Source organism: Natronorubrum sulfidifaciens JCM 14089 (genome assembly GCF_000337735.1).
GTDB lineage: Archaea > Halobacteriota > Halobacteria > Halobacteriales > Natrialbaceae > Natronorubrum > Natronorubrum sulfidifaciens.
On sequence record NZ_AOHX01000029.1, the window covers coordinates 56,558 to 114,228 of the forward strand.

General features: G+C 55.4%; 46 protein-coding genes and 2 tRNA genes (1 of these 48 cut by a window edge). 24 read left to right on the forward strand and 24 right to left on the reverse strand.

The window, feature by feature from the left end; genetic code table 11:
- Positions 1-815, reverse strand: the 5' portion of a protein-coding gene (locus C495_RS05915; protein ID WP_008160946.1) for an aminopeptidase. Its footprint begins 136 nt before the window's first position; the window shows 815 of its 951 coding nt (coding positions 1-815); its start codon is at positions 813-815; its stop codon lies off the left edge, out of view.
- 122 nt (positions 816-937) lie between these two features.
- Positions 938-1,411, reverse strand: a complete 474-nt coding sequence (locus tag C495_RS05920) for a CARDB domain-containing protein (protein ID WP_049890172.1) — start codon at positions 1,409-1,411, stop codon at positions 938-940.
- Positions 1,412-1,656: 245 nt separating this feature from the next.
- Between C495_RS05920 and C495_RS05925 the strand changes: the two genes are divergently transcribed.
- Positions 1,657-2,670: a type II glyceraldehyde-3-phosphate dehydrogenase gene (locus C495_RS05925; RefSeq protein WP_008160950.1), complete on the forward strand. Its 1,014-nt coding sequence runs from the start codon at positions 1,657-1,659 to the stop codon at positions 2,668-2,670.
- Positions 2,671-2,766: 96 nt separating this feature from the next.
- Complete coding sequence (locus C495_RS05930; RefSeq protein WP_008160953.1) at positions 2,767-3,168, forward strand: Hsp20/alpha crystallin family protein; 402 nt, start codon at positions 2,767-2,769, stop codon at positions 3,166-3,168.
- A 114-nt stretch (positions 3,169-3,282) separates the two neighbouring features.
- Here the strand turns inward: C495_RS05930 and C495_RS05935 are convergent, their stop codons facing one another.
- The 3 genes from C495_RS05935 to C495_RS05945 form a co-directional block, all read right to left on the reverse strand.
- On the reverse strand, positions 3,283-4,152 hold the full coding sequence (locus C495_RS05935) for an ATP-grasp domain-containing protein (protein WP_008160955.1): 870 nt from the start codon (positions 4,150-4,152) through the stop codon (positions 3,283-3,285).
- 148 nt (positions 4,153-4,300) lie between these two features.
- Positions 4,301-4,831, reverse strand: coding sequence for a 50S ribosomal protein L16 (locus tag C495_RS05940; protein ID WP_008160956.1), 531 nt, complete (start codon positions 4,829-4,831; stop codon positions 4,301-4,303).
- A gap of 233 nt (positions 4,832-5,064) precedes the next feature.
- Positions 5,065-5,295 (reverse strand): hypothetical protein, encoded by a 231-nt coding sequence (locus C495_RS05945; RefSeq protein ID WP_008160958.1) that lies wholly within the window; start codon positions 5,293-5,295, stop codon positions 5,065-5,067.
- 482 nt (positions 5,296-5,777) lie between these two features.
- Between C495_RS05945 and C495_RS05950 the strand changes: the two genes are divergently transcribed.
- The 4 genes from C495_RS05950 to C495_RS05965 all read left to right on the forward strand — a co-directional run bounded on the left by C495_RS05950 (position 5,778) and on the right by C495_RS05965 (position 9,455).
- Positions 5,778-7,010, forward strand: a complete 1,233-nt coding sequence (locus tag C495_RS05950; RefSeq protein WP_008160960.1) for a site-2 protease family protein — start codon at positions 5,778-5,780, stop codon at positions 7,008-7,010.
- Positions 7,011-7,101: 91 nt separating this feature from the next.
- Positions 7,102-8,100: an ABC transporter ATP-binding protein gene (locus tag C495_RS05955; RefSeq protein WP_008160962.1), complete on the forward strand. Its 999-nt coding sequence runs from the start codon at positions 7,102-7,104 to the stop codon at positions 8,098-8,100.
- Positions 8,100-8,897, forward strand: a complete 798-nt coding sequence (locus C495_RS05960) for an ABC transporter permease (protein WP_008160964.1) — start codon at positions 8,100-8,102, stop codon at positions 8,895-8,897. Before C495_RS05955 ends, C495_RS05960 begins: the two co-directional genes overlap by 1 nt.
- A 93-nt stretch (positions 8,898-8,990) precedes the next feature.
- Positions 8,991-9,455, forward strand: a complete 465-nt coding sequence (locus C495_RS05965; RefSeq protein ID WP_008160966.1) for a zinc ribbon domain-containing protein — start codon at positions 8,991-8,993, stop codon at positions 9,453-9,455.
- Positions 9,456-9,481: 26 nt separating this feature from the next.
- Here the strand turns inward: C495_RS05965 and C495_RS05970 are convergent, their stop codons facing one another.
- The gene (locus C495_RS05970; protein ID WP_008160968.1) at positions 9,482-10,498 is read right to left on the reverse strand and encodes an NADP-dependent oxidoreductase; all 1,017 of its coding nucleotides are present in this window, start codon (positions 10,496-10,498) and stop codon (positions 9,482-9,484) included.
- A 128-nt stretch (positions 10,499-10,626) separates the two neighbouring features.
- On the opposite strand from C495_RS05970, the gene C495_RS05975 reads away from it, so the two are divergent.
- From C495_RS05975 to C495_RS06000, 6 genes are all read left to right on the forward strand, one after another.
- Positions 10,627-11,328 (forward strand): carbonic anhydrase, encoded by a 702-nt coding sequence (locus tag C495_RS05975; protein WP_008160970.1) that lies wholly within the window; start codon positions 10,627-10,629, stop codon positions 11,326-11,328.
- Between the two features lie 95 nt (positions 11,329-11,423).
- Entirely contained in the window at positions 11,424-11,642 is a 219-nt protein-coding gene (locus C495_RS05980; RefSeq protein ID WP_008160972.1) for a hypothetical protein, read from the forward strand.
- Positions 11,643-11,752: 110 nt separating this feature from the next.
- Entirely contained in the window at positions 11,753-11,947 is a 195-nt protein-coding gene (locus C495_RS05985) for a cold-shock protein (protein WP_005554588.1), read from the forward strand.
- Positions 11,948-12,064: 117 nt separating this feature from the next.
- Positions 12,065-12,499: a cupin domain-containing protein gene (locus C495_RS05990; RefSeq protein ID WP_049890173.1), complete on the forward strand. Its 435-nt coding sequence runs from the start codon at positions 12,065-12,067 to the stop codon at positions 12,497-12,499.
- Positions 12,500-12,581: 82 nt separating this feature from the next.
- Positions 12,582-13,226, forward strand: a complete 645-nt coding sequence (locus C495_RS05995) for a class I SAM-dependent methyltransferase (protein WP_008160974.1) — start codon at positions 12,582-12,584, stop codon at positions 13,224-13,226.
- A gap of 179 nt (positions 13,227-13,405) precedes the next feature.
- Positions 13,406-15,472 (forward strand): DEAD/DEAH box helicase, encoded by a 2,067-nt coding sequence (locus C495_RS06000; RefSeq protein WP_008160975.1) that lies wholly within the window; start codon positions 13,406-13,408, stop codon positions 15,470-15,472.
- 57 nt (positions 15,473-15,529) lie between these two features.
- Here the strand turns inward: C495_RS06000 and C495_RS06005 are convergent, their stop codons facing one another.
- Complete coding sequence (locus tag C495_RS06005) at positions 15,530-15,784, reverse strand: pro-sigmaK processing inhibitor BofA family protein (protein WP_008160976.1); 255 nt, start codon at positions 15,782-15,784, stop codon at positions 15,530-15,532.
- 90 nt (positions 15,785-15,874) lie between these two features.
- On the opposite strand from C495_RS06005, the gene C495_RS06010 reads away from it, so the two are divergent.
- A tRNA-Pro gene (locus C495_RS06010) sits at positions 15,875-15,947 on the forward strand.
- A gap of 887 nt (positions 15,948-16,834) precedes the next feature.
- Here the strand turns inward: C495_RS06010 and C495_RS06015 are convergent.
- From C495_RS06015 to C495_RS06030, 3 genes are all read right to left on the reverse strand, one after another.
- Positions 16,835-17,587, reverse strand: a complete 753-nt coding sequence (locus C495_RS06015) for a recombinase family protein (RefSeq protein WP_008160977.1) — start codon at positions 17,585-17,587, stop codon at positions 16,835-16,837.
- Positions 17,588-17,798: 211 nt separating this feature from the next.
- A complete protein-coding gene (locus C495_RS06020) occupies positions 17,799-18,257 on the reverse strand; it encodes a BlaI/MecI/CopY family transcriptional regulator (RefSeq protein WP_241430587.1) in 459 nt (152 codons plus the stop codon).
- A gap of 292 nt (positions 18,258-18,549) precedes the next feature.
- Positions 18,550-19,608, reverse strand: coding sequence for a hypothetical protein (locus tag C495_RS06030; protein ID WP_008160980.1), 1,059 nt, complete (start codon positions 19,606-19,608; stop codon positions 18,550-18,552).
- A gap of 679 nt (positions 19,609-20,287) precedes the next feature.
- Here C495_RS06030 and C495_RS17595 point away from each other — a divergent pair.
- Positions 20,288-20,935, forward strand: a complete 648-nt coding sequence (locus tag C495_RS17595) for a hypothetical protein (protein WP_152418873.1) — start codon at positions 20,288-20,290, stop codon at positions 20,933-20,935.
- A gap of 61 nt (positions 20,936-20,996) precedes the next feature.
- Here the strand turns inward: C495_RS17595 and C495_RS06040 are convergent, their stop codons facing one another.
- The 3 genes from C495_RS06040 to C495_RS06050 form a co-directional block, all read right to left on the reverse strand.
- Positions 20,997-21,695 (reverse strand): hypothetical protein, encoded by a 699-nt coding sequence (locus C495_RS06040; protein WP_008160981.1) that lies wholly within the window; start codon positions 21,693-21,695, stop codon positions 20,997-20,999.
- A gap of 101 nt (positions 21,696-21,796) precedes the next feature.
- Positions 21,797-21,982 (reverse strand): hypothetical protein, encoded by a 186-nt coding sequence (locus tag C495_RS06045; RefSeq protein WP_008160982.1) that lies wholly within the window; start codon positions 21,980-21,982, stop codon positions 21,797-21,799.
- A gap of 61 nt (positions 21,983-22,043) precedes the next feature.
- Positions 22,044-22,544, reverse strand: a complete 501-nt coding sequence (locus C495_RS06050; protein WP_008160983.1) for a hypothetical protein — start codon at positions 22,542-22,544, stop codon at positions 22,044-22,046.
- 503 nt (positions 22,545-23,047) lie between these two features.
- Between C495_RS06050 and C495_RS06055 the strand changes: the two genes are divergently transcribed.
- A complete protein-coding gene (locus C495_RS06055; RefSeq protein WP_008160984.1) occupies positions 23,048-24,280 on the forward strand; it encodes an AAA family ATPase in 1,233 nt (410 codons plus the stop codon).
- Complete coding sequence (locus C495_RS06060) at positions 24,280-26,040, forward strand: 5-methylcytosine restriction system specificity protein McrC (RefSeq protein ID WP_008160985.1); 1,761 nt, start codon at positions 24,280-24,282, stop codon at positions 26,038-26,040. The genes C495_RS06055 and C495_RS06060 overlap by 1 nt, the downstream gene beginning before the upstream one ends.
- A 9-nt stretch (positions 26,041-26,049) precedes the next feature.
- On the opposite strand, the gene C495_RS06065 is transcribed toward C495_RS06060, so the two are convergent.
- The 4 genes from C495_RS06065 to C495_RS06075 form a co-directional block, all read right to left on the reverse strand.
- Positions 26,050-26,433, reverse strand: a complete 384-nt coding sequence (locus C495_RS06065) for a hypothetical protein (RefSeq protein WP_008160986.1) — start codon at positions 26,431-26,433, stop codon at positions 26,050-26,052.
- A 272-nt stretch (positions 26,434-26,705) separates the two neighbouring features.
- On the reverse strand, positions 26,706-27,626 hold the full coding sequence (locus tag C495_RS17235) for a helix-hairpin-helix domain-containing protein (protein WP_161605556.1): 921 nt from the start codon (positions 27,624-27,626) through the stop codon (positions 26,706-26,708).
- A 65-nt stretch (positions 27,627-27,691) separates the two neighbouring features.
- Positions 27,692-30,856 carry a DEAD/DEAH box helicase gene (locus tag C495_RS06070; protein WP_083902452.1) on the reverse strand — a complete coding sequence of 1,055 codons (3,165 nt, stop codon included), beginning with the start codon at positions 30,854-30,856 and terminating at the stop codon, positions 27,692-27,694.
- A 40-nt stretch (positions 30,857-30,896) separates the two neighbouring features.
- Positions 30,897-33,569, reverse strand: a complete 2,673-nt coding sequence (locus tag C495_RS06075; protein ID WP_008160991.1) for a DUF1156 domain-containing protein — start codon at positions 33,567-33,569, stop codon at positions 30,897-30,899.
- Positions 33,570-33,738: 169 nt separating this feature from the next.
- Between C495_RS06075 and C495_RS06080 the strand changes: the two genes are divergently transcribed.
- The gene (locus tag C495_RS06080; protein WP_008160992.1) at positions 33,739-35,430 is read left to right on the forward strand and encodes a DUF262 domain-containing protein; all 1,692 of its coding nucleotides are present in this window, start codon (positions 33,739-33,741) and stop codon (positions 35,428-35,430) included.
- A gap of 157 nt (positions 35,431-35,587) precedes the next feature.
- Positions 35,588-36,010 carry a hypothetical protein gene (locus C495_RS17600; protein ID WP_152418874.1) on the forward strand — a complete coding sequence of 141 codons (423 nt, stop codon included), beginning with the start codon at positions 35,588-35,590 and terminating at the stop codon, positions 36,008-36,010.
- 86 nt (positions 36,011-36,096) lie between these two features.
- Here the strand turns inward: C495_RS17600 and C495_RS06085 are convergent, their stop codons facing one another.
- A complete protein-coding gene (locus C495_RS06085; RefSeq protein WP_008160994.1) occupies positions 36,097-39,303 on the reverse strand; it encodes a DUF499 domain-containing protein in 3,207 nt (1,068 codons plus the stop codon).
- Positions 39,304-39,427: 124 nt separating this feature from the next.
- On the opposite strand from C495_RS06085, the gene C495_RS06090 reads away from it, so the two are divergent.
- Entirely contained in the window at positions 39,428-41,179 is a 1,752-nt protein-coding gene (locus tag C495_RS06090) for a DEAD/DEAH box helicase (protein ID WP_008160995.1), read from the forward strand.
- A complete protein-coding gene (locus tag C495_RS06095) occupies positions 41,172-42,329 on the forward strand; it encodes a hypothetical protein (RefSeq protein ID WP_008160998.1) in 1,158 nt (385 codons plus the stop codon). Before C495_RS06090 ends, C495_RS06095 begins: the two co-directional genes overlap by 8 nt.
- Positions 42,330-42,377: 48 nt before the next feature.
- Here C495_RS06095 and C495_RS17605 read toward each other — a convergent pair whose 3' ends face one another.
- Positions 42,378-43,508 (reverse strand): hypothetical protein, encoded by a 1,131-nt coding sequence (locus C495_RS17605; protein WP_152418875.1) that lies wholly within the window; start codon positions 43,506-43,508, stop codon positions 42,378-42,380.
- Positions 43,509-43,998: 490 nt separating this feature from the next.
- On the opposite strand from C495_RS17605, the gene C495_RS06105 reads away from it, so the two are divergent.
- Positions 43,999-44,670 carry a ribonuclease H-like domain-containing protein gene (locus C495_RS06105; RefSeq protein ID WP_008161003.1) on the forward strand — a complete coding sequence of 224 codons (672 nt, stop codon included), beginning with the start codon at positions 43,999-44,001 and terminating at the stop codon, positions 44,668-44,670.
- Between the two features lie 218 nt (positions 44,671-44,888).
- Positions 44,889-46,580: a hypothetical protein gene (locus tag C495_RS06110; protein WP_152418876.1), complete on the forward strand. Its 1,692-nt coding sequence runs from the start codon at positions 44,889-44,891 to the stop codon at positions 46,578-46,580.
- A gap of 614 nt (positions 46,581-47,194) precedes the next feature.
- Here C495_RS06110 and C495_RS06115 read toward each other — a convergent pair.
- Positions 47,195-47,521 carry a transcription initiation factor IIB family protein gene (locus C495_RS06115; protein ID WP_008161007.1) on the reverse strand — a complete coding sequence of 109 codons (327 nt, stop codon included), beginning with the start codon at positions 47,519-47,521 and terminating at the stop codon, positions 47,195-47,197.
- A gap of 314 nt (positions 47,522-47,835) precedes the next feature.
- Between C495_RS06115 and C495_RS06120 the strand changes: the two genes are divergently transcribed.
- Complete coding sequence (locus C495_RS06120) at positions 47,836-48,474, forward strand: ribonuclease H-like domain-containing protein (protein WP_008161009.1); 639 nt, start codon at positions 47,836-47,838, stop codon at positions 48,472-48,474.
- 833 nt (positions 48,475-49,307) lie between these two features.
- Here the strand turns inward: C495_RS06120 and C495_RS06130 are convergent.
- The 4 genes from C495_RS06130 to C495_RS06145 form a co-directional block, all read right to left on the reverse strand.
- Positions 49,308-53,156, reverse strand: coding sequence for a hypothetical protein (locus C495_RS06130; RefSeq protein WP_049890177.1), 3,849 nt, complete (start codon positions 53,154-53,156; stop codon positions 49,308-49,310).
- Positions 53,153-53,860 carry a hypothetical protein gene (locus C495_RS06135; protein WP_152418877.1) on the reverse strand — a complete coding sequence of 236 codons (708 nt, stop codon included), beginning with the start codon at positions 53,858-53,860 and terminating at the stop codon, positions 53,153-53,155. Before C495_RS06135 ends, C495_RS06130 begins: the two co-directional genes overlap by 4 nt.
- Before the next feature lie 1,236 nt (positions 53,861-55,096).
- Positions 55,097-55,813: a hypothetical protein gene (locus C495_RS06140; protein WP_008161019.1), complete on the reverse strand. Its 717-nt coding sequence runs from the start codon at positions 55,811-55,813 to the stop codon at positions 55,097-55,099.
- 398 nt (positions 55,814-56,211) lie between these two features.
- Positions 56,212-57,213, reverse strand: coding sequence for a tyrosine-type recombinase/integrase (locus C495_RS06145; RefSeq protein WP_008161020.1), 1,002 nt, complete (start codon positions 57,211-57,213; stop codon positions 56,212-56,214).
- 20 nt (positions 57,214-57,233) lie between these two features.
- Between C495_RS06145 and C495_RS17610 the strand changes: the two genes are divergently transcribed.
- Positions 57,234-57,377, forward strand: a tRNA-OTHER gene (locus tag C495_RS17610).
- The last annotated feature ends 294 nt before the right edge of the window (positions 57,378-57,671 follow it).

Genomic DNA, 57,671 nt, shown 5'->3' on the forward strand with positions numbered 1-57,671 from the left:
CCGGCGGCTTTCTCGTCTAAAAGGACCGAGCCGACGAGGTCCGTGACGGCGACGTTCGTGCCGATTCCCAACTCCGCAAGATTGTACGCCGCGTCGCCGACGTCTTCGGCCGCGCTCTCGACCGTCTCGCGGATCTCGTCGTCCGAAATGTGCGTGACCAGACCGTCTTCGACTTCGAACGTGAGTCGTTGGTCGTCCTCGAGCAACCCGTGGGGACGCATCGTGCCGTCGACGACGAACGTCCCATCGGCACTGACGGGACTGACAAACACCTCGCCCGCAGGCAGGTTCGACATCTGGCCGGCCTCGTGGACGATCCCGGTGTCGGAGAGCCACGCTCGGTCACCGATGTCGAACGTGATGTCGGTGCCGGCGGGCGTCGTCACGCGGATTTCGTCGGCGTCGGCGACCTGTTCGACGACGGCTTCGCAGTGGGCCGCGATCGACTCGTAGTCGGCGTCGAGACCGGTGGTAAAGACTTCCTCGGTGATCCCCGGCAGCGTCGCAACACGGGCTCCGGCGTCGTTGGCCTCGGTACGAGCGCGCGTGTGACTCAGGCTCTTGGTCGTCGGCGCGAGCACGACGTCGGCACCGGCCATCGCCGCCGCGACGGGGGCTGGCGGCTCGCTTCCATGGGTCTCCCCCGGCGGATAGCGGACGATCACCGCGTCGTCGGTGATCTCGCTGGCAACTGCGTACAGCGACTCACCGATCGGCTCGCGTTTGTCGTCGGTTACGATCGCACAGGACTCGGTGGCCTCGAGGGCCAGACACTGACGAATCGCCGTCTCGGACGCAGTACGAAGATCGGACATACCCGTATGTACTCGAGAGTGCCGAAAGCTGTTATCCTTGGCCGATTCGTTGTTGACTGGCGAACAGGTTCGTCGTGACGTTCGCTGTGACGGTCCCGTTCGCACGGAGACCACGAACGCTGTCAGCAGTATCGTGCAAGCGATGTGACGACGATCAGTGCGACGACTGTGCTGGCGACACCGAAGCCGGGGGTCCCATCGCTCGAGGACTGCGTTTCGAGATCGGTGTCAGTGTCGTCCAACTCGCCGATGACGGTCACCGCGTTCGATTCCGAACCGTCGACAGTTGCGTCGTTTACGGCCTCGACCGTGTACTGCTGGTCGCCGTTGCCGTCGGCGGTGAGTTCGAACACGAGCGTCTCGCGTTCGCCGGGTGCGAGCGTGAGCGACGTCGACTGTTTCGTCTCGTCGCCCAACAGCAGTGAGACGTTGTGTGTCCCCTCGAGTGCGCCCACATTCTCGATAGTCGCCGTGACGTCGGCCGTCTCATCGCCCTCGAGCGGCGACGCTGCCGCTAACGGAGCCAGCAAACAGGATGGCAATCGCGACGAGAGAAACGCCCACAAGAAGGAGTAGACGGGATGAGATGCGAGCACGCTGCCAACTGCTTTCGAGCACGGGCCAGTTGTATCGATCCTCGTGTGGATTCGGGGTAGACATGCCGCGATTTGCTCCCGTCATTCTATATAAACGTCAGCCCCATTCGGTCCGCACGAGGGGGTGGTCCACCCTCGTTTCGGCTGTAGTATTACTCAAAATCCGTGTAAAACACGCTTTCGAGTTACAATTGAGCGTGAAGCCTCGAAACGGTTATCCCCCTCGGTAGTGGATTGCCGGACATATGATCCAGGTCGCGATCAACGGCTACGGCACGATCGGGAAACGCGTCGCAGACGCCGTCCAGCAGCAGCCGGATATGGAAGTCCTCGGCGTCGCCAAGACGCGGCCGAACTTCGAAGCGGAGACGGCTATCGACAAAGGGTTCGCACTCTATGCAGCCATCGAAGAGCGCGCCGACCAGTTCGCCGAGGCCGGCCTCGAAATCGCTGGCCCCGTCGAAGACCTCATCGACGACGCGGATATCGTCGTCGACGCCACCCCGTCGGGAATCGGCGCGGAGAACAAGACTCTCTACGAGGAGTACGAGACGCCGGCGCTCTATCAGGGCGGCGAGGACGCCGATCTCGCCGACACCAGCTTCAACGCCCGCTCGAACTACGAGGACGCCACCGGCGCCGACCACGTCCGCGTCGTCTCCTGTAACACGACCGGCCTCTCTCGAGTCATCGCCCCACTCCGCGAGGCGTACGGCGTCGAGAAGGTGCGTGCAACGCTCGTTCGCCGCGGCGGCGACCCCGGCCAGACCAACCGTGGCCCAATCAACGATATTCTGCCGAATCCGGTCACGATCCCCTCCCACCACGGCCCCGACGTCGAGACCATCTTCGACGACCTCGACATCGACACCCTCGGAATGAAGGTGCCCGCGACGCTGATGCACATGCACAGCCTGAACGTCACGCTCGAGGAGGAAGTCGACGCCGACGAGGTTCGTGAACTGTTCGCTGAGGAGTCGCGGCTGTTCTTGATCCCCGAACGCATGGACATCGACGGCAGCGGCAAACTCAAAGAGTACGCGATGGACGCCGGTCGCCCGCGCGCGGACATCTGGGAGAACTGCATCTGGGAGGAGTCGATCTCGACCGTTGGATCGGACCTCTATCTGTTCCAGGGAATCCACCAGGAAAGCGACGTCGTGCCGGAGAACATCGACGCGATCCGAGCCGTACTCGGTGAAGCTGACGCCGAAGCAAGCATCGAAACGACGAACGAGACGCTCGGTATCGGCCTCTAACCGACGGCTCTCGCCGGTTTTCGTGTCTCGAGTGTCCCTACCCCAACAACTAGTGACGACAGAAAGTTTTTGCCGTGTGGCCCACTAGGGATTCGCATGCGCCGAGACGACCGCGACGAACCCTTCGACGACCTGTTTCGAGAGATCGAGCGGATGATGAACGAAATGATGAGCGGCGCCGACGGAAACGTCGATTTCCACTCCTCGAGCGACGTCGACAACGGCTTCGGAATGGACACCCACGTCGACATCCACGAGACCGATGAGGAGATCCGTGTCATCGCCGACCTCCCGGGGGTCGAGAAGGACAACATCGACCTCGAATGCGATGGGAAGACCTTGACCATCTCCGCCTCGAGTGACCACCGCGAGTACGACGAACGCGTCTCGCTGCCCCAGCGTGTCAACGAGCACACGGCAGCCGCGACGTACAACAACGGCGTCCTCGAGGTCGTCTTCGACCTCGCAGAGCAGTCTTCGGGGATCAGCCTCGAGTAGCGCGGGTGTGTCGCGGTCGAAGACAGCTCCCAGGTTGGGAGACAGAACCCGAACCACTCACCGTCGGATCGACGCGAGCGGCTCTTTTGCGATGGGCAGTTTCTGACAGCACCCTCACCGACACCGGGTACGTATCGCCGCCGCCAGTCGATCGTAAAACTCCGGCTCGTACTTTGTCTCCTCGTCGATCGTTGGCCGGGCGTTCGTCTCGTTTATGACCAGCCGGTCGTCGGTCTCGAGGAGGTCCACGCCGAGAAACGGAATCTCGAGTTCGGCCGCGACCGACTCGGCGAGGTCGCGCCACCGTTCGGGGAGGTCCACACCCGTCGCCTCCGCCCCGCGGTGGACGTTGTGTTTCCACTGTCCGGACGCGACCGCGTCGTCGGGAAGGCGACGCTCGACGGCACCGACGTACTCGCCCTCGAGCACCATCACCCGGTAGTCGGTTGCATCGGGGAGATACTCCTGGACGAGAAACGAGCGGTCACCAGTCGCGCGGTAGTCGTGAACCAGCGAGAGATAGTCACAGATCCCCAGAAACGAATCGAGATCGTGAGCTTTCGCGACGCCGACGCCACGAGTCGTCGAGTTCGGCTTGACGACGACCGGCGGCTCGAATCGCTCGAAGACGGCGGCCAACTCGGTCTCCGAAACGTCGTTCGAGACGTAGACCGAGTCCGGTACGGGCAGGTCGGCCCGTCCGAGTCGGGCGAGCACTTCGGCCTTGTTTCGCGAGGTGACGACAGTATCTCGGCCGTTGAGCCACGGCACCTCGAGGAGGGCATCGGCAACTCCACCCTCCATCAGCCGCCCGGGGTAGACGTAGCCCGCGTCGTACTCGTCGGGAGTCCACGGTGTGTCCCCATCTAGCGTGACGACGCGCTCGCTGACGGGAACGTGGTGAACCTGAATACCGCGTTCGGCCAACGGCTCGCGCATCCGCCGGAACGTCTCCTGATCGTTTGCAACCGCGAGGTCGAGCATACGCGAACGTTGGGAGGACGGGCAAAAAGCTGCTCGAGACGGCCCCTCATCGCCGTCGAGCAACCGCAAGCGGCGCTCGCCGGCGTGTATTGGTGACGGTTGAAAAACGGAGTGTACTCGGTGTTAGCCCCTCGAGCAACGCGTCGGTTTATGCGATCAGCTGCTCTTCGCCTCGCTCGACGACGATACGGCACGGCGGCGAGATCTTGTTGTAGGAGCGACGGAGCGCGTCCTTGGCGAAGTCGGCGTCGTCGACGTCACACCAGATCGTGAAGATGCGCTCGCCCGCGCCGATTCGTGCAGCGGTGCCGACGATCTTCCCGAAGGACTGTCGCATCCCGTCGGAAACACGGTCTGCACCCGCACCAGTCGCCTGCTTGTTCTCTCGGATGACGTGGTGGGGGAACTTCCGGAGGATCATCTTGTAGTTGCCCTCACCGGCGTTTTTCAGCATGTGACGGTTCGCCGAGAGACGCGAGGCCTCGAGGGAGCCGTGACGGATCTGGACTTCTTCTTCGGTGATGAGGCTGATCTGGATAGGGTAGTCGTCCTGATCGGCGCTGACGTCGCCCATCTTGTGCTGTGCGATCTTCGAACCCGGGATCCCAGTAATGTATTCGCGGCGTGTGTAAGCCGGCTTACTGATTTCCCGATACATTGAGGCGGGTTTATCGGACATGGTTGTGGTTACTTACGAAAACGCAGGCCTACCGTGCGGATAAAGGCTTCGAAGCACGCGCTGGAAAGAGCGCTCGAGCGCGCTTCGAAACTCGGCCGTAACAGTTCCACTGAAAGCCTTCCGCTTTCGCTATATTGTTTCTCGTGTGAGTGTGCGAGGTGGGTGTTCGTCTCGAAACACGGCGGCGACGGCGCGACGACAGGGGCGACAGAACAGCACCAGAGCCGTGTGCGTCAGTTACACAGACTGTACTCGGTATCCTGTTTCTCGATCAGGTTCTGCGTCGAGAGGGAGTTGAGAACGCTCAGGATCGAGATCTTCTTCATCGCCAAGAGCTCACCGAGCTCGTCGACAGTTGCGCCGCCGGTCGCATCGAGCGAGAGGTAGACGAGTTTGCCCTGTGGGGACTTGATTTCGGTTGGGAGGTGGCTGATCTCGGCGTCGGCATGGGCCTGTTCCATCATTGTACTTCGACCGACAACGAACTCACATATAACTCTATGGTGCAATGGGTGCATATTGACCAATAACCTATTATGTGATTATATGTATTGGTCTAAGTTGGCACAGTGATTGAGGGGAGCAGTTCACAGACCTATACACGGATTAGACTTCCAGAAGAGCGAGAAAACAGCACTTCCGAATAACACTCAGGTTCCGTTCAACGAACGAACAGCAGCTGCTGGCTCGAGTGCCGACGACCGTATTTTGTTGTACAGGCCGTCGAAACATGGCACTAAAAAACGACTTCATTCGGCCGTTGTATTCCGTTTAATGTGTATTAACATCCGGCTTCGAGCGAGCATGAGACGGTTTACTGGAGTCATACTGTCGGCTAGCAGTCAGTGAGACGTATGCGCTGTTCTCGAGGGAAAACCGGTGCTGGTACCCGCCGACACGTCGGTTCGGCGGCGTGTTTAAGGCCCTCGCACAGCTATAAGGGGACATGATGAAGAGTTTCCGGATCGGCTCCCTGTTCGGGATTCCGATCAAGTTGGATCTCACGTTTTTGTTGGTGTTACCGCTGTTTGCCTATCTCATCGGCGCACAGATCGGTCCTGTCGTCGACATTCTCAACGCCAGCATGAACGCCGGGATCGACGTCAGCGCGCTCACGACCGAGTGGTGGCTGCCGTACGTCATTGGTCTCGTAGCCGCGATTGGACTGTTCGTCGGCGTCATCTTACACGAGCTCGGTCACTCGCTGACGGCCCAGCGCTACGGGTTTCCGATCGACTCGATCACGCTCTGGCTGTTTGGCGGCATCGCCGCGCTCACGGAGATGCCCGAAGACTGGAAACAGGAGTTCAACATCGCCATCGCCGGCCCGATCGTGTCGGTGCTGGTCGGTGTGGGATCGTACGCGCTGTTCGTTCTCACGCCCGTCTCGTTCAACGGTGCCCGGTTCGTCCTCGGCTATCTTGCCGTGTTGAACGTCGCACTCGCTATCTTCAACATGATCCCCGCGTTCCCGATGGATGGCGGCCGCATTCTTCGCGCGCTGCTCGCTCGCAACACGCCGTACGCGAAAGCAACCCAGCAGGCGGCGAGCATCGGCAAGCTGTTTGCCGTCTTCATGGGTCTCTTTGGGCTCCTGTCGATCAACATCATCCTCATCGGCGTTGCCTTTTTCGTCTACATCGCCGCCTCGAGCGAAGCCCAGCAGGTGACGATGAAAGCCGCCTTCCAAGACGTCACCGTCGGCGACATCATGACGCCGGTTCCGAACCTCCATACCGTCGAACCGGACACAACGATCTCGACGCTTATCCAGCGGATGTTCACCGAACGCCACACGGGCTACCCGGTTGTCGAATACGACGCGTTCGAAGGCGAGCGACTCGTTGGCCTCGTCACCCTCTCGGATGCTCGTGGGATCGATCCAGTCGAGCGTGACGCGTACACGGTCGAGGACGTCATGACGACTGATCTACAAACGATCTCGGCTGATTCGGATGCCATGACCGCAATCGAGCAAATGCAAAAACACGGTATCGGTCGCTTGCTCGTCGTCGACACCGATGCACACCGCTCTGCCGACCGTCCAGCCGGTGAGACGCCACACGAGGGCGACGACCTCGTCGGCCTGATCTCGCGATCAGACGTGATGACGGCTTTCGACATCGTCCAAAAAAGTGGCTCAGTCAATCCGGTCGGCCAACCACAGACCGCAGATTGAGCGAGCGCTGAACCGGCAAAATAGGCCGTAACGGCCGTCTCGAGCACCGAGACCAACATTCTTAACCGCAGTCGGGGCCGACGATTCGTCGATGCCACCGGCCATAGAGACCGTCGATCTCGTCAAGGAGTACGGCGATTTGCGCGCTCTGCAGGAACTCTCGCTGACCGTCGAGAAAGGGGAGTTCTTCGGCTTGCTCGGGCCCAACGGGGCTGGCAAGACGACGTTTATCAACACGCTGGTCGGGCTGGTCCGCAAGACCGGCGGCGAGGCGCGTGTGTTCGGCCACGACGTCGAGGGCGACTACCAGCAGGCTCGAGACGCGATCGGCGTGGCGCCACAGGAGTTCAACGTCGATCGGTTCTTCCCGATCCGCGAAGTGCTCGAGCACAAGGCCGGCTATCACGGCATACCTGCGGACGAAGCCGCCGAGCGGGCCGACGAGGTGCTCAAACGCGTCGGGATCTACGACAAGCGAAACGAGCGCTTCGACTGGCTTTCCGGCGGGATGAAACGCCGGCTGCTGCTCGCTCGCGCGCTCGTGACCGATCCCGACCTCCTCATTCTCGACGAGCCGACGGCAGGTGTCGACGTCCAGTTGCGCCACGACCTCTGGGAGCTCGTCACCGAACTCAACGAGGAGGGAACGACGATTTTGCTGACGACCCACTACATCGAGGAGGCCGAACGCCTCTGTGATCGGGTTGCGATCATGAACGAGGGCCGGAAGGTGACCGTCGCGACACCGGACGAACTGAAAACCCGCGGCACGGACACGATCTCGGTGCAACTCGAGTCTACACCGGCCGTCGCACCCGACCTCAAAGCCTACGCACACGAAACGAGCGTCTCCGGGGACCACCTCGAGGTACGCGTCGATGACGGCGGCTCGATCGCACCCCGCCTGCTCAACGACCTCGAGGCGATGGGGTACGAGATCACCGACCTCGAGATCTCACGAACCTCGCTCGAGGAGATCTTCGTCGACCTGACGCGAAGCGAGGATCGGACGGTGACCCGCTCGTCGGCGACAGCCGACGATGGTGAGAGCGACCACGATCTCGAGCGAGAACAGGAGGGGGTTGCCTGATGTTCTCGGTCGGCTTTCGTGCGCTGTTCCGGCGCGAACTGCTTCGGTTCATTCGGCGTCCCAAGAACACGTTCATGCCGCCAGCGATCACGAACGTGCTCTACTTCGCCGTCTTCGGGGTGATTCTGGGCGGACGAATCGACGAACCGGTCGCGGGGATCGGCTACATCCTCTTTCTGATTCCGGGGCTGATCGTGTTGGGGACGATCTCGAACGCCTTCGAGAACGCCTCGTTCTCGATCTTCCACGGGCGGTGGAACGAGTACATCCACGAGACGCTCACCTCGCCGCTGTCGTATGCCGAGATGGTCGTCGCCTACGTCGGCGCCAGCGCGGTTCGTGGCCTGATCGTCGGCGCAATCATCGCCGTCATCGGCCGGCTGTTCGTCCCGATCTCGATCGAACACGGCCTGTTCCTCGTTGCCACGATGGTCGTCATCGCCGCGCTGTTTGCGGGACTGGGGATCATCGGCGGGCTGATCGCGCGGGACTTCGACGACCTCACCGTGATGAACCAGTTTATCCTTCGACCGCTGGTCTTCTTCGGGGCCGTCTTCTACTCGCTGACCATGCTTGACCCCATCTGGCAGTACGTGTCCCTCCTGAATCCGATGGTCTACATGGTCGACAGCGTTCGGTACGGCTTGCTTGGCTATTCGGACCTGCTCGAGGTTGCGCCGGCTGCCTACGCCGAACTCGCACCGTACGCCTCGCTCGGGGTGCTCACCGCGCTCACCGGAGTCGTCATCGCGCTTGACGTCTACCTGTTTAAGATCGGCTACGGGCTGACGGACTGATCGGTGACGGTGGCTCGAGCGCCACTAACAGCGCTTTTTCTGCGCCGTGTGTGTAACACAGATATTATTGGTGATCGGCAGTGTCGGTCTCGTATGGAAACCGAGTACTGCCGGCACTGTGGTGCAACACTTGCAGCCGATTCGAAGTTCTGTAGCGAGTGTGGCAAAGCGGTCGCTGAGTCCGGCGGCTGGGGAGGCGACGGCAGTGGACACGACCGACAGCACGAACCGACAGCCCACGCAACGACCCGCGAGAAGGAGACGACGTTCGCAGCGATCACACACATCCTCGGACTGTTGACGTGGGTTATCGGCCCGCTGATCGTGCTCGTCGCGACCGAAGACGAGTTCGTCGAGGAGAACGCGAGAAACGCATTGAACTGGCAGATCATGTTCTCGATCTACATGCTGCTTTCGTTCGTGCTCACGTTCGTCCTCATCGGGCTCGTGTTTCTGTTCCTCGTTCCGATCGTCGACCTGATCGTCTGCATCGTTGCGGCGGTCAAGGCCAACGACGGCGAGGCGTGGAAATATCCGGCTACACCCGATCTCGTCTAGCGGGGATCTCTTCCGTTCGAAACGACTCAGCGATCGTCTTCTGCGACCTTGACGAGCTGTTTGCCGATGTTCTCCCCCTCGAACAGCCCCAGAAACGCGTCGGGCGCGTTCTCGAAGCCCTCGACGACGTGCTCGCGATACTCGAGATCACCGTCCCGGATGAACTGCGAGAGACGCTCGAGCGCCTCGCCCCAGCGTCCCTCGTAGTCGCTGACGAGAAAGCCCTCAACCGTCGCACGGGATTCGATGAGTTTGCCGAGTTTTCGCGGCCCGGTTGGGACCTCGGTCTCGTTGTAGAGGGCGATCTGCCCGCAGACGGCGACGCGAGCACGGACGTTCAGCCGGGGCCAGACGGCATCCGTGATCGGGCCGCCGACGTTGTCGAAGTAGACGTCGACGCCGTCCGGACAGGCGTCGTCGACCGCACTCGAGAGGTCGTCGGCCGTCTTGTAGTTGATTGCGGCGTCGAAGCCGAGGTCGTCGGTGAGCCACGCGATCTTCTCCTCGCTGCCGGCGGTGCCGACCACGCGCGCCCCACTGAGTTGGGCGAGTTGGCCGACAACGGAGCCGACGGCACCGGCCGCGGCGGAGACGACGACCGTGTCGCCGGGCGTCGGCTCGGCGACGTCGAGCAGGCCGAAGTAGGCCGTGACGCCGGGCATGCCGAGAACGCCAAGCCCCGTCGAGATCGGGCCGTACTCCGGGTGTATCTGCCGGAGTTCGCCCGCGTCAGCGACGGCGTGTTCCGCCCACAGGAGATCACCCGTGACGATATCGCCGGTCGAGAACGCCGCGGCGTTGGACTCGAGGACTTCGCCGACGACGCCGGCGCGCATCGGCTCGCCGACGGTCCACGGTTCGGCGTACGACTCCGCATCGCGCATTCGGCCGCGCATATAGGGGTCGACGGACTGATACAGCGTGCGAACGAGCACCTCGTTCGGCCCGGGTTCGGGACGGTCGACGGTAACGAGGTCGAAGTTCTCGGGTGTTGGGTCGCCAACTGGACGGCTCGCAAGCCGCCACTGTCTGGTTGTTGCCATACACACGCATGGTTCGTCGGGACCGTGAAGATTCGGCTCCCGGAACCCGCCTCGCATCCGGCTCGAGCCACACCGGGATACGTGCACAAAGAGCAACCGTTTTGACGCCCATCCGCCATGTCGTTCGTATGAGCGAAGACCACGACGTGTTGGACGCGTTGCTCGCAGGAAACGAGCGCCACGTAACTGACCTTCCGGACGACTACTTCGCGGCGGTACAGGACGGCCAACAGCCCGATGTCGTCTCGGTCTGTTGTTCGGACTCCCGCGTACCACAGGAACGAATGTGGGGCGTCGACGATCCGGGGACGGTCTTTACCCCGAGCAATATCGGGAATCAGGTCTGGGACGAAGACGACGGCGAACTCATCGTCGACGGTGGCCTCCTGTATCCCATCGCCCACGCGGACACTGGCGTCGCAGCAGTCGTCGGGCACACCGGCTGTGGTGCCGTCACCGCAGCCTACAACGCCGCGACCGACGGCGACCTTCCCGGCCCGCGGGGCGTCGACAAGTGGGTCACACAGCTTCTGCCCGTTATCGAGGACGGCCTCGAGAGCGACCAGATCGACGCTGATGCTGACGATGAGACGGTGATCAACCAGCTCGTCGAGTACAACGTGGACTATCAGACACGATTCCTTCGAGAGGCCGACGAGATCCCGGACGACGTCGACGTCTACGGCTTCGTCTACGACTTTCAGGGCGTCTACGGCAACGAACACGGTCGGACGTATCTGGTCAACGTCAACGGTGAGACGGACCCTGAAGCGATCGCCGAAGCGATTCCGGACGAGTACGACGCAGCCGTCGAGAGTCTGATCCACTGATACGGATTGCTGTAACTATGAAACGGCTCGAAAGCGATGCTTTTGGTCCCCGAGTAGTCGGTAGCGTTTTGTCGCTCGCAGCAAAATAACCGACTATGCGAGCGTTCCTCGAGTCCGATACGGGGTTTTACTACGTCATCGGCCTCTTTACGATCGGCGTGTTTCTCGTGGCGCTGGCTGCCCTTGCAGTGGTCGGCCCCGCCGGTATCGGCGCAGTCGAACTGGGCGGACTCGTCGTCGGCTTTCTCGTCTTTATGCTGGTGTATTTCGTCTCGATGGCGGTCCAGCGACTCGAGGAACGAGACGGATCGTGATCGAGCGACGAATAGAGCAAGACAGCGCCTAAAACGCCGGTATCGACTGATATCGGCACTTGAGGTGAGTCGCAGGCTTTATGCGTATACGGCCACTCTATTCAAAAGCAATGGCGAAAGGAACCGTTGATTTCTTCAACGACACTGGCGGCTACGGATTCATCGAGACTGAGGACGCGGACGACGACGTGTTCTTCCACATGGAAGACATCGGCGGCCCGGACCTTGAGGAAGGACAGGAGCTTGAGTTCGACATCGAGCAGGCCCCCAAAGGCCCACGCGCGACGAACGTCGAGCGCCTGTAAGGCGAATTCGCGGTAGTATCGGCTCTTGATTGCAGTATTTTACACCGATAAGCGACAGCGCTTGTCACACTCGAGGCCATCGAACGTTTAGTAGCTTCGTCGCCTATGGACACGGGTATGGCAACCCCAACGTCCACACCCGAACCCGAGCCAGTGATCCGTCGCAGTGACGACATCGAGTACGAAACCGTCAGCGCTGCTGACGGCCTCGAGAAAGGCGTGTTGATCAGCGACGACCACGGCGCGCCGAACTTCGCGATCCGGCGATTCGTCCTCGAGGCCGGTGCATCGGTGCCCGCACACACGAACGAGGTCGAACACGAACAGTACGTCCTCGAAGGAGAGTATACGGTCGGAATCGGCAATATGCAAGCGGCAGATAGCGCAACCGGCGACGCCGTCGACAGCGGTGAGGAGTACATGGTCGAAGCCGGCGACTCGCTGTTGATCCCAGCCGGAACGGTTCACTGGTATCGAAACGAGAGCGACGAACCGGGGGCGTTTCTCTGTGCGGTCCCCAACGGCGACGACGAGATCGACCTGCTCGAATGACAGTCGGAAAAGGCGCGACCGACGAGCCTGAACGGGCATGTGCCCGGCCAAGCGTTATACCAGCCCGTACTGACCGCCCGATATGGGCACGCTACAGGATCACGACGCAACCCGTCGCTGGTTCGACCTCCTGGCACCGGGCTACGACGCTGTCGTTCCGTCGCTGTTCTGGCCGGAGTCACTCCAGCAGGCAGCTCTCGATCGGATCGACCTCGAACCCACAGACCGAGTGCTCGATATCGGCTGCGGGACCGGCGAGACGATCGACCAGCTCCGTTCGGACGTCTCGGCGGTTCACGGGCTCGATCTAAGCCAACCACAGCTCGAGACCGCCGCGGACAAAGCGGAGCTCGAGGACGCCTGTTTTATCCGTGGGGATGCGCGCACGCTCCCGTATGCAGACGAGACGTTCGACTGTGTGGTCTCAGTCGGCTCAATTCTCTACTGGTCTGCGCCCGCCGAGACGCTGCGGGAGGCCCACCGCGTCACGAAACAAGGCGGTGAGATCCTGGTTCTTGGCTTCAACCGACGGTCGCTCTCGTGGTGGAACCCGGTCCAGAACGTTCAGGACGGCGTCGCAGAGACGCTCTTTTTCCGGTACGACCGCGAGGAGGGGACAGAACTCTTCCTCAAGGCAGGGTGGACTGACCCCACTCACGAGGTGACCGGGCCGGTCTGGGGACCCAACCTCGTAATCGCCACCACGGCACGGAACGCCGAGTCATGATCTCGACGCTCACCAGCTGTCGACGTGTTCAGGTCTGTCAGAGCTGTCGAACGGCACCAACAGCACAGCGCACTACACGTCGCTGTCGCCCCCGTTAAACGATCGCCGTGCGGTCGATGCACGCTCAGATGTTCGACGTTTCGAACCGCTCAAGTACGACGACCGACTATGACGAACCAGTGTCGAAGCAGGTCCAGCAGGTCGAAACGATCTTTTGTCACGAGATTGGCGACGACTATCTCGTGGTGGTCGAGCGCGACGGACAGCGACTGTTCCGGGCAAAACTCGGACTGTCAGAAACCTCGGCCGGCCCTCGTCCCGCGAAGTTCCGGCTCAAAGACGGCTCGAGCGAAGAGCCTCGCCAGCCTGACGAGTTCGTCGAACTCGCCCGGCGAGCCAAGCGGATTCGCATCTCCGAACAGACCTCGAAACAGGGACGCGAGGAACTCATGGAGATGCTCAGCGGCTACCAGCTCGAGGAGAAGGCCAAGGCCGTCCGAACCTGTCGGTACTGTGCCTCCGCGGGCCGGTATTCGCCGATTACGACCGAGACGGCCGTCAAAGACGACAACGACTGGATCTGCCAGGACTGTGCACGACAGGAACTCGAGCGGCAACTGTCGTACTCCGGTGGCGGCGCAGTCACCGGCGCGGCCAAAGACCGCCTCGAGGAGCTCATGCTCGAGGTACAGGATTTAGAACGGATTGTCAACCTGCTAAAGGGTCAACTCGATCCCGATCTGACGAAGTTCGATACCATCTCGGCGACGACCGACGAGGTCGACCCCGTCCGGGTCGATTCGCTGAACCTCCACCCGGGCTTACAGGGGCTGCTCGAGGATCGCTTCGAGACCCTGCTCCCGGTCCAGAGTCTCGCGGTCGAAAACGGGCTCTTCGATGGTGAGGACCAGCTTGTGGTGTCGGCGACGGCGACCGGAAAGACCCTCGTCGGCGAGATGACCGGGCTCAACCGCGTGTTGAACGGCAAGGGGAAGATGCTCTTTCTCGTGCCCCTCGTCGCGCTTGCAAACCAGAAATACGAGGACTTTCAAGACGAGTACGGCCACCTCGTCGACGTCTCCATTCGTGTGGGTGCGAGCCGGATCTCGGACAACGGCAACCAGTTCGACCCCAATGCCGACGTGATCGTCGGCACCTACGAGGGGATCGACCACGCCCTGCGAACCGGCAAGGACATGGGCGATATCGGAACCGTCGTCATCGACGAAGTCCACACGCTCAAAGAGGACGACCGCGGCCACCGACTCGACGGTCTCATCTCGCGGCTCAAATACACCTGCGAGCAACGCGCGAAACGGCGCGACGACTACGGCGGCGCGCAATGGGTCTACCTCTCGGCAACCGTCGGTAACCCCGAACAGCTCGGCGCAGCCCTCGAGTCGACGCTCATCGAGTTCGAGGAACGGCCGGTGCCGATCGAACGGCACGTCACGTTCGCCGACGGCCAGGAGAAAGTCCGGATCGAGAACAAACTCGTCAGACGCGAGTTCGATACGGAGTCCTCAAAAGGGTATCGCGGGCAGACGATCATCTTTACGAACTCCCGGCGACGGTGTCACGAGATCAGTCGAAAACTCGAGTACTCGGCTGCGCCGTATCACGCCGGCCTCGATTACCGGCGCCGGAAAAAGGTCGAACGCCAGTTCGGCGAACAGGAACTCTCCGCCGTTGTCACGACCGCCGCCCTCGCCGCTGGGGTCGACTTCCCGGCCTCGCAGGTCATCTTTGACTCGCTGGCGATGGGAATCGAGTGGCTTTCGGTCCAGGAGTTCCACCAGATGCTCGGCCGTGCGGGGCGTCCCGACTACCACGACAAGGGGACCGTGTACGTCCTCGTCGAACCCGACTGTGCCTACCACAACTCCATGGAGATGAGCGAGGATGAGGTCGCGTTCAAACTCCTGAAAGGCGACATGGAGTCGGTGATGACCCACTACGACGAGGCCGCCGCGATCGAGGAAACGCTCGCGAATATCACCGTCGGCGGGAAAGCCGCGAAGGGGCTCAACGACCGCATGCTCGGCGACGTGCCGACGAAACACGCGATCGGCAAACTCCTGCAGTACGACTTCATCGATGGCTTCGAACCCACGCCGCTGGGCCGTGTCGTCACTGAACACTTCTTAGAGCCCAGTGAAGCGTTCACCCTCGTCGATGGTATCCGAAAAGACGCCCACCCCTACGAACTCGTCGCGGATATCGAACTCCGCGACGCGGATCTGTAAGTTACTCGAGAGGCGACTGCTGTACCTGTTCTCTGTCTCGCCCCGCTCTCGGCGGCGTTACGGGACGAACGCGATGCCAAAGAGCGAGAAAACGAGGACGATGATCGAGCCGGGAACGCCGCCGAGGGCGACGATGGCGAGGACAACCGGCGTCACAGCAACGGAGAGTCCGAAGACGGCCTGTGAAAGGACCAACACCACCAGTCCGGCGACCGCATTAATGATGAAGGGGCTGACCGCACGGATGAGAGACGCCCCGACGAGGAGGGCCACGAGGACGAGGATCAACAGCACGATCTCGATGCCAGTCATGAACGTGGCCGTAAGACGTCCATCGGCAAAAGCACTCGGTCGATAACGAAAGCCTTTAACTAATACACCTACAACTCATGAATGCAGCACGGGATCGTGGGTTAGCTTGGTATACTTCGGGCCTTGGGTGCCCGTGACCCCGGTTCAAATCCGGGCGATCCCATTTTCGCTCCCTGCGCTTAGAGTCCGAGAGTAATCGCATTATAGCTGCGGGTTCCGGGTGTTTTTCGTGGGTATTGTGGTTAGGATTCGGACTTCGGTCCGTGCGCGGGTCGCTTGCGTGCTTGGGTTTCCTGAGTTCGAACCCATGTTTAGGATTGCGGGCGGCTTCCCAGCGTCCCGGTTGACAAGATCGCTCGGGTCGCTGGGATTGCAGGCTGCTCGCCCGAGCCGGTGCTGGGATTGCCAGCTACTCGCCCGCGCCGATCGTCAGGACGTGTCGTCTGCTTCGTCGTGAGGCGTCCACTCGGGAACGTCACCGGCGTAAAATTCCGCTGATGGTGGAAGGCCGCCCTCAATCTACGGATCGGGCGGGTCCCGGTTCAGAGAGGCTCGCAAGAGCTTCACCCGGGTTGACTCGCCTGTCATACGCACGTGTAGACTCTGCACATGATTGAGGCTGACGGTGCCCAGGGGTCGTTCACAGCGTTATTGCGTGTACTGGGATTGCCAGTTGCTCGCCTGCACTTCAAGGGTCAACGATGTCTCTCGTTGTTCTGATTTGATCCGGGCGATCCACCACGATCGCCCAGGTCGGGATTCACTCTCGGTCAATCCACACTGCATGACCAGCCGCGCCTGGTGCGCGGCATGTGTCGACAATCCGCTGTTCACTTGAACGGTTGGGATTCGACTCGCAAATTAAGGTCAAAAGTTCGGCGTTCACACGGTGATTGGCGTGTGAACGCGTGTTCACACAGGGATATTCGCTCTCTTGTTCGCAGGTTAACCTACGAGTTAACATCTGAGTTATCTTATGAGGTAACTCATGAGTTAACATGTTATTCTCGAAACAACGACGTTGACAACCTTGTTCGTGTCGTGGTAATATCACTCCGGGATGGTATCCAACGCTTCTGCGATACGATCATCGGTCTTTGCTGTCGCATCAAGATACCACTGCCGTCGGTCCTCGTCCTGGTGTATTCGGGAGAGTGTCTGTCGTGTCGTGTTGAGTCCCTTTGCTTCCTGACGATAGCTACTCCCATTCTCGATCGCTTCGAGCGCGGCGCGAATTTCTAAGTACCCGTCGTCGCCTTCGTCCGGTGTGAGGGTCGGTCTTAGGTATCCCTCGGCGTTTCGCTCGAATCCGACCGGTACTTCGCCCAACCATTTCCCTTCCTTCTTGGCGCGCTTCACACCGCTGTTAACACGGCTAATTAGCTTTCTCCGCTCCTCTTCAGCAACTGCAGCTGAGATATCGGCGATGAGCTTCCCAGTCCCGTCGGGCTTGACCGTGTCAGTCCAATCGTTCGTGATGTTGATGATCGTCCCGGCGTCGCTCGCGGTCTCGAAGAACTCTTGGTAGATGCTCCCAAGTCGGGCTAACCGGCTGATTTCCCACACGATTATGCGATCGTACTCGCCTGCGTCGATGTCATCGGTGAGTTCGATGAATTGCTCGCGGCCCGGGTCTGATCCGCTTTGTGAGAGGTCTACGTACCAATTGATTCCTGTGGGGTCAATGTTGTTTTGGTCGGCCCAGTCGTTGATGTCGTCGCGTTGGTGTCCGGAGTTTTGCTTGTCTGTCGATGCTCGGATGTATGCGGCAACGTTCTCGCTCGTTTCTGAGGTCTCTCTCATACAGGGTAGCCTAACAGTCAACTACGTATAAGTAAGGAAAGTCGTGTACAGGGTCGTCGTAACCTGTACACGGTCACCTGACCGCGTACAGGGTGTGATGTCCTCGAAGTGAGTTTCCGACCTAACCGATTGTGTAGAACTCGATGTGCCTCAACTCACTCACGAACCGAACCCGGACCGACTGTCTTCGAATGGGTGATTCTCGGACACTCTACTCACGGTGCTCATCGTCTAGCTCGGCTTCTAACTCGGTAATCTCGGCGTCAAGCTCGTCTTCGTCCACGTCTTCCGTTGGAGTTCCTACGTATTCTTTGTCTTCGAATATTCTCTCAAGTTGGTCGAGGCTGGCGACGTACCGGTGAAGGTCTTCACGGTGATCGAGCGCGTGGTAGTGGCTGTCCCGAGTTTTCCCGATGAAGCCGTCGTTGTAGAGCCGGGTGAGCGTTGTGGTGACGGTGCCATGGGGGAGTTCGAGGTGGTCTTCAAGTTCTTTGGGTTTGAAACCGAGTTCGGTGTTGTCGTAGAGGAATGCGATTATGTCGGATTTGGCTGTCCCGGGCGTGAGTTCGACGTCGGGTTCGTGGGTGTCAAGGTGGACAGGCATGGTTGTGTCCCAATGTAGCTTTTTGTGTCTTATTGTAATTTCGGTGAGGTTCGGGGTCGGCCACATTGGGTAACACGTTGAAATTGAGAATAAATACTCAATTATCGAGAACTGTAAGAAATCAATTCACAACTTCATTCACGAGTTAACCCGTCGTCTTCCAACTCTTCGAGTTCCTCGTTAGTGCGTCCCGCTCTAATTTGTTTCTCGGTCTCTTCAGGAATGGTGTCAGAATCGCGGTGGTGTCCAAACATCCGGTCTAATTGATTGAGGCTAGAGGCGTACCGTCGGATGGATTCGTTGGACTCGGGCATAGTAACTATATACATTCGATTGCACCAAAATTCCCTGAGAAACCTCACCAGTCCGCACTGATGCTAATATTCCATATGTCCTGCCGGTCAAATACCGGCGTGAAATTCTGCGCACCGATTGTGTTGATATAATACTCTCTATCTTCTGACTGTGGATGATGACTCTTCAACCGGACGTACGCATGATCGTACGACGCTAATTGCGCGTACGGATTCCGGTACTCGGGACGGTTCCGGAACTTGTCATCCGCTCTGCTGAGAACCGCTTCACGAACCCCATCATGACTCTGAATAGGATTTTCAATAATAAGCCCCGTCACCCACGGTTCATCATTCGACCGACCCTCCTTCACCGTCGTTTCTACCACGTTCACTGGGATCTCTTCCTCCGGTGTGATCGTGAACGTTTCAATCTCTTTATCTCGCCCGTGTTGCAGCTCGGACAGGCCGAACTGAGCAGCGAGTTTCCGGTATAGCCGCCCATCAACCGGATGCCCGTTAGTCAGGAACCCCAGCGTGAAAGACTCAACCTCACCGGAGTATGCGTCAATCTCCAAGTGAAGAGCTAGGTACTCGTTCTCACGGAATTCCAAGAGATACACGCCGAATCCGGTCTTGTAAGTATCAAACGTCGCCTCTTCCAACCGGCCTTCTAACGTTTGAAGGCAATGGACAAAGTTCTCCATGTCCGTGCCAACCCACGACCCGCCGAGTTGATGGAAGGTGAACCAGTCATCGTGACCACGGTCAAGGATCGAGGAAACGCGAGAAAGTCCCTCGACGATTCTGTTAACGGTAACCCGAGGTGAATACGTCTTAAATGAAACCGATTGGTATGGAATGCTCGGCTGGTGCATAAACGTACAGATATCGTTGATGTCCCGTGCTTCCTCCGATGAGACGGGGAACACTCTCGGTCCGAGCGAGTAACTCCCCATCGACGGTTCGATGAACTGGTTCTCGGACTGAACCGGTGTCGGCATTACTCCTAATCCTTCCTTGAGAGTCTCGATGTACGCTTCTTCGATGGTCTTCTCTTCTGACTGCGCGTACTCCTTAATCTGGCCGTGTACTGACCACGGAATGTCTACATTTGGACGCATACGAATGACATGAGAACGCTACGAAATAAGTCTTCTGCAAAATCATACTGAATATACTCTCGGTCCATGCGTATTCGAGGAACGCAACGTATACACACATTTTCAGCTAATCGACCAAGTAGGAAACACCGTTTACAACAACTATAACGCGTTTTTGCGCCGCTTTAGAATCAAGACCGGGTCAGTAGCTACTCATCGGTCACCGCGTCTTGCTTTCCACGACTCAAACTGTTATTCACAGCTTGCCGAGGCCGACCAGTCCGAGTTCCCCACGACTGTTGATTCTGACCTTTAATATCTACAGCAAACGCGTCAGCGCCACAACCGACACTCCCGCGCTCACCAGCAAGATCACCAATTCGATGCACAACGTGCTCCTCAACGGCCTGCCACAACGGTGGTTCCGAACAACATACGGGTACGTGTCCGCCCACGCTTCATTCATTATCCCACGAGCTAATGACCGGTGAATTCACACTGCGCCTTCATACGAATTCAAATAATCAGACGGTCGAGTGTACTGCCCTAAGTTCAGGGCAATGTACGTGGCGTCCTGAAACACGATCTTCGCCTCATTACGACTGATTGTAGTTCCTACACACGGTTAAGACAGGGAAGGCACATTGACAACGCCGTCACACCCGAAACCACTTTGACAGATCACCAACGACAGACAGCAATGTCGGACATTGGAAGATGGGTCGTATGGGGACTCCTCCCGTCATTAATTGCAGGACTCTTGATTAACGCGGTCGTCTCCTTCGAAACGATTGACTCTGCAGTCTTCGGGGCAATAATCAACGATCCCATCCTCCGGGTTACAGGACTCACAATCGCATTCGTCGCTCCCTTCTACTTTGGAGTCAGTTACATCGTGTCGCTCACAAAAGCCGTGATTGATCGACGGAAGGAGATACGGTCAAGTAGTACGGCAGGAGGGTTCGTCGTTCCTTCACGACCGAGTAGCCCGATTTGGCACGGTGTTACGCGTCACTATGGAGTGGACTGGTTTGTGACGGTAGGATCGAATCGGAGTGGGAATCCGTATGCGTACATCGACAAAGGGCCATGTTGTCCGGAGTGTCAAACTGAAATGCTTCGACGGACTGAGCCAAAACTCCTGGTTCTAAAGCGCCGTATTTGGCTGTGTCCGGATTGTGAAACTGTCGTTGACCGACCGGAGGAGATGCTGTTCGAAGAGGATAAAGGCGTGAAGAATATCGCAGAGAAACACGTAACGGCTGCATTGACTGTAGAGGATCCTGAAGAGTATATTGAGTCTGTAGACGGTATGGATACGGGGGAGTGGGGTCGCCGCGTTAGGTAGTGTGGATGTGAGTTGACAATCTACTCGGTGTCATAGGATCCTCAACTGCTAACTCGTCAGTTCAGTCAGTTGTGACTGACCGGAGCACGTGATCAATAATCTGCGATCCTCCACCGTATACCAGTCTTTCAAACAAGTCTCGTGCCCTCACAATCCCAACGTACTCATTCGGGTACAGGAACACCAGTTCGATACGATCGTACGACGGGCGCGCGAATACGATCTCGCCACTTCCCCGTATCTCATCGAAAGGTACCGGGTTCAAAACCTCGGTCAACAACTCACCGACTTTCGCAGGATTCTCCTCCAACTCATCGATCAACCGGTTTTCCCGGGTATTATCGACAGTCAGCCCGGTATTCGTGTACTCGATCACACCCTGCTCCTCCATGTACTCTCTCGCAGCATCGAGGTCGAACGCTCCAACCAGGTCAAACTCCACGTTGTCCTCGTGAACAGGGTGAGCTAATGATCGGACGTACCCGTACATTTCTGCGACAAACTCTCCACGCTGCATGTTCCCTTTCCCTGATTCCCTATCATCGAGGTCTTCTCGGGTAAGGTGGTACAGCACAGAGTTTTCGTTGAATCCGATCGTGAAGTGCCGGTTGTTCCAATCGTTGGTGATGGAATATCCTCGACGGTTAGAAGATGGTTTGAATCCGAGAGTGTTCCCGTCGAAGCGGAGTTCTGCTCCGTCTTTCGTGGTGTCTACGTGGATCGATTCAGCGAGGGTGTTTTCGATGTTGAAAGTATTCACGAGACATTGATGCTCGCATGTGAATTGTTTCTGATTAGTTATAAAAGTACCTTCAGGGTAGACGTTCTTTACCTTGACAAGCCCGACAGTGACAGTACGCTCTAATAATCTTCAGTGTCGGTCTCAGCCTTGAGTTCTGCGAGTTCCGCATCGAGTTCCTCGTCAGTGCGCCCTGCACCGATTTGATTCTCGGGTTCACACGGCGTAACGCCCTTGTTGCGGTGGTGTCCGAACATACGGTACTCTTGAAGTAGATTGGCCCTGAGTCGCCGCGCGTCCTCGTCCATATCTACAGTTATCCGACTGCACAGACCTAAGAGATAGGGTGAACGGTGTGGCGTTTACAAACTACCCAACCACTGTCCCTGTGATTTGAATCACGAATCCAACCGCGAGAATCACTGCGCCAAACACTCCGTGAACCGTGTGTCGACAATTCGCCCGCACCGCTCCTTGATCCGGCACACTTTGATCAGCTGCATTTATTTCGCGCGACGCGTTCTCCCGCACCCCGACTACAATCCCGGCCTTCCCGCGCACCGCACTGCGAGCTAGCGATAGACTCCCGATAGCAGACAACCATAACCCAAGTACTGTGATCGGAACCACACCCTCAGACGCACCCCACGCAACCGGGGTAACAAATACTGCTATCACGACTGCATACACGACAACTTCCCATGTGAACACGTCAACGAACTCCTCGATGACGATATCTGCCTTGTCCTGAAAGTCCTTCACCGAACCCGTATCGAGTTTCTCGATCCATGTGAGGCCCTGAAGCAACCACCGACCGGTCGGTTCAGTGGCGGGCTTCAACACGCGTACAAGCAGTGTGAACAATGTCATACTCCCGATTCACACGACTGCTAAAACTAACTTCTCGTTTCCTCATCGTGTGCCGGTCGTGCCACCACACGCGACCGGCTTAGTGGGATTCACTCTCTGACCGAATCCACAAATCAGCCGCGCCGGGTGGGCGCGACATGTGTCGACGCGTCGCTATTTACTTCAATAGTTGGATATCGACTAATCGATCAGGATCAACCGTTCGAAGTTAGTTATTCGAACCAGGTGTTAACACGTTTTCACGGCAAGACATTTGTAGCCTCTCTCGCATGTTAACTTCTGAGTTAACATCTAAGTTAACATGTTACCTTCGAAGCAGAGTGCGTACAATATTAGCAAGTTCGCTAGCATCGGGGGTAATGATTCTGCAACTTCTGTTATTTATTTGGGACGGTCTTCACGGTTAATGTAGACTACGACAGTATCCCTGCACACCCTATACTAGACGATAATCCACCAGTTTCAGATGGATTTTATATACCCTCGACTACACCTATCTGAAAATGGGTAATTCGTCGGACGATACGTACACGCTAGAGGAGGCCAAAGAAGAAATTGATATCCTTCGGCGTGTTGAAGATGACGTCGTTGGAGCGATCGAGAACGCCGCGAACGAGGACGTCCTCCTATACCTCATTGAGGACCAAGAACTCGATAAAGCCCATGACGGGAAACGCGGCCTCGGAAAAGTCCGTCAGGCAGTTCTAGAGTCACGACTCGCATCAGATCGATTGAAGCGCCTCGTGAGTCTCAGGGGTGATGATACGCCCGAAGACGTCCTGGTCCCTGAGGACGTTATACGAAACGCCAAAGTCGCGCTCGAAGCAGGAAAACCCGTTGTGCTCTATGGACCGACGGGAACGGGCAAGACCACGTTTGCGAAGCAGTTGGCCCGCGAAACGGGAATCGGGTACTCACTCCACACCGCGACGCCCTCGTGGACACCCTCGGACATCATCGGTGGAATCAGTCCCGACTACACTGGTGAATCGCTCAGCTATCGGACCAAGCTCGGCTGTGTCTCGGAGGGTGTTCAACGGGCTCGTCGGTTCGACGTCAAATACGGTGTCATCCTCGACGAGATTACCCGGGCCGACATCTCGAAGATTTTCGGGCCGCTCTACACTGCTATCGAAAACCCGCACCAGACGATTTTCGAGACCGATGAGGGGGAGACCATCGAACTTGACGAGCGGGTGAACATCATCTGTACGATGAACATGTCGGACCGAACAGTGAACGAACTCGACAACGCGATCACTCGCCGGTTCGCCATGATCGAGTTGGACGAGTACGAAGAGGACAAGCGACGGCAGCTGTTCAGAGACTGGCTCGACACACACATCTCAGGACAGACTGATATCGACGACGACGAGTTGCTCCGTCTCTTTGAGCGAGACTACGAGGGGATCAACCACGGCAACGAATCCACGGCACAGGGAGCAATCATGCGGTTTGGTCCGATGCACTACCGCGATGTCGCCGTGTTCGTTGGTGTTGCCTGCCGAGAAGGCGGGGAGTACGAGTACGACCAGGCCGATTCGGTCGGCCAAGCCTTCCGAACCTACATCGTTCCCCGGCTGCTGAACTCCGCAGCGTTCCCACAGGTGGAGCGAATCGCAGAACACTACCGAGCGCTGAACGACGAGTTCGAGGAATTCGATCTCGCCCCGGCGGCTGAGCTCGCCGAACGTGAACTTGAACAAGAGCGACGTCAGATGGGTTCCTACGAGTAATGAGTAGCGTTGACGAAGTCTATCAGTACGGGCGGGATACATTCGACGTCCCCGAGCGGGGGGAGATCCGGATAGAGGACTGTCCGTCGTCCATCACTGATCAGCTTCGTCGCGCGTCCTTCACACAAGAGAGCCCCGGTGTGTTCACGAAGCGCCAGGGGGCTCTCGACTCCGACCACCAATACGATGTTATCACGGTGACTGTGGAGGGCGACGATGGGGACGTCATTCACGTCTCTGCGACGGATATCGTCGGGGCGGTCAGTCTAACCCCGTCATCGAAGGTAACGATCTCTCCAAAGATCGACTGGGAACCGATCTTCGATATGCTCCTGGCAGTGTACGATCAGAACCGATCGATCGACTACCACGGAATCCCACTTCAGGACTTCCTCTCCGACGATATTGAACTCGAAGACGTGCTCGTGGTGATGGCGATCAACTACTTGGAGGGACTTGAGACCATCCAACGCAACGGGTACATTCGAGACCTGATCCTTCGGCGGACCAACAGCTTAGAAGGTCGAGGAGAGATCGACGTCGAACAAACCCTTCTGAATCACGCCCGCGGGACTGTCGAGCCGAATTGGATCCGCAACGAAACGGAGTACGACAACGCTGCGAACTCGTTGCTCCACTACGCAGGGAAGACGCTGCTCCGGCTGTTCCGACAGAACGCCTCGGAGTACGACCATCCTGGTTACGATCGCATCTTCTCGGAGGTTCATCGGGAGATCGAACGGTTAGAGGGTATGGGTGTTGACAGCGGGTTGGGCCGTATCGACGAGTATCAGCGCATCACTCTCGGTGACTTGCCGAAACAACGCCAGTACTACCGAAAGGCGTTCGACGTCGCAAAGGCAGTGTTGTCGTCGTCGCTCGGCCAGCAGCTCAAGGACGGACCTCGGGAGTTGGTTGTGGACTACGTTCTGAACATGGAGTCACTGTTCGAGCAGTACTCTCAGGTGGTGATCGAGCGCGAACTCTCATATATCAAATCGTACGACCATTTCGGTTCGGTCGCCAATGTCGTACCTGCGTCGTCACCGTCAGTAAATCCGTTCGAGGGAGAAAACCAGATCTACCATGAACCGGATCACGCTCTTCAAGAGGGCGAAGAGACGATCGCCGTCCTCGACTCCAAGTACTACGCGGAAGGGCACGATCCGGTTAAGCAGTCCCCGTCGCGGTCACGATTGTTCAGCTACGCCTATCTCCTCCACGCCGACAGACTCGCATTCCTGTGTCCGTTGCTCGAACCCCGACGCCGTCGAGTTACACAGACTGGCGCAGAGTTAGAGATCGTCTCTCCGACGGGCGACTTCTCGCTAGACAAGTATGCCGAAGTCGTACACGAGTACCTCCATAGCGTTCTCGCCGAGATCCACCCGGAACTCGAACCGTTCTACGCCATCGCAGAGAACAAACTGTGTTTGGATGGTGTGGATGAGAGCGACCTCAGTAAGGCTGCCGACGCGAACGGCCCCTTCGCATTCCAAGATCCCCGAGACTTCTCACTGCAGGTGGTAAAAGCAGCTGCTGATGAACACTCGTACAACGTTCGGAACCGTTACGACTTAGAACATGGTGGGGATTGGACGCGAGAACAGATCGAAACACGGTGTGGTCGACGTAACAAATATACATGGACTTGCCTTCCCGTATTCTACGAGGAAGGTGGTGAAGACTGGGTTGACCTGTACTTCCTCAAACGGGATACAGGGGAAGTCGAGAAGGAAGGTCCGTTGAAACTCCTGTAAGTAGGCGTCTTAGAAGGGCGTAACGAGCCAGTTTCCATCCTCTTTCCGTTCGAGTTGAGGCCCAAACACGTCCTGTAACGAGTGGAGCTGGTCATCGTAGCGGAGATCGTACGTTTTCCCCTGGCGATGGAACGATCCCTCGACGACGAATTGAACCGTCGGATTCTGGTATTCCAAATCGTTCGCCCGTTGATCCATTGCACCCCTGAGATCAGCTCGGTGCTCGATGTCAGAGAGTGCCTCTTCAAGTCCGATTACGGAGACTTCGTCCGGGACGTCGTCATTCTGAAGCCGATTGATGAACTCCTCGATGGGCATTCGGTGATCGAAGGTATCGTACGCGCCTTCGATAATGAGATTGTAGCGTCCGGGGATGCGACCGGGTCCTGCCATTGGTTGATTTACAGTTTCACAGGATAAATAACGGGATGATGTCGCTCAGTCATACGGACATATCCGACCGAAGATAAATCACATAAAGATGTAGATCGTTCTTGGCTGAAAGAGAAGTGCTCTCCAATACACATTAGCTTGAGCGATTTCAGGTCCTGTACCGGAAATCATGGACCAAGGTGTTGAACGCGCTCATGCCAGTAGTCAGAATAAATTACGCATCGGAATCAGATGCATCTTCACGAGTTGTTATCATAAAGGATGAGTTCGAGTCATTTCAAACGAGTGGATTTCAAAAGCAACTCTGCCTTCTTTTGACCGATATGTTCCACAGTAGTGAGGTCATTGACCGTAGCAGAGCGGAGGTCGCCCACTGTTTCATACCCTGCTTGATTCAATTTGGAGACCAACACCCGCCCTACTCTCGGAACATCTGTCACGAAGTCCTCTATTGTGGTATCATCCGAGAGACTACTATCTACCGTTGAAGAGGGAGTCTCCGTATGATCCGCAATATAGTCGGTTAGTTTAGAAATAGTTCCTTCACCAATCTGTTCAATATCGGTTAATTCGTCAGTTGGTGCAGTACGCACGTCTCCTACAGTCTCATATCCTGATTTTTGTATTTTCTTTCGACTAACGTCTCCGAACCCGGATATGCTATCTGAAATCTCTCGGAGATCGACATTGTCGGCGATGTCCGATGCATCTCTCGAACGACTTCCACCTCGGCCTTCTGTTTTCCTATCGTGGATAAACTCTAACAGCCGCTCAGCTGTTTCCCTTCCAACGCGGTTCACGTCCGTTAATTCGTCACGAGTAGCTCCCTCAAGGTCGCCAAATGTCTCGTATCCCTCTTTTTTTAGATTGGCCACAATGATCTGTCCTGCACGTGGGATCTCTTTCACTATGGATTTGATCGGTGTATCTCGGGAGAACTGAACTTCACAATTCTGTGACTCCCGGATTGCGTTGTGATACTGCTCAACGACCTCAAATGCCCTACTAAATTTTTCTGGGGGTTCACCAACAGATGCTAATTCTGTTTTTTCGGTCGTTCCAACGCCTTCCGAAGGACCCTCATACTTCTCAGGAATTCCGTCCCAGAATTCGCTAAGAGATTCTTCAACCGACTCGCTCCTTTCCTCGAACGACGTATCCGTTATTGAAAACCGATGGCTCCACCAAGCCATATGTGGCTTACGAGAGTCCTGGTTGGCCCCTCTATTTTCATTGGTACTACTATCTGTAGACCGGGTCATATCAGGGAGTCTGTTGATAACGAGACGAGGTTACGAAGTTCCTCATCGGAAAGTTCAGTCATCCATTCGTCGCTATCAATCAAGACCTGATCTGCCAAATCACGCTTACTCTCGATGATTTGATCGATCGATTCTTCGATCGTTCCGCTACAAATCAGTTTGTACACCTGTACGTTATTCTCTTGTCCAATGCGATACGCCCGGTCAGTTGCTTGTTTTTCGACGGCAGGGTTCCACCACCGGTCAAAGTGAATAACGTAGTTAGCCGGCGTGAGGTTAATTCCGGTGCCGCCAGCATGGAGTGATAACAGGAACAAGCACGAACCATCTGTGTTTTCAAATTTACCGATCATCTCTTCCCGCTGCTCCTTTGCCGTATCACCGTGAAGGTAGAATACACGATAACCCTGACCCTGTAAGTGTTCCATCAGTAACTCCGCCATCTGAGTGTACTGTGTGAATATCAGTCCTTTTTCATCATTTGCTGCAATTTTCTCGGCGAGATTATCAAGTGCAGTGAGTTTGCCTGAACGACCGTTGATTCGCTGATCGTCGTTAAGATACTGACGTGGGTGGTTGCAAATCGATTTAAGATTGTTGATCAGTTTGAGAATTCGCCCTCTTCGCTCGATATCTCGTGACTGCTCGATTTGTTCGAAGATTTCATCGACTACCGCCTTATACAGGGTTGCTTGTTCTTTTGTGAGGGCACAGTACTCTTTTTTCTCTGATTTTTCGGGAAGATCATCAATCACCGACTTATCCGTTTTTTCGCGTCGCAATACGAATGGCCGTATGAGTTGTCTGAGTTGTTCCGTTTTTTCTACATTTCCCTGTTCCTCAATAGGCTGAGAAAAGGCATTCCTGAACTGTCTCTCAGACCCGAGCAGCCCCGGGTTACAGAACTCCATGATGGACCACAGCTCACTCAACCGATTCTCGATAGGAGTACCGGTTAATGCCAACCGGAGGTGGGCCGACAGTGACCTAATCGCCTGTGTACGACCTGCAGACGTGTTCTTTATTTTCTGTGCCTCATCGAGAACTATTCTGTGGAACTGAATGTCCCGGAGTTGTTTGATATCGCTCCTCGCTGTCCCATATGTCGTAATGATTATATCGTGGTGTTCAATAGCGCTGACAAGGTTGTTTCCCGACATTCGGTTTTGGCCATGGTGGATATGTACAGTCAGTCCCGGTGTGAACTCATTCGCCTCACTTTTCCAATTATATACGACGGACAACGGACATACAATAAGTGTCGGACCAACCAGGGGATCAAGTGAACGCTCCTGAACGAGTCGAGCAAGGACCTGAATCGTTTTTCCAAGTCCCATATCGTCGGCCAAACAGCCACCAAATCCATGATCTTCGAGATACGAAATCCATCCCAACCCCGTTTTTTGATACGGGCGTAATTTTCCATCGAACCCGGATGGTGTGTCGATTTCATCAACCCATTCCTCGTAGTCCTGCTCGAACAGTTTTCTAAATGTCCCCTCTAATCTCTTTTCCACGACGGGAAGATTAGGCGCATCATCGCTAATTTCGGTATCCGATTGAAGCACTTCCTCAAGAGTACGTTCTTCTTCACGATGCAGGAGATCCATCGCTGATTTGGCGTCTCCGTCCTGCAACGAGACCCATTTACCTTGGAAGTATACGAGCGATCGTTTGAGTGTGGAGAGTTGCTCCAACTCACCTTCGGAGACCGTGTCATCCCCGAGAACGATTTCCCAGTTAAACTCACAGAGTTGTTCGATGCCCAGACCACCGCCGGTAGTCTCGAATTCGTCATCGGTATCGCTGACTACCATTCGAGTGCCAAGTCGTTGTGGCGTTTCTCCCCACCAGCTTGGGAGGATCACCCCAAAGCCCGCTTCCCTGAGAACATCCGCATATTCCTGAAGAAATTCCGCTGCGTCACTGTTGGATAGCTCAATCGCAGTAGGATTTGATCGGTTGAGATCTCGTTTGAGCGGGGGATAATGTGTGGAAGCGCGCTTCAGTTCGTTCCTCAGGATTTCAGTGGGACAGTTGAGGTGACGTGCAAGTGCTTTCGATGTAGAGTGATCGGATTCCAAAAGCGCACTTGCCTCTACTACTAGGCTCGGATCGTCCTCGGATTGTAACAGCAGTTCGAGCGTCCAATTATCGGGAACAACCGGTTTTACCTCTGATTCCGATGCCAGCAGATCTGTGTCCACTTCCGATTCTTTCAGTTGAAAACAAAGTCTGACACCTTGTTTGTCTCCCGTAACGGGAGGGCGTATCCACTCATCGAGTTGTTCTTGAAGTTCGGAAATTGCTTTCGAATCGGAATCGATCGAATCCTCCTTTTCCTGAAGTGTGTTTATCCACTGGTGCTGAACCGGGTCTAGCCCATCCGTGGTTATATCAGTCTCAGCCGCGGACAAACGCTCCTTCGACAGCGCATTAACGAGTCGGTCGAGCGTGCGTGTAAACACCTCTCTTGGAGAGCGACCAATCGAGTCACTGCGAGTTCCACGAGCGGGGTTAGGATTCGATCCGACCTCCACCGATGTCTGTGCAAGCGGGGGCATCGCTTCCATCAACTCCACAAGCCGATCAACATCCTCTGATGTGGAGGGGAATGCGCGCCAAACGCCGGTATCTGAGCCACCCTTTTCTGCGAGGTGTGGCGCAATTTGTCCGGACTCGACGTACGTTTCTGCTATCGAACAAACGGCGTTCCAAAATTTAATAGTATGTCCCGCTTTGGCGAGGACCTCCCAGTACTCACCCGTCTCCTCGTTGGAATGAGAAGACTGTGAAAGGTGTGAGAGTATCGATGGGGCATCCTTTGGATCGATTCCTACTGCCGGAATAAGCCACGGAGTGAGTGCTGTCTCGCTTACCGACTCATCCTCCCCACGGAGCGATGGTGATGGCTGAGGGGAGCGTTGGCTTGTCGGTAAATGGACCGTAAGTGTTGTCAGCTCGTCATTTGTGTTTCCACTCCCAACATTTGACAGAATATCCTTGAGAGTTGGCTTATCAACGGCGAACGGGTGTTTCTCACCACCCGACGTGTCTGTTGGTGCGTTCGATTCCGCAGATCGTGTTTGACGGAGTGTTGAATCCTCTGCCCAGACGTATAGTTCTCCGCGTTCATCCGGAATCGCATGGAAGGCGAACATCCCTCGTGTGTATCTCGGGTGTGTAGTAGGTTTGTGTGTTTCAGTAGCTCGTGATATCCCGATCCCCGAGCACTCGCGTGTAGGTATCGTCGCCGGTCACGTCCGCGAGCCGTCCGGCGAGCTCGCGCAGGTCGTCATCGACGCCCCACTTGTCCACGTAGTTTTGGACAGCTTGTCCCTTCTCGTAGCGGTACCGGAGGAATTGAAGCTTATCGAGATTCGAGAGGTGTTCATCGCCGTTGCCGTTGGTCCGCTCTTGGATGTACGCCTGGCGCTTCTCATTGTCCCACGTCCCGAGCTCGAAGCCATCGTCGGTATTGTACAAGCACGTCTCCTTGAGGTCCTCGGGCGTGGCGTTGGTGCCGCGGCAGAGCTTGTTGACGTCGTCGAACGAGGGGTCGGGGCTATCGAGCAGGTCGATGAACACATCTTCGACACCGATGTCACTGGCTTCCTGAATGATGCCGTAGATCTCTTGGACGACCTCCTTCGCGGACATGATCTCGCCGTCGCGTTGCACCTTCCCGTGGTGCTTGGAGTACTCGCGGAAACACGCGCCCATCTCCATTACACCGATGTCGCCGCGGGAGAGGTCGCGGTTCTCTTCGAGTTGCTTGCGGGTGTGTCGAGCCGTGCGGTAGATGTCGCGGCGGAGTGACTTCCACGAGGCGGGTTCGGTGTCATCAAGCGGGCGGGCGACGACGACGATATCGAAGGAGACTGCTTCGCCAGTGATGAATTTGTTAATATCCGCGCTGATTGGGTACGTCGCCGTCACCTCAAATCCGACGTTACAGAGAGATTCAAGGAGCTCACCCCACGATTCGGAGTCGCTGTGATGGTAAGTAAACGTGAGTGTACCGTCGTCCTTGAGTGCGCGTTTGATTATCGTGAATGCCTGTTCAAGTTCGGATTCGAAGTCCTCGGCAGTTTTCTCTAGGTAGGGATTCGTGACTATGGAATCTACCCGGGGTGTTTTGTCTTGGTCAAATCCGGGGTACTCATCCTCTAGCAGGATTTTCTGCCAGACGTAGAAGTAATCAGAAACCTCGGAATAAATGATGTTGTCATAGTAAGGAGGGTCGGTGATGACAGCATCAAATTCGTCTTCGTAGTCCAAGCTACGCATATCCCCTTGATGTAGCGTGACGTTGTTCCCGATAGGGGTATTGAATGGTTCTGATTCCTTTGTTTCTCCATCCACAATATGCCTCTCAGTGGGGTTCCGTGCATATTCGACTGCTGTCCGAACTTGATCAAACATAGCCGTGAATGTCCCAGAGCCAGAACGTGTTCCCCACACGTTGTTCTCTGCAGGATATAGGGGAGGATTGAACGAATTCGTTCGAGTTAGATTGTCTATGTGGCCCCGAGAATTGTGATACCCAACCATCATAGTGTTATATCGAAGCGAGTCGGTAGCTGCTATCAGAAGAAGTTCTTTTAGATTTTGGTCCTCAATATTGTCAATAGCCATAAAGAGTTTTGCGAGCGATAGAAGTTGGCGCGAATTAAACATATCCTGCCACTTTTCTAAACCGTGTTGGAATACGTCATTTCCGCTCACAGACGACGCAGCGGTAATTGCACCCTCTGGGATTTCTTCATTGGGGATAAACTCATAGAGTTCATTACTTTCTTCCCACTCTTTTTTCGCTTTATTGAACAGATCAATATCCGCCTGCTCAGGCTGTTTGTAGCCTTTGTAAATGTCTTTCTTTTCTCCCGCATCTTCACAGTGGGTACAGTAGTACTCAACTGCGTATAACCGCAGATCCGGTTTACCTTGTTCTTGAATAGCATCCGTAATACCGTACTTCTGACCACAGTCCGGACAGTTGTACTTCCCTCCACGCGAAACGTTTCCTTCCTTTGGCACAAACCCGTGTCCACAGTCGTTACAGACACTTTCCGACTGCCAGTCGTCTACCAGCGTCACTGCTCCACAGTCCGGACAGAGGACGTTGTACTTATCATCATCTTCGTATCGACCTTTCGCAACGCGGTAGTCCTTAAAAAGAGGGACCGTGTGTCCACAAGAGACGCAGTCCAACTCTTTCACCCAGAGATTGTACATCACGTCCGCTTTGTGGTCTCCGTTCGGACAGGGTGTCTTGTAATATTGTGTAATCTCGTCGGCGACATCCTCTTTCACCTGCTCGAAGGCTTCCTCAAGTTCTTCGATGTCAGTCTGACCAGCTTCGAGTTGCTTCTTTGTAACGAACCATGCGACAGGGTTCAAGTCGTTGCCAACGACCTCAGCGCCGAAACGGGATGCCTCAACGAGCGACGTACCGCCACCCATGAATGGATCGAGGATCTTCTTATCCTCAACGCGAACGTCCTTCGGATAGAGTTCCCAGAGGCTCTCCGGGTCCGTCATGTCCACGCGTTCGAGGAGTGAGGCGACATCGAGATCGGACTCACCATCGGCGTCGTCGCCGTAGTCGGCGAGCGTGCCGCCTTCATGACCGGGTTCGTACACCGAGACCTTCTCCGGATCGTCAAGTAGCGTGTACAGAGAGATCGCACGGAAGACACAGCCGAGACGACGAGCCCACCACTTGTGCATCGTGTAGATGGGACGATAGTACATCTTCGCCCGTCCCTCCTTCTCGGCGATTTCGTTCACGCGCTCGATCGGGAATCCCCGCTCGATGGGGAGTTCCGTCCGCTCGTGCCGTTCCTGCGAGGACCCAGATTGCTCAGACATGATTCAGTATATGATAGGGATTACTCAGGACCCACATAAGTGTGCATTCTTGATCGCCGGATCGCTGCATACCCACGCTGCCGACATATCCATCACCTGTGTGCTTATGGCGGTCGCTCCTCCACGATGACATAATATGCAGATAGCTGAGCAAATTCGCCCGAAGGAGATGGGCGATCTATACGGTCAGAACGAGCGACTGAAGATCCCCTCCTACCAGAGACGGTACTCGTGGGAAGAAGAGCAGTTCGAGGATCTTTGGCGTGACCTCAACGAGATTCCTCCCGGTGGAAGTCACTTCTTCGGAACCATCGTCTTCATGTCCGGCACTCACGTCGCACAGGGAACGAACGAGATCGATATCGTAGACGGACAACAGCGGATCACGACGATCTCGATACTGCTCTGTGCGATTCGGGATCACCTCCAAGAGAACTACGACGAGGATGCCATCGAGCAACGTGTCGAAAGCATCAACGAGGCTCTATGGATCGTCGATCGGGACGGTGAGCGACAGGGTATGCGACTAACTCTCGGGAACTTGGACCGGGAGAGCTACGAAAGTCTGGTCAACGGGTATATCGACGAGATCGAAAACGGGAAAATCGAGTCCGCTTACGAGTTTTTCCGCGAACGACTCGACACGGAGTGTGATGACCTGAGCGAGGTGAAAACCCTCCATGATCGGATTCTCGACCGACTGATCTACGTCTCGATTACGGCGAAAGGACACTCCGAGGCCTACCAGCTGTTCGAGACCATGAACAACCGCGGCCTATCGCTCTCGCCGATCGACTTGATGAAGAACTATCTCCTAATGACGGCTTCCGATAGAGGAGATACGAACGAGGATCGTGTAGAAGATCTCTGGGGGGACATCATAATGAATATCGATAGCCTGTCTGGCGTCCACGACTCGGGAGAGACGTTTTTCCGGCAGTATTTCATGTCCTCACATATCCTCGGAATCAACCAGAAAATCACGAAGAGCAAACTATACGACCCAACGTTTACCGAGACGATCGATGAAACGGACGACATTGAAGAGCTGTTAGAGGACGTTCGTGAGAAGTCCGACCTCTTCCGGAAGCTCATTCAGCAGGACATCGACCAGTTCAGCGATAGTGAAAACTCCGAGATCAACCGGCTACTTCGAGACGCGGAGATCGTCTCTATCACCCCGTTCACACTCTTCCTCAGAGCGTTCTCAGAAACCAACGATGTTGACCTGCTCAAAGGGATCATCCGTCGGTCGAACGCGCTGCTCATCCGCCGCCAGATCTGTGACCGCAACACCGGTCCCCACGACACGATCTTCAATCACCTGGCACAGAACGCGTTCGAATCGGATGACCCACTGCAGTATATGGAGGAGTACTTGGAGTCAGAGGGGAGGCTCCCCAGTGATGAACAGTTCAAACGGCATTTCGCACAGGAAGACTTCTCGCGGAGTGACCGGACGAAATACATACTCAGCAAGATCGAAGAGGAACACTTCGGTCATGGCGGCAAGGAAGTCGTCGAAAGTCGCTACCAGGTTCATATCGAACATATTCTACCTGAGCGACCCGGGAAGAACCTCTCCAAACTTTGGTTAGAGCCATTCGGTATCAGCGAGGACGAACACGACGACTTCAAGAAACGGATCGGGAATCTCACGCTGTTGGAAGAGGATCCGAATATCCGCGCCTCTAATCGATCCTTAGAACGAAAACAGGAGTACTACACGGAAGAGAAAACCGATTTCAAGATGACTCACGAGCTTCAGGACCGAAGCAAGTGGGATATCTCTGAGATTGAGGAACGGAGCAAAAGGTTGGCAAATATCGCAGCGGGGGAGGTTTGGACACTAACCGGTTGATCATCCGAGTAATATAAGCACACAAAACTGGGATGCAGGCTCTGTTGAGGTCAACCACAGGAGACAAATTCTGACTCAATGCGGCCAATATGGGATATTGGTTGAACCCATCATTATTTACGTATATGGGTTAAACCAATAATTGGAGTAAGCTACAATGAGCCAGAAAGAACACACCAAGAAGAACGGAAATTGTCCGAATTGCGGCGAATCAGGCCATCAGAACTGGGAAAAGAACGAGGTGCTCCCACAAATCGAATGGACGTACATCTGCCAAAATTGCGGTAATGAAGCATACCTCTACGATAACAGCGAGCCGCCACAGCTTGGTCAGTCGTTTGTATGGGTACCTGTTTCGCACCACATGCGGACCGTCCTCCAATTTCAGGACATTACTAGTACACAACCAGACCAAATACTATCCGACTATTACAGACAGGGATTAGAACGATCAGAAGCTATTGACTACTATATCGTGGAGGACGAGGGAACAACACAGACCGAGTGGGCGGAACGCACTAACCGTAACCAGTCAACGGTCAGTGAGAATGTTTCCAAAGCCCGTGGAAAATTAAAATAATAAGATTTGTTTTTGACCCTTCGTCTGAAGGTATGGAGAGATTTGTGTGGTGTATGAAGCATGGGATCACACCAGTTCCCCTTCCCTTACTTTTGGAAGCTAATCTCGACTTTCAGACTCGACGCCTCGTCGGGCATACGCTCGAACAAGTCCTGTACCTTTGTGTAGTCCTGCTCGGATCGGAGTGTCAGGCTCACTTGTGATCGCTCGATGTCTGCCGTTCCCTGAAGCGCGCCGGGTACGCCCTCTCGGTCCGGTAGCATGAACGTGACGTCGCCGTACTCTACGGTCCCGGTCTGATGATCTCGCCGCCACTTCTTGCGCATGGCGGCGACGTCGTCGCCGTTGTACTCGAACCGCCACGTCTCTGAACCGACATCGGGGATCCGGAACGGATACCCCGGCACCCAATCGGATGCCTTCTCGGAGCCTGTCGGCCCGACGACGTACACCGGATCCTCCTCACGGCCGAGGTTCTGCAGTAGGAACGTCTGTACCATGTTCTCCGTAACGGTGCTGTCGAAACGATCGGCGACCTTGCTCACGGTGAACTGGTCACCGGTATCAAGGTCGTCTAGATAGTCTATAATCTGTTTGCCGATCCGGTCGGAGACTGTCGGAACGATCTTCACCGTCATCGGGTTCCGGTCGCCGAGAGCGTCCAAATACCGCCCGCCAGCTTCGAGCACGTACTCGTCAATGAGGAATTCGTTCACTGCCTCGCGGGCAGCCGTCTCGGTTTCGTCCGGCGGAAGGAATACCGATTCGTCAGCACGAATCTCGCCGATTATCGTTTCGAGATTTGCGTACCCCTCTGCCTCGATCGCCTCTTCAATACACTCGGCGAGATACGACCCGCCGACAGTTGTCGCACTCCCGACGTCTCGGAGTGTCGCGTCCGACTGCGGCTTATCGAGAATCTCGTTGCCCCGAACGACCACGTACTGATCCTCGCGGTTCAGCCGCCCGATAGCCCGCATCACGACATCGTGGCTGTCACCGTCGAGCCAGATCTCGCCATCCTCGACCAGTTCCAACTCGAAATCGCCGATATCGAGCACTGTCGTCCCGCTTCCGAACCGCTGGCGGAGTTCCTGTTCGACGTCGTCAACACCCCACACGTCCACGTCCTCCTTTCGGACCAGGACGGTGTCAAGCGAACTTCCGGAGAGGTCGTCACGGAAGCCGCCGGAGTCACGAGCTAACACTGGCTTCCCTTCGAGAGCTTCCACGGTTGCGTTCAACACGTCGTTCGCACTTCCGGGAATCGGGAGTTCCGGATCACGGAGGAACTGCTCGTACACGTCCTCGATCGAGATCTCACCGCGACGCTCCATCAGGTCCGACACGATGGGCCACACGTGAGACTGCAGGTCGAAGGGATCAGCCGCTGCGGAGTCCGCTATGTTCGATGCATCGAGCTCCGGTCCATCGGAAACATAGACATCGAGGTCCATCGGTGCCACGAGATCAAACTCTTGGAGCAGGTTGTCTCCGTCTAAAACCTCCCCATAGAGCAGCTGCAGCTCTTCACGAAGCTCGCTTACCTCCTGATCTTTCATCGACTGAATTGACTCGCGGATCTCGTCATCGAGGGACTCGTCGGCAAGGACTTGACGGGCACCTTCGATGTACCGTGCTTTATCGATGTAACGTGTCCCCGATTCAATTGCCTTGTCACCGGAGGGCTGTACAAACACGAGCGTGTTTCGCCACTCACGTCCACGGCTGTCGTTCGTGATGACGCGCTCAACCTCCTCCTGTGTCCACTGATCGTCCTTCACGACGACCTTGATGTCGCGGTCGTCCGGGACATCCCGGATATCGTCAGTTCGGAAGCCAACGGGAGACGCGTTCGACCCGAAGATGTCGGTGATAAAGTCGGCGGTTTCGGCCTTCGCCGATCGCTCGGAGACATCTACTGCGGCGTTCCGAATAAGTGCGTTCGGGTTCTGGCGATCCCGGATGGCATATTTCCCGTTCAGCTTGTGAAGGTGCCAGGCGACGCCGTGGAGTCGTTCGAGGTTGAGCACGACGTCGGAGACAAGGTCGCCTGTCTGGTACGCCCCCATCACGATTTCCGAGACCTCTGCGCCCTCACCCTCGCTCGGCTTCAGCGAGTAGAGGAGGATGGTGTTGAGAATGCGGCGACCGTGGGGGACATCGTCCTCATCCACCCGATTTTTGATGTCGCCGGTAGCAGCGTTCAGTCGTTCGTAGTTGATCTTGGAGAGCTCACCCTCGAACTCGATCCCATCGATATCCCCATGTGTGATCAGGTTTGTCTGATCCTGCATTTCGAGGAGGACCTTCGAGAAGAGGTAGATCATCCCACGCGTGTTCTGGTTCCCCTCGTCAGCGTAGTATCGCGTCTCAAGCGCGTCAAGGAGGACAGGATGAAACGGGTAGAGATCGTGCATCTCCGAGAGGAGGTCGTCAGGGATGGTGACGTGGTCCGACTGGTCGTAGGCGTCGAAGTACCCGTTCACAATCTCACGGGCAGCTGATTCGTCAGTGTCCTCAATCAGACGGTGGTGGAGAACTTCGCGTTTGTCCACCTGGTTGTTCATGTTGACCTCGACCGCCTGTTCCCGGTTCAAAATATCGTGGACCTCGGAGCCCTCACGGAGAACAGAGACGATGGTGTAGAGCTCTAAATCGGACAGTGCTGTCGATTCGAGCAGAGATTGGAGGAAGGCCTTGTTCGCGCTCTTGCGATCCCCTTGGAGCGTATCGAACCAGTCCTCAAGCTCGTCGACGAAGAACGCGACGGTGTCATCGCCGACGGCGTCCTGAATCGTCTGCATGTCCGGATAGCCGCCGGACTCGTACGTCCCGGGGTCGTAGTCGAGTGCCTCGAAGAACGGCTCCCAGAGGTACTCGTACTGTTCGTTCTGCATAGCGACCGTGATTGGGACTGCAGACTCCGGAAGCGATGATTCGAGCTCCTCGATTTCCTCGGTTGCCCACGAACCCGCAGCAACGGGATCATCGAAACAGTGGTACAGCGCCACCATCTGGTGGGATTTCCCACTCCCATAGGGGCCGTAGAGGATGTGTGTTCCACGAGGATCATCACCGGTCAGCGAGTCACGGAGGATCGACAGGGCCTCTCGAAGCCCCTGAGTCATCAACGTGCGATCGAAGAAGAGTTCGGCGTCAGACTCGAACTCGTTCTCGTCATCCACGTTATAGAGTTTTACCTGCCCGTCTATCTGTCCGTCCTCCCGAAGCTCACGGCTGAGGGTGACCGTGTCTTCGAGAGTCTTTGACAGGGTGTCTACTTCCGACATTTGTTGATACGTATACTGCCTGTCACTGACCAAATAAACACTATGGTGCTCGGATGAGCATTGCTCATCACAATGAAACAATCGCTACACAACATATTTGACGGTCAACTAACTCTCCAACTACATGAGCGACTTTGATCTCGTAGACATCGAGGTCACCCACGAGCCACCGGATAACGTTCTATCTGTAGATCCCGATGAGACGAGCGAGGAGCATCTCCACACCGTTCAAGCCGTTCGGCTGAAAGCCGGCCAGCCTGACTCTGAACTCCGTTCTTTGAAGCAACTTGATGAGAATTCGGTCAAGATGCTCGAACATCAGGTCGATGCAGCGTATCGGGCTCTGTTCGAGATGGACGGGAAGGCGTTACTCTCCGACGAGGTCGGTTTGGGGAAGACGATCGAGGTCGGGATGATACTCAAAGAGATGCACTTCCGCGAGACCAACGATTCGGTCCTCATCTTGACGCCTGCCCAACTGGCCAAACAGTGGCAAGCGGAGCTCCGAGAGAAGTTCGGCTTAGAGTTTGTCTGCAACTACGACGACGAATTCCGCGGGTTTGACAGCCATGACTACATCATCGCCAGCATCGACACGGCCAAAAGCGATAGATACCGACAGGCGGTGCTCAGACGCGACTGGGACGTTCTTGTTCTCGATGAAGCCCATTACGTGAAGAACGAGGAGACGGATCGGTACGAGCTGATCGACCACCTCTCGTACAACTATGCGTTCTTCCTTACGGCGACGCCGATACAGAACGAACTCACCGATCTCTACAATATTGTCTCGCTGCTTCGCCCGGGGCTGTTCGGAACACGTGACGTGTTTCACCAGTACTTCGTCAATAGCGACCAGGAAACCCTCGTCAACCGTAACGAGCTTCAGGACCGGCTGAACAAGGTCATGATCCGTAATCGGCGTGAAGACACGGATGTAGACTTCACCGATCGGCGGGTCGACACACGAAAGTTCGAGCCATCACCGGCAGAACGTGAGCTCTACCAGGCCGTATCCGATTATGTTAAGGGAGCCTACAGTCAGGATCAAGGGCAGAAACTGGTGTTGATGCTCCTTCAAAAGGAGGTAGTCAGTAGTCCTGAAGCGCTTGAGACGACGATCCGGAAGAGGCTCGATGACCAGTCCGAACTCACGCAGACGGAAGAGTTGGAGTCGATTTTGGACCTAATCAATAACATTGACACGGTTACCAAACAAGAGCGGCTGCTCGATATCGTTGAAGAGGCGCGTGAGAACGTCGAGAAAGGGCGTGTGATCGTCTTCACGCAGTTCCGCGCTACACAACGCCGAGTAGCTGAACGACTGGTGTCAGAAGGGTACACAGTCCACTCATTCCATGGTGGTCACTCTAGCCAAGAGAAAGAGGAGATCATCAAAAACTTCGAGGAGCAGGGAGGGATTCTCGTTTCGACAGACGCGATGTCCGAGGGACGTAATGCCCAGTTCTGCAATATTCTGGTGAACTGGGACCTTCCGTGGAACCCAATGCGCGTTGAACAGCGTATCGGTCGAATCCATCGAATCGGTCAGAACCGGCAGGTCTACGTGTTCAATATGGCGTTGACGGATACTGTCGAAGAGTACGTTCTTGAGCGTCTGTTCCACAAGATCGACATCTTCCAACAGAGCATCGGTGAGCTAAGCGAGATACTCACGAGGTTGGAGGAATCCGGAAAGAGCTTCGAGGACGAGATCTTTGAGCGGTTGGTCAACGCCGATTCCGAGGTTGATCTAGAGAACGACTTCGACGCGATGGCTGTCGATCTACAAGAGCAACGTGACCTCGCTGAGAAATTGGAGGAGTTCAATAGCGGTGTCTTCGAGGGATTCGATCTGGGGGCCAGCGATGACTGACGCCGCCGTACCGGTGACCCAGTCCGCAGTTGAGAATTTCACAGCGAGGTATCTCCGATCTCTCGGTTGCCAGGTCGAAATACGAGACAACGAGTGGCAGGTGACTATTCCGGAGGGTGTGGAAACAGATCTACCGAAAGGCGAACACGCTCTAGTCTGTGGTACCGCCGAAGATCTCGACGAGTCGTACGAGCAACTCCATCCTGAAAGCTCGTTCTTCCAATCAGTCCTCGACGACGCAAGCGACCGTGCACCTCTCGGGGGCACCAGGATTGACGCGACTGGCACGGACATTATTGTGCCGGACTGGCTACAGGAGAGTCCGATCCCAGTATCGGACATCGACTTCACACCCTACTACGATCGAAGCGCACTGGTCGTTCTCTTCCGGGTGTCTGTCGAGACCGTGAGCGAGTATCAACAGGAGTTCCTCCGAAGCATCGGTGTCGATGTTCGCTCCAAGGAGATCCTGCCTCACATTGACGAGACGTTTCTAACCTTGACGCAGTCGGAAACTGCTATTGTCCCGTCGAGAGATATTGCGGTCAAACCCGAACAGGTAGAGCAACTGGTCGATGCATCTCGGAAAACCCTTCTCTCAGACATACAGCCACAGATCGATAAGATCCATCAGGGGGCATCTCGGGCTGCTGACGCCGAACTTGAAGAGTACCGCCAGTTACAACGACAGCGAGAAGAGGAACTCGAAACAAAGATCACTCACCTTCGGTCAAGGATTGACGATCTCAACAAGTCGATCGACGACAAGAATCAGACGGAACGAGTTGAGGCACTGAAAGAGCGCCGAGAATGCAAATCGAAACTCCAAGAGGTTGAAACCGACCTCAATGAATTACGTCGCCGACGTGAACAAGGATACCCGGATCAACAGCGCGAAATTCGTGACCGACACGGATTAGAAGTGGTCGTTACTCCCGTCACCGTCACCGAGATTGAGTACGAGCGTGGCGATGCTGCATTCGAATTAACGGATTGCGATTTGACGAGAATATTGACAGTCGGATATGGTAGCGGGGTTGGTGTGACGGAAGCGGTTGACTGCGACGGCTGTGGGCGATCTCTTTCAGGTGAGAATCCACTTGGAGCGATTGCGAATGGCGTAAGATGTACAGTATGTAGGGATAGCTGATCGATGGCGCATAAACTATGTTTCTATCTTTGACTTTTGTTCACATATTTACAATGGATAAAAATAGGTAGGGCGAAAACCTGGTGATAACCCCCACTGTTGGTGACCGTCTAATGTCTCAAAGAAAGTAGTTCTATGCTTGTCATAGAAGGCATCAGGAAACTGATCCCAGAAGACCATACAGCAGAGATTAACAAAGATACTGGCAAGGGAATGGTAGATCTGCTCGTTGTGTGCAGTTGGATTCCGAACATTGCTCAAAAAAGAATAAAAATCATTTTCACTATCATGATACCTCAGATTTTCCATGATAGTGTCCATTTGGTCACCTAAGATATAATGGAGGTTTTTCTTTGTTTCATCGTCAAAATGCTCAATCTCACCTAATGCTTCTTTTGTAGCTGGTTCAGCATACTCTTTCTGCCACATAGGGAGTATCTCCCAGAACCGTGCTATTCTTCTGTTGACGTATCCACTAATGCGGACCTCATCTTCATACACCCGTCTCAGTCCCTCCTTGTCTTCGTCAGATATATGCTCATTCTTTTCAATATGTTCAAAGCTGGGATCAATAAATCTATCCTTTAACGTACCATCTTTGTTGAGCGCTTTACATCGTCTACGAAGAAGTCCTTCTAACACAGATGTAGCCATACGTGTAAGAATCCTAAAAGAATCAGTAAATATTGCGCTATAGCTTGGATTGTATTCTATCGCTGCATGTGATGGCACGTCTATCCCCCTTGCCACTAGCGACTCTTCTCTTTTTACCAAGAGACTTATTTGGAGTAGTGTGCTTAAATCTCGAAGAATATCTGAATCAAAGCGTGTCATTGAAAAAGAACCGTAATCATCACCTGTAACTTGGATATGGTTGTGTATTCCAACCAAGCATCCTGTCCATGCCCAGTACTGAAAATGATCCTCATTGATTTCAGCGTCTGGTGTTCGCAGTGTAATATCGCACAGAAACTTCGGGAGGTAACGAAGCTCGTCTAATGAAAGCATGTATGCAGTTCGATCTGAGAGAAGAACTCGCCTCCTTAAACGGGGACGAAAAGCATCAACACCATCATTTTCGCTGTTTCGCTCATTCTGTGCTTCTTGGGTGTATTTTTCTACTCTTTCAGCGAAGTTGTCAATATTAGAACAGTCCCACTCATCCCCTCCTTCAGACATTTTAAAACTGTAGGATCTGTGACTACATAGTATTTTCTCAAAGCAGATGCTAACTAGATAGCTGTACTTACCGCACAGGGTGCTAAGCCTATCATGTTCTAAGGGTTTCAACAGAGCCACACCCCTCAGTGTAAGTGGATCAGCATCATGAATGCCCTTTGGAGGGGTGTTACCTTCAGAGTGGTTGGTAAAAGTGTAGTCGAGTTAGTGCCACATCAGACCTGAACTGGTATAAATAACCGATAGACGCGACAAACACAAATCTAGCGATTCACGATGGAAGCACTACTAGTTCTGGCTGATGGATCTGAAGTATTCAAGCAGGTGCTAAAGAAGGCACACGAGCAAGGAATATTTCCCCGCCAGAACATGCCACCCAGTCGGCGTGTCTTGGTTAGCTACATGTATTGCGCCGGTTGATCGTTCCGGCAGATCGAGCCGTTCGTTGATTTTACGAACGTATAAGGGAGCTACTCCCACGTCGACAAGCATGCGGTATACTAACCGGATAAAACAGACTGTTGCCGATCCGTCTCCTGCCGGAGAGGGTGGCGAAATCGCTCTCGATATAGAAGCAATCAACATCGTTGAGAAACCAGATCTCAACTTCGACGACGCGTCTCACTGGTCCGTGTTCTGTGTTTCACTCGCACATCGACCAGAAGGTTCCAATGCTGTCGATACTCGTGTGTTGTGGCGACAAGGTCCCACAGTTTGTGATGAGCTTGAATTGATTGACCGAGTTACTGATTGGATCCGCGATCGGTCACCGGAGTTGCTCCTCACGTACAACGGCAAATCGTACGCCCTGCCGATTCTGCGCCATCGGGCGTCCGTTACTAGCAAGGAGTGCCCGGGAAGCCACGTTGTAGAGGCAGATTTGGATATGCTGCTCGACTCTATCCGTCATGAGGATCTGTTCCCGAGTGTACGTGAACGATATAACCGAAACGTCTCACTCGAATCTGCACTCAAGGATAACGGAATCGAGACTCCGACAGTAGAACTTGATGGACGAGAGGTGTCGGGGGAGGACATGCCCGTGCTGGGGCTTAGGATCCTTCGTGATGAGGCAACGGATGAAGAACTCAAAGCGGTGGCGGAGTACGCAAAATCAGATGTAAAGCAGCTGGTCACACTACGTGATTCGTTGAGCGAGTAAATCGAGTTCAATCATATGGGGAGGATGTGTTGAAACACACATAGTGGCCGGTCTGCTGAATAAACAGCGTTTATGAGTCACTCCGCATTACCGAACGGTTTCACATCTTGACTGCTGTGCGATCACGCAGAATCGCTTACCAATAAAACGCGAGTCGAAAAAGTCACACAACAGTAATAATGTCTCAGACAAAAGAATTGGCTCAACGCATACATCGCATGTCTGAACAGCAAACATTTAGTGAGGAATCCGCCCCCACAGAAGCCCTGGTGTTCTATAGACCCATCAAGGTCGATACGCGTGGTATTCCTCAGCCAGACGTTACGCGCATACCTCAGGCTGCCGAAGTCGACAAACTTCTCACTCACATTAAAGAAGACAAGCTGAAGTATCCAACCAGCCTTGAGCATGCGAAGATGGGCGAGGTTGCTTTCGACTACGCCGTCGACATCGTAGAATCAGGGACGGACAAGAAGACGAACGTCAAACTCTTTCTCGCCAATTTTTGCGACTCTCTTCAATCCAAGCAGCGAACGAAAAACAAGTACGCGATGTTGGTCTGCTACGAGACCGACTTCCTGCTCGCACACGTCAAAGCAGAACGTGGGATGTCAATCCAAGAGGAGAGTGGCGACGTGGAACTCGTCCGTCGGTTTCTCGACGTCGATAACATCCTCAGTGCTGCCTACTTCGAAGGCTTGGAAGACGAGATTATGTTCTCACACTTCACCGATACGGACTCTGGTTCGTTCCGTGACTTCCTCGGCGTCTCTGAGAAACGGTTCAACTACCGCCGGAAGAACATCCAAATCATCTGCTACTACGAGAATAAGAGCGGTATCGAATGCAAGTTCGAATTCAGCAACGACCAGATGGAAGAACGGTGGCTCGGGCAAGGATCGCTTGAGTTCTCGAATGGGAAGTTTAGTCTCTCAAACGGCCACTCACACAACATTAAGGAAATCCGTTGGGGCCGTGATTCTTACGAGACATTGCAGAGCTTCATGAGCGAGTTCAAGGAGTACAGCTACGAACTCGATGGACAAGCTCGCCGATACAACGATTTGAAACGGCTTCCCGGTGACGATGTCCCCTCGGCCTACAGCGACGACGTGAACTTAACCGATTACAAGAGCGAGGTCATCATCAAGGACGAAGACGGCGAGCCAGAGGTACAGCCGAAGGGGGAAGTTCCTGACCATATACATGTGTTGTATGCAAACAATTCAATCGCGTTGAGTGCTGACTTCGCGGAAGACATCTTCCGTGACCTGATCGACACTGCCGACTTTTCTCTATACCATCCATCGGAGTCGTTCGCATCAGAAGAGTTCGAACTCAACGGACTCTCTCTTCTGAACATCGACAAGGCTGAAATTGCCTCTGAGAGAGCCTCGTTGCTCGCAACCATCCATAATCACTTGGACAACGCCACGGGGCAGACGGTGCGCCGCTGCCTAGGGTTCATCTTCCTTCATGTGCTCACCGAATCAGACTGTGTCAGTGTTGGCTTCAAAAACGGCATCAAGGAACTCATCAACCTGAATCACGGAGCAACCCGCCAACACGATGTTGTGACGACGAAGGAGCAAGAGGGTGATGGGTTGATTGAGTACAAGGACAAGGACGACCTCAGTAAAGAGGACACTGCAGCCAGTATCGTCGAGAACATAGAAAAAGAAGGTCGGAACTACGATGAGAAGCTGTTCTTGTGGGGTGTGGACGAGGACACTCGGCGTATCGACGGTTTGCGGAAGCAGAAGTGGGGGGACGACCGCGTATCCGGAGTTCAGCGCCACGTGCTTGACCGACTGGCCGATCGAGACGTAGAATACACAGATTTCGAGTTATTGAACCTCCCAATCGGTGACGAGCAGGAACGGTGCATCATCGTCGGTATTCTTCACTAGCAGTGACGTACCAACGGTCGCACGGTTCGCAATAGAAGTTCAAGTGGGATGCGTTGGTCGCTCGGTTCGTACTTACCGACAATCTGTTGCGGCTGGGCTGTCGGTTCAGCTCAACCTCCGTTTTTCGGTTGCTCGTCACCGGTCATCAATCTCTGCATCCCGGCTAACATCCACTCGAACAGCACCGCCGTTGCTGCGATAGGTACACTGTGCCTGCGACCGTCATCACTGCGCAGTGTTTCCATCTCAACGCCCCTTACTGTCCTCCATCACCTGATTCGGGGTGTAGAACTCACATACCAGATTCCGATACCATCAAAGTGATCTCACACTCCACTAACTGATGTACGTTGCTTCACTGCCACAAGCGGTGCAGTGACCGTTCACATCCTCCCTGTATGCCAGATACTAGTGTTCATAAGTGTAAGAGGCAGGCAGAATTTCACACACGCAGTTCATCGCCGTTCTGTTCCACCCGCCCGGAATTGACAAGTCGGACACTACAGGACACAGTCAAGAGCGGGATGGACAGGTCGTCGCTAGTTTCATCGACACTACACTACCCCGTTCCTCGATGTACAGTTCGATAAGTTTCAAAGTGGTCCCGTTCGGCATTACTGAGCCGGCACCTCAACGCACTCTACGTTGATCGATTCCATCTCCTCGGCGTGCTCGGCGATGGGCGGGTAGTTGTCGCGGATTGTTCCTCTTGCAATCCCTGCTGCGTCTGCGATTTCCTGTTGTGTAATGTGTTCGTCACACAGTTGTGCAGCGACGTACAGGGCTGCTGCTCCGACCGACCGGGGTGCTCGCCCCCACGTCGCAGGATCATCCTCGCAGTCCTGTGCGATTCGGTATGCTATGGTCTGTGTGTCGTATGATGCGCCGACTTTGATTGCGATTGCTTCGATGTGCGTGACTGGTGATAGTGCTGCCCTCATGTGATTCTGTTAGCGTTCACCGGATAAGAGACAGGGCACTCAGTTTCACGTTGACAACTTCGAAGCGGTCGCTGTCCGTGTAGTGTTCTGGGAAGGTGATCACTCGCGCCCTGGCATCCAAACAGGGCGTACATGTGCTCAAACAGATGTTTCCGGGGTTAAGCCGGCGTGAGAGGTTGCGAGAGAATCGACTTCAAAGGTTGCAAATCACGGTTGATTGCGGACTCCGTGGAAAACACGCACAACCCCGCTAACCTCCGAGAGAACCAATCAATTTTCCAAACCTACTTGACGATCGTCGTGAGCGAGATTACATGTCTCAAGAACAGCGTTTCGCGCTCGATATCGAAACAATACCGACGTGTGACAATCCGGATTTCGGCGATCCTTCAAATTGGAGTCCATTCGCAGTCGTTCTCGCGCATGAATGGGGTGATACTGCGGACGTTTCCGTGCTCTTCCGAAACGGCGATTCACTCGAATCTGAAGCCAGGTTATACACTCGTTCGCTCAATTGGGTTGCTACGCGTCTTGCCGCGGAATCCGTCGGTATACTCACGTACAATGGCGCGGAATATGATTTGCCGATCCTCCGTCACAGGTGCGAGACCCTCGACCGTGAGCTCGGAACGTCGCTCTTTGAACGTCTTGAATCACTCGAACAAAGGGCTGAGCACATCGATTTACTGCAAATGGTGATAGCTCATCAAGGTCACAGGATGTCGATCGACGATGTTCTCGCCATGCTCATGATAGACTATGACGTCCCGCGTTGGCCGGACGGCCGGAAAGTCTCGGGGGAAGACATGCTCGATATTGGTCCCCGAATCATCGCACAAGACATCGATCCTGACGTGCTCAATGCTGCGCGGCGATACGCCACGAGCGATGTCGCACCCCTATTCGACGTGTATGATGCGTTGTTACGGCGTAGGGGTATCGTTGAGGACTAATCGGTCACTCGACCCAGTCGTACTGCTCTCGGCGTACGATCTCGCTCACCATTGGTTGCGTCATCCCGTACTCATCGGCGATATCGCACTGTGACATCTCCGACCCTGCAGCTAACCGGCGGATTTCACGGATCTCGTTGAGTGTGAAGTGTCGGTTTACATCACGCCTGATTTTTGGGTCGCATCTGTCTGATTGATTGGTAACAAGAGAACGAGTACGGGGTTAATCCGCGACGCGGACCCCGGCGTCGGAAGCGGGATTGACAACCCAGTTCTCCCCGAACGCCCACGGTTGAAGCGTGGTTTGAGCCGGGTGTTGCGCCGCCTGTTCTTTCCCTGTCGGTTTGTTCGGATCCCGCCACCTCTCCGTCGTGAACCGAGGGTGTAAATCATCGCGCTGCAGGTCCTCCACAGGCACTGGTTCCCCGTAGAGTGATTCCTGTACTGACCACCCAATGTGGTTTCGAGGGGCTTCCACGCGCGAGTCACCGGGTTTCTGTCGTGGAACGTCGGCGTACAGTTCTAACGTGAGTTGCCCGGTCGCTTCCACACCGATCGGTTCATCGTCTCCTGCGCGTTCGATGACGTGTATCCACAGTTTCTCCGACGTTACCCAGTGACCGATTACACGATCGGATTTGTGGATGAGGCCGCGTGCCTTAAGCTTGTGTTTCAAGCCTTCTCGAAGCCCGGATTCGCCCCACGTCCACGCCGCTGGTGGCGGGGCAAGGTGACGCGTCAAGTTGCTCCAATGCGCTGTTACAAGCGCTTTGCTGCGCTTCGAGAGTTTACCCGCTTGCGTTCGTGTTGCCGTCTTTGGTGTTGTTGACAATTCAATCACCCCCGGTTGCGCGGAGACGCCCATCCTGAGGCTCGTACACGTCGCCTTTGCGACGGAGTTTCTCCATAGCATGGTCGAATTTGTCCATGTCGACCCCTTCCTCTTTAGCGCGGTCTCGAACCTCTTCAACCGGTGCGCCGGCGTCGTACTTCTCCTCGACTGTACTGACCGCGTTCTTAACCGCCCCGACGCGTTCTCGCTGGGATTCCGTCATAAGCCCCGTGTACTCACCGCCGTCCGTTCTCGCGGCGTCCTGTGACTCCTGACCGGTTTCTGACGCGGACTCGATCACAGCTTGCCCATCCTCAGCCTCAGCAGGAGGGATATAACCGACACCGCGCTGAACCGGGGTGATCGTCGTCCCCTTATCGAGGATAATCTGCGGTGACCCGTCATAACCAGTGACCTCTGCATTCTTGACACGCACAGTCTCTTCCTCACACAGGTGACTGATTCCGTCAGGTTCGTCGCCCAATCCGTAAGCGAATACCACCACATCTACACGACCGGTCACATCAGTCAACGACCCTGATTCGATTGGACCGCCAGCTTGAGCAACCTCATCGGGTGTGGCGCTCCAATCGACAACTTCCGCCGTCACCGTCACGTACCCTTCATCCTCATCGAGACTCCCGATAGGAGTCGCACCGCCACCACCGCCGTCACTGTCGCTGTTGACAATTTCACCGTCATCGTCTTCGTCGTCAACGTCAACGAACGATTCCCGTGCGAACCCTGCAATCTCCTCAACACCGCGATCCATGTCGATCCCAGTACACCGACTAATCCCTTGCGTGGGCTGCTTTGTCACCGTCACGAACGTGCCTTCATCCTCCAACTGCTCGAACCGCGTCTTGTAGTCTGACGCGGACTGTAAGAGGTCCTCGTTCAAGTCGTGGTCACGCGTGAACTTCGACACTTTGTCGAACGCCCTGGTGACATTCACACGCAGTTCCTCATTCGCCTTCCCCTCGTGAACAACACGGTAATCCGTGGCGTCTTCAAGATACCCGGCAGCAGCTGCACGCGACACTAACGACAGGAATTGGTGTTCGTGCGGTTGCCGACCGTCCCCGTCCACGTCCGCGACGAGTTTCAACGCGGCGTCTAAGTCGTCTGCTGATGGGAGCTTCGACAGATCTGCACCGACAGTCTGAGCGAACGACACAACTCGACGGTGTCCGAACACAACTGTCTGCAGGCCCTGCAACTCTGTGTCGCCGAGATCAAGGTCATGCTCCGCGGCGAACTCAGCAACCTTTTCACGGGCATCGTACCACGCTGCACGGAACTCGTCATCCGACATGTCCGCAACCCACGCGTAGTACGCAACTGCGAAGTCCTGCAACTCGAACTCCGCTTCAGGGAACACAACGTTCCCCGCGTCGTCTGTCGTCACATCACCTACCAGGTCTTTGAACGCATCACGCGCCGGATGACCGTCCTGAGTCGGCTTCGTCGTCACGTTCACCATAACCGACCGGCGGCGTTCCGCATCGTTCGTAATCTCAGACTCACCACTCACCACAATTGGAGAGCGCAGGTGCCAGTCGTCCGTTCCCATCGATTGGTTCCCACGCGGCTCAACACCGCCCGTAGCAGCCTTCTTGAACCACGTGTGCCAGCGATCCATGATGTAATCTGGGGTGGCTTCAGGGCGGTACTCGTCGAACCACACAGGCACACCGCGGCTTGACGTAAACCCGGTGAGAGTTGCGAATTTGGATGCATTCACCGCCAGCGGCTCGTTCGACATCCCCCACATCTGATTGAACGCGGCGAGGGTGGCAGTCTTGCCGGACCCGGACCGGCCGAACACTCCGAGCGGGTTGAACGTCGCTGTCTGCTCGAAAATGAGGGGGCGGAACGGTGCAGCGGCGAACCACGACAGGATGGGTGTGATTCGCTCCGGGAGGCGGGACTGTGAAGCGAGTTCCAACATCCGCGCGACATCGTCGTCATCAACCTCGTCGTTTTCGTCCGGTTCAGCACTGAATGACCGGATTGTGGCGTTCGTCTGCGAGCCCTGGTCCACGTACGTGTGCCCGGGGTTATCTTCCCCCCCGTCCGGTCCAATCGAACCCGACGGAACAACGAACTCCTCACCGTCGTCTGACAGACCCATCTCGTACTGTCCCTCACGAACCGGGACGTCTCGCGCAGCGATGTACTGCCGAACCATGTCCATCACGTCCGCATCTGACCGGTCGGACTCGATGACCGTGCTGTACATCTGCGATAACACGGTGTCCTTGAACCGCCGCGCGTCGTTGAACACTCGCGGTTCAACTTTAATCTCGAATTCCGGTTCGTTCGGTTCAGACGGTGCCACCTTCACGGTGCTCGACCGGCCTTCGTCCTCACCGGGAAGTTCAAGAATAGAATCAACGTCGAACTCAAAGTTAAATATGGGTGTCGTGGTCAACCACACTATTCCGTGAATCTTCGACAACTTACCAGCATGGTTGACAACACTTCCCTTGTCGGCACGGATGTCCCATAATTCGCGGTGCCGGTCCATCGTATCAGTCCCTGCAGAGACGCGGGCAGACACCTCGTCAGCGTATTCCTTGTAATCCTCTTCAGTGAGGCGCGCGACCGCGCGAGCTAACGTCTGCATCTCATCTTTACCCGGTGAATCATCGTCTTCACCGCGGTCTTCCGCCAAGCCCCACTCGTCGATGAAAGCGCGCACATCACGCAATGCTTTCCGCTCTTCAACGTTCGGCCACTCCCATCCGTTCGCCTCCGCGACAGACAGTAGCGTTCCGACCGTAACGCGGTCGTCGTCGTCCTCGGCTTCGACTGATTCGAACCCGGATTTCACGATGTTGAACGCGTGCCGTTCAGTATCCTCGTCGAACGCGTCTGGCGCGGTCTTCGACCATTCTACGATCGTGTCGACGGCATCTTCACTTTCCGCGCCGGTCCGCGCATAGTAGTCAGCGATGGCGAATCCGACGTCACGCCACCCCAACCCTCCATACTCATCGTCTGCAGAGTACTTGAGACTTGCAGGGACGTGTTCAAGCGCTTCCTTGACATCGTCTTCGAGGAGCCACTCGTCGCCGTCCGGCTCGTACCCCGACTCCCCGTCACCGTTACCGAACCCACGGGTCGGGTTGTACTCGACCGCCGGTTCACCGGCCAATTGCACCCTGCAACACACGTCCTCAACGGCCAACTTGTTACGGATCGATTCGTTGTTGACAACTTCGTAACTCCCGCCAACACCCGCGATGTCAGCAGGTGCAACAACGTGATGACTGACCGCGCTCCCACGGACGTCGATGTCGAATTCGAGATCCTCGTGAATCTCAAAGTCAGACTCTTTGAACGCGCCCTTCTGCGCGGTTACCGTGTGCCACACGTGATGCCCGCCGCTCTGCGATCGTACGATGAGCGTCCCTTCGTTGACAGTCAAGTTCTTCACGGCTGCTTCCGGATCGTCCGCTTTGTGCGTATCGAGGTCGAAAATGAGGAGCTCGCGCGACATCCGCGGGTCCTCTTCGCGGTATCCGACGACTCCCCACCATTCGTGGGGAGACTTGACAACTTCGTCATGCGTGTACACGCACTCAGCGTCTTCGAAGTCCTGGTCGTACCCGCCCCAGGACTCTGCCGGGCGCTTGTCGTCCTCGCCGCGCAGCTTGATGTACCATAACCGCTCGTAGTCAACCGCTAAATCAACCGGTTCTTTTTCTTCTTCGTGATCCGGGAGGTCAACGCCACCATCTGTTAACAGTCGCCGACCACCAAAATCGTCGATTCGCATCTGCTCGTCATCCCGTTCCGTTCCCTGTTCATCACCGTCACCGCCCGTACCGTTTGCTCGTGTCATCGCGGCACCTCCGGGGAGAACCCGGCAACATCAGCAGTATCAAGCGCGAAATCACCATCGTACAGGTCATCTTGTGCGTGAACGGGACCGCAGTAACCCTGCACCGGCACTTCACAGTCTTCAAGTCTCTTATCGCACCCGTCCATAGCGCACACACCAGTGGTGATTGGTGCATCGAAGCCGTCAACGGTGGGTCGGGGTTCAAAGGCTGCCAGATCATATCGAGTCAATGATCTTGTGAACCCTCTTCGACTGATTTCAACGTCGTCACCGTCAACTGACTCAACGGTCCACGGGTCATATTTTGCCCCTTGAAACCGCATAATCACCTTGTCGCCGACATCCACCTCGCCAATACCGAAACCACCGTCCGTCACGAGTTGCTTCTCACTTCCGCCGCCGTCAACCTCGTCCTGACCGGTGATCTCATCCATCAAGTCTTCGATGGTCGCCGGGTTCATCTGCGGCGGTGCGCTCGCCGGAACGTGTTCCACCGGCGCGGTGACAGGGATCTCGTCACCCTCCTCGACGTCTTCGAGGCAGGGGAGCTTTACCAGGTCAGTCCCGTTACCAGCTTCGAACCCGTACCCGGGGAGATCGCCCCAACCGAACTCTCTTACGTCGTCGATATCACGGGTCGTGATACGACCTGTTATCCATTTCCGCGCTATTTCTCGCACCTCGCCCGTCGTCACGGTGTCCACCGTACGCCCGCCATCGGTGTCGAGTCCTAACGCCTCACGTCCACGGCCCGACCGTGCGTACGCGGGTTTATCCGAGCATAATGGGACCGTGATATCGATCCCGTCCGACCGTGCACTGAGGTACAGGTGCAGTAGGTGGTTGCGCTCGCATGTGATGTGGTGGGTTGCTTCGATTACTTCGCCGTTCAGTTCGACTGTCGCTGGTTTCGTCTGCCCATCTTTATTATGGGTCGTATCGTTGTTTATCATGTTGGGCTACCATTGCACACCCAACGGACAACGCGTTACACCGCGTTCGTCCACTTTTCCGATCACCAATTGATCGAATAGGGACGAATGTCCGTCGAGCTTGACTAATCATATCTAAGGATCACGTATAAAGCCTTGCACCACCCTTCCAAATACTCACACTGAATCCCAATTACAAACCCACACCTGAACACTCAGAACGCCGACTTCAACCCCTCTAAAACCGTATTTCACTCCCGACAGAGTGGTTCGAATTACACTAACCACTGTTGCCTTCATGCATACTATTAAGTCGGCTATCGCGCCACCTGTCAACCGTCCACGTCGATTCTCACTATTTCATTGTTGAGGTCGCCGCCGGACTCGACAGGCACCGACGCGGGCACCGCCAACCGCACCGGTCGGGACCGAACCTCGCTGCAGCAAACCAGGCAAAACACGGGGCCACTGCTCCAACACCCTCACATTCCACCATTTTAACACCGTTTTACAATCTGAACAGTCCAAATGTAAAACGATATTACGAGGTAGAGAGCCCAACGGGAGGGGTTAGGGTGCGATTTTACAGATTTAACAGATTTAACAGTATCTCTCAGGTCAATGTGTTCTACCCAACCACCACGCACCCAACTGATTGTCACTCCCTCCTGAGAGAACGCGTAAAATCAGTAAAATTTGTAAAATCCCCTTTCAGCCCCGTTGCCGTGTTGCGATTTTTTCGTTTTACATCCGCTGTTTTTGCTGCGTAAAACGACGTGTGATGCGGGTGTGACTTCACCTCTACTGTGGGGGAGGGGTGTCCCGAGTGTAACTGAAGGGGGAGAGTCGAAGGGAGAGGGGCATCGATCCATCAACACGAGGAAGTGAGAACGAATAGGTTAAACGGTCGTGCTATGAGCACGATTGGTGGATTGCCAACACGACCGTGTTGCTAACGGGTGTGTTGACAAGTTCAAGGCGACCGTGTGAAAAGAAGAGCGTTTCTGCTCACGCCTCAACCGGTTCTATCGCATCGAGACGGTACAGTTCACGGCGTTCAAGCGCATTATCAATCGTCTTCGGGACGCATTCGAGGCGTCTCGCGGCAGCCGCCCGCGACATTTCCCCGTTTTCGACTCTGAACAGTGTTTGACGGACTTTCGAGTAGTTGTCGTCTGCTCGTAACATTCCGTTCTCGACTCTACACCCAACGGGTGGCCTGCCCCCTTTGTGAACGTGACCTGTCAAGGGCTCGTTCGGATCCGTTTTCGCGTCGTTCGTGTCTTTGATCGCTTCTATCGCCCGTTTCGCAGCTGGGGATAACCCACCAGTCTTCCCGGATTTGACTCTTAACCCTGCGTCGATGACGTGGACGGTTACACCTCGTTTCATCAGTATCCGCATGGGTTCCGCGGGCGGGGCGTCTCGTTCCGTGACCGTGATTAGGTGCCCGTCTTCGCGCGGGTGATCGGCGACGGATCCGGGTTTCTCGGCGTCTTCGATGCGGTCGCCGGGCGGCATATCGATCCCGATTTTAAGATTCGCGTCATCGCTTTCGTGTTGCGAGACGGTGTGTCCTTGCTGGTGTTTTCGTCTCGCTTCTCGGATCTTCGAGTGCGGGAAGTCGTGTCCGAGTTCGTCGCTGATGTATTCCACCGCGTCTTCGATTCGTGCGTTTATCGTGTCTTTTCCTTCTGCGATCGTGTATATTGCAATTCGTCTCATTGCATCTAACCATTTTTCTTACATACTGTAAAAAGGTGGCATCACTTTTTTCGATCGGGAGTGTGAATCGTTTGAGAGTGGCCGGGCTTTTAATCTCTCTAAAAAGATTTTCGAGCGATCTAAGTGTCTCATTTGACTTTTTACAGTGTGTTTTTCCACCGTTTTTCGTCCTAAGATGGTGTCTGGTATAGTGGTGAGTGATGGGGGATTTACCCCACGGAGTGTGAGTGGGTTCGGCGTGATTGATTTGGGTTATATCGGGTTTTTGATAGTGGTGCGCGAGCTTGCTCAGTCACCGATCGGCTTGCCGCTCCCGCCCGCCGCGACCGGCGAGGTTGTTCCACTCACACTGAGGGGGGTGCCACGGGGCGCGGCGTTGACAAGAACGCCTGGTTCGTTCAGAAGGGAAGGTGTTCGCGGCGTTGCTGCATTTTACTGGTCTCGTCCCTCGCATCGTAGTGCTCATCCAATACGTCCTCACTGACGTCCATGCGGTCGCTGATGACCCGGGCGGGGGTGTCTTCGCTCAGGTAGTGAGTGATCGCCCCTCGCCGAACGGCGTGCGGTGCCTCGGAACTCGGGCACTTGTACGGAGTTCGTGACTTCATTCCCTCGCACTCGTCGGGGATGCGGTCGTGGGGGCATTCGATGCCGTACGTGCACGGGCGGGTGAGCCGGTACATTTCTTGCCGCATTGTACTTTTCTTGATACGTCCGAAATCGGTCGTCAACAGTGGTTTGCGTCCGTTGTCCTCGACGTCGTGCCGGTGCGTGTCGATGTAATCTTGGAGTACTTGCGACAGTCCCGGGGATATCGAGACCGTTCTCTCGCCTCTTTCAGCGTTTTTGAGCGTGGTGTCGGTATGTGGGCGGTGTCGAAGCTCGATGTACTGAGCGTCTGTGTGCGTGTCTGTGAGATCGATGCTTTGCGCCGCGCCCATCCGCATCCCGGTCTCGAATAGCAGTTTCAAGAATGCGTGGTGTAATTTCGCGTATTCGTACTTCGAGTGGTGTGCGAGTATCGTGTTCGCGCGGTCGGCAGTGACGATCGCGTCTCTCGTGCTATCACCCTTGGATACTGTGGGGGAGACGGTTGACTCGGCAACACCGTCTGCAACCGCATCGATTTGCTCGCAGAATCGTAAGAACACTCGCAGCGTGTCCATGTAGCCTTTGAGCGTCGTCGCCTTCACGCGTTGCTGCTCGTGGATCTTGTACCGATGCGTGGTTCGCCCGGTCACACTGTTCATGTCCTCGACCCCCTGGGTTTCGCACCATTCGAGGAACCCCTTCAAACGGTATTGGTGCGATTGATGGGATTGCCTGCTCAGGTCAGTCTCCCGGTCTTTGAGGTATAGTTCGACTGCTTCTTCCGGATTCATCGAGTCTGTGTCACTCATGGTGTATCCGGGAGCGATACGGGATCGTCGGTTCGCGTGAGGGCCTTGGGCCTTTGCTACCGTGACCCCGTGTTCGGCGAACGTAGTGAGCCGAACGCCTGTCTGGCGCGTGAAATGCGGTTTATTTCACGCGCCAGACTCCGGTTCAAATCCGGGCGATCCCATACGGTATATAAGTAAAGCAGATCATTTTGCCGCTTTACTCCCACCACTTTCACACCACTTAGCAGCCGCTTTCTGGAGGTGGTCATGATGTTGACAGCGTTCAGCCCACGCGACCGACAGTTCGTGTCTCCATTGTCGCGTCCACGTTAGACTGGGCCATCTGTGAGTTCATAGAAAGGGCGTGTGCCGCCTCATCGACTCGCTACGCTCAGTGTCGCCTCGAGAGAACTCGACGACGCATGCTACCGACGAGCAAGCGGTTCGATAGCCGCCGTCCAGGGTGTGATACCAAA

Excerpts from the sequence above, each read along its gene's own strand:
- C495_RS05925 (WP_008160950.1), top strand. The coding sequence starts at position 1,657 with ATGATCCAGGTCGCGATCAACGGCTACGGCACGATCGGGAAACGCGTC.
- C495_RS05930 (WP_008160953.1), top strand. The coding sequence starts at position 2,767 with ATGCGCCGAGACGACCGCGACGAACCCTTCGACGACCTGTTTCGAGAG.
- C495_RS05935 (WP_008160955.1), bottom strand. The coding sequence starts at position 4,152 with ATGCTCGACCTCGCGGTTGCAAACGATCAGGAGACGTTCCGGCGGATG.
- C495_RS05940 (WP_008160956.1), bottom strand. The coding sequence starts at position 4,831 with ATGTCCGATAAACCCGCCTCAATGTATCGGGAAATCAGTAAGCCGGCT.
- C495_RS05945 (WP_008160958.1), bottom strand. The coding sequence starts at position 5,295 with ATGATGGAACAGGCCCATGCCGACGCCGAGATCAGCCACCTCCCAACC.
- C495_RS05950 (WP_008160960.1), top strand. The coding sequence starts at position 5,778 with ATGATGAAGAGTTTCCGGATCGGCTCCCTGTTCGGGATTCCGATCAAG.
- C495_RS05955 (WP_008160962.1), top strand. The coding sequence starts at position 7,102 with ATGCCACCGGCCATAGAGACCGTCGATCTCGTCAAGGAGTACGGCGAT.
- C495_RS05960 (WP_008160964.1), top strand. The coding sequence starts at position 8,100 with ATGTTCTCGGTCGGCTTTCGTGCGCTGTTCCGGCGCGAACTGCTTCGG.
- C495_RS05965 (WP_008160966.1), top strand. The coding sequence starts at position 8,991 with ATGGAAACCGAGTACTGCCGGCACTGTGGTGCAACACTTGCAGCCGAT.
- C495_RS05970 (WP_008160968.1), bottom strand. The coding sequence starts at position 10,498 with ATGGCAACAACCAGACAGTGGCGGCTTGCGAGCCGTCCAGTTGGCGAC.
- C495_RS05975 (WP_008160970.1), top strand. The coding sequence starts at position 10,627 with ATGAGCGAAGACCACGACGTGTTGGACGCGTTGCTCGCAGGAAACGAG.
- C495_RS05980 (WP_008160972.1), top strand. The coding sequence starts at position 11,424 with ATGCGAGCGTTCCTCGAGTCCGATACGGGGTTTTACTACGTCATCGGC.
- C495_RS05985 (WP_005554588.1), top strand. The coding sequence starts at position 11,753 with ATGGCGAAAGGAACCGTTGATTTCTTCAACGACACTGGCGGCTACGGA.
- C495_RS05990 (WP_049890173.1), top strand. The coding sequence starts at position 12,065 with ATGGCAACCCCAACGTCCACACCCGAACCCGAGCCAGTGATCCGTCGC.
- C495_RS05995 (WP_008160974.1), top strand. The coding sequence starts at position 12,582 with ATGGGCACGCTACAGGATCACGACGCAACCCGTCGCTGGTTCGACCTC.
- C495_RS06005 (WP_008160976.1), bottom strand. The coding sequence starts at position 15,784 with ATGACTGGCATCGAGATCGTGCTGTTGATCCTCGTCCTCGTGGCCCTC.
- C495_RS06015 (WP_008160977.1), bottom strand. The coding sequence starts at position 17,587 with ATGAGAGAGACCTCAGAAACGAGCGAGAACGTTGCCGCATACATCCGA.
- C495_RS06020 (WP_241430587.1), bottom strand. The coding sequence starts at position 18,257 with ATGTGGCCGACCCCGAACCTCACCGAAATTACAATAAGACACAAAAAG.
- C495_RS06030 (WP_008160980.1), bottom strand. The coding sequence starts at position 19,608 with ATGCGTCCAAATGTAGACATTCCGTGGTCAGTACACGGCCAGATTAAG.
- C495_RS17595 (WP_152418873.1), top strand. The coding sequence starts at position 20,288 with ATGTCGGACATTGGAAGATGGGTCGTATGGGGACTCCTCCCGTCATTA.
- C495_RS06045 (WP_008160982.1), bottom strand. The coding sequence starts at position 21,982 with ATGGACGAGGACGCGCGGCGACTCAGGGCCAATCTACTTCAAGAGTAC.
- C495_RS06050 (WP_008160983.1), bottom strand. The coding sequence starts at position 22,544 with ATGACATTGTTCACACTGCTTGTACGCGTGTTGAAGCCCGCCACTGAA.
- C495_RS06055 (WP_008160984.1), top strand. The coding sequence starts at position 23,048 with ATGGGTAATTCGTCGGACGATACGTACACGCTAGAGGAGGCCAAAGAA.
- C495_RS06060 (WP_008160985.1), top strand. The coding sequence starts at position 24,280 with ATGAGTAGCGTTGACGAAGTCTATCAGTACGGGCGGGATACATTCGAC.
- C495_RS06065 (WP_008160986.1), bottom strand. The coding sequence starts at position 26,433 with ATGGCAGGACCCGGTCGCATCCCCGGACGCTACAATCTCATTATCGAA.
- C495_RS17235 (WP_161605556.1), bottom strand. The coding sequence starts at position 27,626 with ATGGCTTGGTGGAGCCATCGGTTTTCAATAACGGATACGTCGTTCGAG.
- C495_RS06070 (WP_083902452.1), bottom strand. The coding sequence starts at position 30,856 with ATGTTCGCCTTCCATGCGATTCCGGATGAACGCGGAGAACTATACGTC.
- C495_RS06075 (WP_008160991.1), bottom strand. The coding sequence starts at position 33,569 with ATGTCTGAGCAATCTGGGTCCTCGCAGGAACGGCACGAGCGGACGGAA.
- C495_RS06080 (WP_008160992.1), top strand. The coding sequence starts at position 33,739 with ATGGGCGATCTATACGGTCAGAACGAGCGACTGAAGATCCCCTCCTAC.
- C495_RS17600 (WP_152418874.1), top strand. The coding sequence starts at position 35,588 with ATGAGCCAGAAAGAACACACCAAGAAGAACGGAAATTGTCCGAATTGC.
- C495_RS06085 (WP_008160994.1), bottom strand. The coding sequence starts at position 39,303 with ATGTCGGAAGTAGACACCCTGTCAAAGACTCTCGAAGACACGGTCACC.
- C495_RS06090 (WP_008160995.1), top strand. The coding sequence starts at position 39,428 with ATGAGCGACTTTGATCTCGTAGACATCGAGGTCACCCACGAGCCACCG.
- C495_RS06095 (WP_008160998.1), top strand. The coding sequence starts at position 41,172 with ATGACTGACGCCGCCGTACCGGTGACCCAGTCCGCAGTTGAGAATTTC.
- C495_RS17605 (WP_152418875.1), bottom strand. The coding sequence starts at position 43,508 with ATGTCTGAAGGAGGGGATGAGTGGGACTGTTCTAATATTGACAACTTC.
- C495_RS06105 (WP_008161003.1), top strand. The coding sequence starts at position 43,999 with ATGCGGTATACTAACCGGATAAAACAGACTGTTGCCGATCCGTCTCCT.
- C495_RS06110 (WP_152418876.1), top strand. The coding sequence starts at position 44,889 with ATGTCTGAACAGCAAACATTTAGTGAGGAATCCGCCCCCACAGAAGCC.
- C495_RS06115 (WP_008161007.1), bottom strand. The coding sequence starts at position 47,521 with ATGAGGGCAGCACTATCACCAGTCACGCACATCGAAGCAATCGCAATC.
- C495_RS06120 (WP_008161009.1), top strand. The coding sequence starts at position 47,836 with ATGTCTCAAGAACAGCGTTTCGCGCTCGATATCGAAACAATACCGACG.
- C495_RS06130 (WP_049890177.1), bottom strand. The coding sequence starts at position 53,156 with ATGACACGAGCAAACGGTACGGGCGGTGACGGTGATGAACAGGGAACG.
- C495_RS06140 (WP_008161019.1), bottom strand. The coding sequence starts at position 55,813 with ATGAGACGAATTGCAATATACACGATCGCAGAAGGAAAAGACACGATA.
- C495_RS06145 (WP_008161020.1), bottom strand. The coding sequence starts at position 57,213 with ATGAGTGACACAGACTCGATGAATCCGGAAGAAGCAGTCGAACTATAC.